Source organism: Aerococcus viridans (assembly GCF_002083135.2).
GTDB lineage: Bacteria > Bacillota > Bacilli > Lactobacillales > Aerococcaceae > Aerococcus > Aerococcus viridans_C.
In genome coordinates this window covers 1,730,140-1,787,810 of the sequence record NZ_NBTM02000001.1, presented here as the reverse complement: position 1 = coordinate 1,787,810, position 57,671 = coordinate 1,730,140, and the positions used below count along the sequence as shown (strand labels likewise).

The window sequence follows — 57,671 nt, the reverse complement described above, 5'->3', positions numbered from 1 at the left end:
ACTGGTGCCTTAATTGCATCATGAGCTTTATAACCTTTAACTTTAATATCATCTTTTTCTAGATCAAAGATGGATTTACCTTCGCCACCAATTTCTAAAGTTGGTAGGTCAAGTGGTTGACGACTTAATTGTTCATATACTTGGTCAAAATGGTTGTTGTAAATATGCGCATCGCCAAAGGTATGAACATAGTCACCAACCTCTAATCCTGCCTCACGTGCCAATAAATGTGTTAATAAAGCATAAGAGGCGATATTGAATGGTACACCTAGGAAGGCATCGCCAGAACGTTGGTAGAGTTGGCAAGATAACTTACCATCTTGAACGTAGAATTGACTCATTGTATGACAAGGTGGTAAAGCCATATCAGGCACATCTTCTGGATTCCAGGCTGAAAGCATAATCCGACGTGAATCTGGGTTATGTTTCAATTGGTCGATAATATTAGCGATTTGGTCAATGGAATCACCCTCACGCGTTTCCCAATGACGCCATTGTTTACCGTAAACATTACCTAATTCACCAAATTCTTTAGCGAAATCATCATCTTCTAGGACGCGTTGGCAAAATTCTTGTTTCACTTCTTGGTAGACCTTTTTAAATTCTGGGTCAGCGTCAGCTCGTAAACCAAAGTCCGTCATATCTGGTCCTTGATAAGCATCTGATTCAACCCAGCGTTTAAAAGCCCATTCATCCCAGATGTGGTTGTTATTTTCTAGTAAATAGCGGATATTGGTATCCCCTTTTAGGAACCATAACAATTCACTCTTGATTAAACCAAAAGGTACTTTTTTAGTCGTTAATAAAGGAAATCCTTCCCTTAAATCAAAACGCATTTGGTAACCGAAAACTGATCTGGTACCTACCCCCGTACGGTCGCTCTTATCTTGCCCATTATCTAAAATGTGTTGTAGAAAATCTAAGTATTGCTTTGCCAAAATCATTGCCCCCTAATTTAATTTGCATCAACTTCGTGTTCTTTTATGTCATCATAAAATTTCTGATACTAATTTTCTAATGTAGACAGGTATTCCCAGTAAGTCATTTTTTCGAGCAAACTGTTTTCTTTGCTATCTTTCTCTAATTGCAATTCAGATAGTTTGCCGTAATCATTTCCATTTTCGTTCATTGCCTGGTCAATGGCTTCGATATCCATTTCCAATTGCTCAATTTCACTCTCAATAACGGCCCAATCCTTCTTTTCTTGCCAAGACATCCGCTTCGCTTTTGGCGCTTCTTCTGTCACTAGCTCAGTAGCTTGGTTGTTTTGTTTACTTTGACTGGCCACTTTTTGCGATTGACTGGATTGATTTTTTGCTTCTTTCATGGCGTCTCTATAGTCATGGTAGTTGCCGTAGAATAATTGTACTGTATTGTCCAAACTATCTACAATGATAAGTTTCTCAACCACCTTGTCTAGGAAATACCGATCATGGGAAACGGTAATCACAGTCCCCTGGAAGGTCTCTAGGTAGTCTTCTAATACCGATAAGGTATCAATATCTAAATCGTTTGTCGGCTCGTCTAAAAGTAAGACATTGGGTCTTGTCATCAATATCTTCAATAGGTACAGTCGTTTTCTTTCCCCACCTGATAGAGTGCCAATTAACATGCCATGGGATTCTCGGGGAAACAAGAATTGCTCTAGCATTTGTGCTGCAGATGCTTGGGTCCCATCATCATAAACGTACTCAGAAGCAATTTCTTGCACGTAGTTGATCACCCGTTTGTCTTCTGGTAGATCAGTAGGGATTTGTTGGAAGTAGGCGATGCGGACCGTTTCACCCGTTTTTACTTCACCTGAAAGTGGCGCTTGTATGCCAGCAATGGTATTTAGGAAGGTCGTTTTACCAGCCCCATTATCCCCGATTATCCCGATTCGCTCTTTATTCTGTAATAATAGATTGATATTGGTGATTAAGGGTTTATTTGGGTAACCTACCGTTAAGTTATCGAATTCAAGGACTTTATTACCCAATCGTTGTGTATCCAAGTCCACTGTTAATTCGCTATCATCTGTTGTTTGACTGACTTTCTCTTTCAAGTTTTCAAAACGGTGAATACGGGCTTGTTGTTTAGTGGTTCTAGCTTTTGCCCCTTTACGCATCCAAGCCAACTCACTCTTATACAGTTTCTTTTGTTTCGCCATAGTTGCTGCTTCAATTTCATGCTCAGACTGCAATTTTTCCAAATAAATTTGGTAATTACCCTCATATTGCTTCAAGTCGCCCCGGTCCAAGGCAAAGATATGTGTTGTAATTTGGTCTAAGAAGTACCGGTCATGGGTTACAACTAAGACTGATTTCTTGTAGTTAGCAATGTAATTTTCTAACCATTCCACCATTTCAAAATCCAAGTGGTTGGTAGGTTCGTCCATCAGTAACAAATCCGGTTCTTCAATCAAAACTTTAGCCAAACCGACACGTTTCCGCTGGCCCCCAGACAAGACTTTCACTTCTTGGGTTAGGTCATGAATACCTAATTTAGATAAAATCGTTTGGATTGTCGTATCCAAAGTCCAAGCGTTTTGCGCATTCATTTCTTGCTCAATCTGCTGAAATTTCTTTTGTAATCGGCTATTTTCTGGATCTAATTGCAAGTCTAAGGTAATTTCTTCATACCGACCAACTAATTGGACGATGGGACTTTCAGAGTGATACACGGCCTCAAAAATCGTTTGGCTTTCATCTAGCTCTGGGTCTTGAGTGACAATACCCACTGTAAAATCTTTTGGATGTTCGATCTGCCCTTGATCTAGGCTAGATTTCCCCGCAATAATATTTAATAAGGTGGTCTTACCTGAACCATTGGCCCCGACCAAACCAACGTGTTGCCCTTCTCTAATTAAAAAGGAAACATCATTCAATAGTTGTTTCATGCCATATGTTTTCGACCAATTTAACGCTTTATAATCTTTCATATATAACCTAGTCCTCTCCGTTCATTCTGTTTTATTTTACCATAGAACAAGGTCTATTCAGAACGCTTTAGCAATTCTTATCTTTAAGGCTGACAAATAATGACTATCATTTTCTAAACTTCCAATAATTCGGTATAATAAATCAACAAGTTCCCATTGGAGGTGACCACTTATGAATAACAAACGTCGTGTCTATGTATACAACGGGTCCTCAGGTTTAGGCTGTCTCGGTCTGATTCTGGTCTTAGCCCTACTCATTTTCCTATTCATATTCTTCACGAAATTATTTATCCAACTCTTCCCGACATTATTATTGATTCTGTCAATCATCTTACTAGTCAGCAGTATCTATAACTTATGGCAATGGCGGAAAAAGGACAAGCATGCACAAGCTGGCGGCTTTATCGAAGTTGATGGCGTCATCGAACCCATCGAAGCGCCAGACAATCATGCAAAAGACTACCATACACAAAGAATTTTCACATCAATTGCTGGTATCATTCTAGCCCTATTACTGATGAAATACCTATAGTATGGGGGTCTTAGAATGCAAAATAAAGATATACCCACTGATACTGAAAAAAACCAGTCCCTAATACAAGCGGACAAATTTAAAGAAACCATCCAAAAGACTACTTATGTGGTCATTGCCTTGCTAGCCCTTGTTTTATTCGCTAGCTACCGGCTAGACTGGTTTCATTCTGCCGAACCACTTAAAAACCTCGCCCTCAATATGGGCTGGGCCGGCTTCCTTTTATTGTCTATCCTAGTCATCCTAAATAACATTATCTTGTTATTCCGGGTAACTTACCCTGTTTAGCCATGTTTCTAGCCTACGGACCAGTTGTTGGCTTTGTCGCATCCGTGACCTTTATTTTCATCGGGTCCTTCCTCTGCTTTTTGATTTCTAGGCATCACGGCAACCTATTCGTCCAAGCTTTTATTCCTGGGCGAGTTTACCAAAAATCTGTTCTGTCCTTCTCTAAACCACTGCCTACATTCATCTATTTTGCAGGTGCTACAGGTTTGGGAAATGTCTTGATTAATTGGCTACCTACTATAATGTAGTTGAAATCTTTCAAAATAAACCTTAAAAAACGTTCGTGAAAATCTCACGAACGTTTTTTTATATTACTTGTTATTTATTTAAAATTTGCATGAATTGTTGACCGGTAATGGTTTCTTCCTGAATTAAGTATTCAGACAGCTCATCCAATTTTTCGCGGTTATTCATCAAGATTTCGCCGGCTTCTTGATGGGCACGTTTAATCAATTCAATAACTTCTTGATCTGCTTTTTCAGCGGTACCACCGGATACCTGACTCTGTGTATTGTCAGACAAGTATCGATTAGTACGACTTTCCAATTGCATCATGCCGAAAGTATCCGACATCCCGTATTGAGTGACCATAGAACGGGCAATTTTCGTCATTTTTTCAATATCATTTGAAGCCCCGGTAGTGATTTCACCAAAGACCACTTCTTCAGCAGCACGTCCACCTGCAAGGGTCATCAATTGATTGTACAACTCTTGTTTGGTGTAAAGTGATTTCTCACCAGTTTCAACCTGCATGGTATACCCAAGGGCACCTGACGTACGCGGTATAATTGTAATCTTCTCAACTGGCGCTGAACCAGATTGTCGGGCCGCAACAAGGGCGTGACCAATTTCGTGGTAAGAAACGACGCGACGTTCTTCTGGCGATAAGATATCGTTCTTCTTGATTTGACCAGCTAAGACAACATCTACCGATTCATCCAAGTCTATTTGACTAATTTCCTTGTGCTTGTTACGAACGGCACGCAGCCCCGCTTCGTTAATGATATTGGCAAGGTCTGCTCCGGATGCCCCAGCAGTCGCACGGGCAATGTAACGGTAATCGATATTTTGACCCATCTTATATTCTTTAGCGTGGACACGAAGAATTTCTTCACGGCCTTTTAAGTCAGGCAATTCCATAGACACTTGACGGTCAAAACGGCCAGGACGTAACAAGGCTTTATCTAATGATTCAGGGCGGTTAGTTGCAGCTAGGATGATAACACCCTTGTCGCCTTCGAACCCATCCATTTCAGTAAGCAACTGGTTTAAAGTCTGCTCACGTTCGTCATTGGTTGAATAAGAATTGTCACGAGATTTACCAATAGTATCAATCTCATCAATGAATACGATACATGGCGCTTTATCGTTGGCTTGTTTAAAGAGGTCACGCACTTTAGCTGCCCCTCGTCCAACAAACATCTCAACAAATTCAGAACCTGCGATAGAGAAGAATGGGACACCAGCTTCACCAGCAACGGCTTTGGCCATCAAAGTTTTACCTGTCCCAGGAGGACCTACTAGTAAGACACCACGCGGTGCTTGGGCACCAATTTCTTGGTATTTCTTCGGTTCCTTCAAGTAATCTACCACTTCAACCAAAGACTCTTTGGCTTCATCTTGGCCAGCCACATCTTTAAAGTTTCGTGAATTATCTGATTTCACATAAATTTTGGCATCTGATTTGCCAAAGTTCATGCCACCAAAGCCACCACCTGAAAGGTCAATCTTAGAATCAGAACTACCTGTCATCTTCTGCATTAGTTTACGCATTAACCAATAAATCACAGCAAACGGTAAAATAAAGGTCAGTAAGAATGAGATAAATGGTGACGTTGGTTGATAGATTTCCGTTTGGTAAGTCACATTGTTCGATTCCAAACGGTTAACTAAATCAGGATCATCCACCTTACCAGTGGTATATACTTGCGTTTCGCCGTCCGTTTCAGCGGTCCAAGTTAAATCATATTGATTAATTTCAACACTTTCTACCTGGCCAGCATCTACTTGGCTCACAAATGAAGAATAAGGAACTTCTTCTACCTGCATCCCAGTAATGGCTGGGAATAATAAATTCAAACCAAGGATTACCAATATTATCCACCAAAAGGCATTCATAAAGTTGAAATAACCACCACCATTAGGTGAGTTTCCAAAATTAAACCCTTTCTTCCGATTTTTATTCTGTTTTCTATTTTTGCTCATATATTCACTCCTACTCATTTTGTCAAAAATATATAAGTTATTTAGACCTGACATCCTTGTCAGATTCTACACTCCTTAACTACAAATATATTATAACGCATACAAAGTCAGGTTTGGTCAAAGTATACTTGCTTTCACAAAAAAAGCCATATTCATGGCTTTTCTTCACAAAATATTCATAATTGGACTGGCGCTTTATTTGATAAAATCTTGGTATAAACGGGATTCTTGAATCCCTTCGTTGTTAGCATATTTTCCAGAAGAGTATAAATCATATTCACCGTTAATTGTATGATAGTAGATCTGACAAATTTCAACATTTGGATAAATGCGGATTGGCTGTAAACAATGCATTTCTAAGGTCCAGTAACCGGAGAAACCAACATCCCCGAAACCAGCCGTTACATGGATATATAAACCTAATCGACCGATTGAAGAACGGCCTTCAAGCATGGGTACATATTTATCCGTTTCAGTATATTCTACTGTCCGGCCTAAATACAATTTGCCTGGTTCTAATAAATAACCCTCTTCAGGAATTTGAATCGATTTCAAGGTTGGTTTTTTCTTCATATCCAACACATCATCTTCGTAATAAGCCAATTCATTTGAGAGTCTCAAGTTATAAGAATTGGGATTAACCTGACTTTCATTAAATGGCGTTATTTTAATGCCAGTCCCTTGCTCCTCAGCAATTTTCTTCCCTGATAAAATCATACACTCACCCTTTGTTCACTATTTTATTTCATTATACCCTTAATTTGGCAAAAAGAAAGACGGTTTCGATCCGTTGATTTCTAAGAAGATGAGCCGTGCATGTAAAAACCGGAAGCTATTCACTTCCGGCTAACAACATTTATTATTTTAAATAGGCTTTGATAGCATCTTTGAATAAAACGATTTTTCCTAAATAGTCTTCAACACATACATATTCGTTTAATTGATGGGGTAATTTTTCTTCACCAACTGTACCAAGGACTCGGATGCTACCATTTGTTGGGTTTCAATATCATATCTTGCAAGAGTTAAATACGTTGTTCTTTTTCCAAAATAAAACTCCTAAGTTTTTATCACATATATCATATAAATCTAATCCTTGTCAAAGACTATTCAGACCGTATACAGGTGAATCATTTAGGGGGAAATGGTAATTTAGTTAGTCAGAAATAACGAGTAAAGATTTAATGGCACGGCGTTCGTCCATTGCTGCATAAGCTTCTTGCACGTCATCTAAATCAAAGGACATGTTGAATACCTTACCTGGATTGATGCGCCCATCAAGAACTGCATCTAATAAGACTGCACGGTCATGGGTTGTCACAGCTGCACGGCCTCCACGAAGGCCGATGTTTTTCCAGAATAATTTATTGGTATCTAATTCATCGATATGTGGCACACCAACCCGGCCAACGACGGCACCTGGACGCGCCAATTGGACGGCAGTTTCAACGGCTAATTGTGAACCGACACACTCTAAAACAGCGTCAGCACCTTCGCCAGTCAATTCCATGATTCGGTTGATCCCTTCGTCTCCACGCTCAGAAACAATGTCAGTTGCCCCAAATTCAAGGGCTAAATCTTGGCGATCTTTGTGACGACTCATGATAATAATGCGTTCAGCGCCTAATAATTTGGCCCCGATAACACCACACAAACCAACTGCCCCGTCACCCACAACGACTACTGTATCGCCAGCTTTCACTTCAGCAGTGACAGCGGCATGATAACCGGTAGCCATAACGTCTGCCAAGGTGGTAAATGACTTCAACATATCTGCAGAATAGTCACTAGGTTGGCCAGGAATTTTCACAAGCCCCCAGTCTCCTGATACATAACGTAGGTATTCAGCTTGAAAACCTAAGGCGCCGCCTGTGAAAGTCGTGCAATCGCCATCAAGACCTGCCTTACATGCAGCGCAGTGTCCACAGCCATTTGTAAATGGTACGATAACAAAGTCACCTACTTGGACATTTTTAACTGCTGTCCCAACTTCTTCGACAATTCCAATCGCTTCGTGGCCTGTTTGCGAGCCTGAAGCCATATCATTAATACCGCGGAACCACCATAAGTCAGACCCACAAACACATGCACGAACAACGCGGATAATGGCATCGTGTGGTGCTTGAATTTGCGGTCGGTCCATGATAGTGACGGTCATATTTCCTGGTTCATTAAAAATTGCTGCTTTCATATTTATACGTCCTTTCTGTTTTGAAAAGTTCTTTATCAAAATATTTCCTTAGATAATTCATTAGTTTATTCACCATAATAAAAAGTTGCTGTTGCCTCGCCGTCAATCAAGAAATCTGATCCGGTAATAAAGGCGCCATCACTGCTCATTAAGATTGATGCTAGGTTAGCCACTTCATCCGCCGTTCCTGGACGCCCCATTGGACTTTTCGCGAACATATCTTTATAGAAATCGCCGCGTGGGTCATTAAATTAGTCAAGTGCCAAGGGTGTGACAATAATACCAGGTGAAATCGCATTGATTCGCGCACCCTTTTTGCCCCATTTAACGGCTTCAGCCATGACCCGTTTCATTTCCTCGTTTAGCCAATTGGTAGGCGTGGAGCGAGTCTTTTAAATTGTCAGTTTGTAGCAAGTCTAAAGCCAACAACTGGTCTACAGGTGCTGTCGCCAGTAACCGGTCCTCTTCGGGGGTTAAGGCTGGCATCCGGCAGCTTGACTGACTAGAAATAGTGACACCACCACCAGATTTGATGACTTTGCCCACTTCTTCTAGCAAAACAGCCGTCCAATACAAATCTACCTTGAGGATGGATTCATGGATTCAATGGATGCTTGACTTGGGGACCCCCCACTGCATTAATCAGCAGGTCAATTTCACCGTAGGATTGTCCTTTTTCAATAAAAAGTGGCTATAGAATCCTTATCAGCAATATCAATTTATGTGGCTACAATATCAAATCTAGCCCCCTCCAAAGTATCCGCAATTGCGATGGCATTGTCAAAGTTTTTGTCACCAATTAGAATCTTATGGTTAAAGCCGACACGACGGGCAATGGTCATCCCTAACTGACCAGCACCTACTAACAATAGTACATCTTTCATTTAAAACCTCCTAGGAAAACCGTGGTCATTGCGTCACAAGATGAGGAACTTTGATGCTTTCATCATGTCTAGGACAACTATACACCTTAGAGTGCACTCTAAGGCAAGGCCTAGCTAGAGGTTGTTAAAGTGATTTGAAAAATAAAAATCATGTTGAAGAATAGAAAAGCATGATGGTTAACCAACGCACTTTCAATAACTAGTTGTTTAAAAATAAAATGACGAATAAATAAAAGAACCGTATTAGCTATCCAGGACGCTTTCAATAAATGATAATAGAAAAATCAAAAAGGATAAAAAAGAGACTAATGATATTTGTAATCATTAGCCCCAAAGTAATTGGTATCATTAAATATACCTTTTTAAATTTTATTCTTCGCCCATATCTAAGATGGCTAAGAAGGCTTCTTGCGGTACTTCGACTGAACCGATGGCCTTCATACGTTTCTTACCTTCTTTTTGTTTCTTCAATAGTTTTTGACGACGGGTAACGTCACCACCGTACAACTTAGCCGTAACGTCTTTACGTAAGGCTTTAATATTTGTACGGGCAATAATTTTATGGCCAATCGCTGCTTGAATTGGTACCTCAAATTGTTGTCTTGGGATAACGTCTTTCAACTTGCTAACTAAAGTACGACCGCGGCTTTCAGCGAAGTCTCTATGTACAATAATTGACAAGGCATCGACAACTTCACCATTTAATAACACATCTAATTTCACTAAGTTAGATTTTTGGTAGCCGCCTAATTCATAATCTAAGGAAGCGTAACCTTTAGTGTTTGATTTCAATTGGTCAAAGAAGTCAAATACAATTTCAGATAATGGTAATTCGTATTTAACATCTACTCGAATATCATCCAAGTAGTCCATAGTGATAAAGTTTCCACGTTTACGTTGGGCTAATTCCATTACGGCACCAACATATTCTTGTGGAACCATGATATTTGCTTTTACAATAGGTTCTTCAATATATTCAACATAAGTCGGATCTGGCATTTCAGATGGGTTAGCCACCTCAACCATTGTGCCGTCTGTTTTATAAACATGGTAAATTACCGATGGTGTTGTCGCAATCAAGTCGATATTGAATTCACGTTCAATACGTTCTTGGATAACGTCCATATGTAACATACCTAAGAAACCACAACGGTAACCAAAACCTAAGGCTTGAGAAGATTCCGCTTCGAATTCTAGGGATGCATCATTTAATTGTAATTTTTCCAAGGCTTCACGCAAGTCAACATAGTCTGAAGAATCCACTGGATATAAACCACAGTAGACCATCGGGTTCATTTGTTTGTATTCAGCTAATGGTTCGGTTGCAGGATTGGTCGCTAAAGTGATCGTATCCCCAACCCGTGTATCTTGGATAGTCTTAATAGATGCTGTGATATAACCAACGTCCCCGGCCATCAAGTAGTCACGCGGAATTGGTTTTGGTGACATGATCCCAACTTCAGTTACATCAAATGTTTTCCCATTTGACATGATTTGAATTCGGTCACCATTACGGATAACACCATTTTCCACACGGACACTTAAAACAACCCCACGGTAAGCATCGTATACAGAGTCAAAAATCAAAGCTTGTACAGGTGCTTCAATTTCACCAGTTGGTGCAGGTACTTTCTCAACGATTTGTTCTAATAACTCATCGATACCGATGTTAGCTTTAGCTGAAGCTAATACAGCATCAGAAGCGTCTAAACCAATCACGTCTTCAATTTCTTGTTTCACTTTTTCTGGATCAGCTGCCGGTAAGTCAATCTTATTGATGACTGGTACAATTTCTAAGTCATTTTCAACAGCTAGGTATACGTTAGCAAGTGTTTGGGCTTCAATCCCTTGTGCTGCATCCACAACTAATACGGCCCCTTCACAGGCTGCCAAAGAACGTGAAACTTCGTATGAAAAGTCTACGTGTCCTGGTGTATCAATTAAATGAAAAATATAAGTTTCCCCATCGTTCGCTTTATATTCTAACTCGATGGCATTCAACTTAATCGTGATACCACGTTCTTGTTCAAGATCCATAGAATCTAACATTTGGTCATGCATCTCGCGATCAGAAACCGTCCCTGTATTTTGTAGGATGCGGTCCGCTAAAGTAGATTTACCATGATCAATGTGCGCGATGATGGAAAAATTTCTGATTTTTTCTTGTCTGTCTTTCATTTCTTGGATATTCATTTTCCATCCCCCTTTTATGTTCAGCAATTATCATTATAGCAAAATTACCCCACTACCACAACATTTTGCCCGCTTTAAGATCAACAAGTCCATCTGTAGTAATAGGCAAATGCTAGATTGAATGTGTCACCTATTTTTCAAATTAAAAACAGTTCAAAAGTATGGCACCCTAGCCTCAATAAAGATTCCGTATCAATTAATATAGTGACTGAATTCAAATCCATGGAATTGGAAGTCACTAATGCAATGGTTCTTGATGCCTTTAGCGAATTTCTAGAAAAAGTCAAGGGATTGGAGCCAAAAAGTGTCCGCAAACACCAAGATAGAGTAAATACTTTCATATAGACATATTTGCGATAGTATGTCTTAACCACACCCGTTGATGCGACAGATGATTTTGATATTCTTTCGAGGACAGTTGAGTAATTTCATTGTTACAAAACATATCGCAAGTTCTAAGGCAGCTTTCTATTTTTATATGAAACAGCCCTGAAACATTTCTATACTTTCTTAAATTATGTTGATGAAATTTCCGACGTTCAATTGAAAGTAGTCAAGAAAACAATCACGATTAGCGGCGACATCTGCTATGAACTAGGCAATGTAGGGATCTTATTCTGGTTCTAAGCCCCAAAATAAAGCACTGTTAGCCGAATAACACAAAAATAGTAGCACCAGTCAGATCGACTAGTGCTACTATTTTTCATTTATTAAGAAAATGCGTCTTTCAATTTATCGAGGAACCCTCTATCTTCTTCACTCACTTCGTCATTTGAAGCTTTAGCGAAGGCCCTCAATGAAGCTTTTTGTTCTTCATTCAGGTTCTTAGGCGTAACCACCTTAACAGTTACTGTTTGGTCACCGTTTGAATTACCATTTAATTTAGGTGCACCCTTACCGCGTAGACGGAATTTCGTACCTGTTTGCGTACCAGCTGGCACTTTCATCGATACTTTACCGTGAACAGTTGGTACCTCAATATCATCACCTAAAGCCGCTTGGGCGAAATTAATTGGTAAGACATAGCGGATTTCTGCCCCTTCACGCTCGAAGATTTCAGAAGGTTTTACACGGAAAACGACATATAAGCTTCCTGCTGGTCCATTATTTTTACCTGCATTTCCTTGCCCGCTTAGACGCATGCTTTGACCATCTTCAACACCGGCTGGTACGTTTACTTTCACTTTATGTGTTTCAGTTTCACGTCCAGCACCGTGGCAGTGGTGGCAAGCTTGGTCGAATACTTTCCCTTTACCTGAACATTCATGACATACAGATTGAGAAACAACACGACCTAATGGTGTTTGTTGGTAAACTTTTTCAACACCAGATCCAGAACATGTTGGACAGGTATGGACTGCTGTACCTGGTTCAGCACCAGATCCTTCACATACTGTACAGTCTACTTCACGACGGTAAGAAATAGTTTCTTCAGTTCCGAAAATAGCTTCTTCAAATTCTAGGTCCATATTGTATTGTAAGTCATCACCTTGTTGCGGTGCGTTAGGGTTAGCCGTACGGCCGCCGCCACCAAAGCCACCACCGAAACCGCTGAAGCCGCCGCCTCCGCCACCAAAGAATTGCTCAAAGATGTCTTCAAAGCCAGAGCCACCGTATGATTGGTAACTACCGCCACCAAATCCGCCGCCTCCACCGAAGCCACCGTCAGTAGCTGCGTGACCGTATTGGTCATAGGCTGCACGTTTTTGCTCATCACTTAAGACTTCGTATGCGTCAGAAATTTCTTTAAATTTGTCTTCCGCATCCGCTTCTTTGTTGATATCTGGATGATATTTTTTTGATAATTTTCGATAGGCTTTCTTTATTTCATCCTTACTTGCGGTCTTTGACACGCCAAGGACTTCATAGTAGTCTCTTTTTTCAGCCACACTGTACTCCCCCTTGAATCATGCGTTATGCAGTCCATCATAACATAAGAAACCCCGCCCTCATAGAAGACAGGGTTTGAAACTTATGGATTATTTATCGTCGTTAACTTCCTCGAAGTCAGCGTCTACATCGCCATCATTGTCTGAAGAGTCGTCTGCGCCTTCTTGACCTTCAGCTTCTTGCGCTGCTTGTTCGTACAATTTAACAGTTAAAGCTTGAATTTTTTCATTTAATTCATCTTTTTTAGCTGTCATTGCTTCAACATCGTCAGCTTCTTGTGCTGCTTTCAATTCATCTTTAAGCGCGTTAGCTTCGTCAAGTTCAGCTTGATCAACTTTACCTTCTAACTCACCAGTTGTTTTTTCAACTTGGAAGATTAATTGGTCAACTTCGTTTTTAAGATCTGCTGCTTCTTTACGTTTTTTATCTTCTTCAGCATTCGCTTCAGCATCTTTCATCATACGGTCAATTTCTTCGTCTGATAAGCCTGAGTTTGATTGGATGGTAATTTGTTGTTCTTTACCAGTACCTTTATCAGTCGCTTTAACATTTACGATACCGTTTTTGTCGATATCAAATGTTACTTCGATTTGAGGTACACCACGTGGTGCTGCAGGAATATCTGTTAATTGGAAACGACCTAATGTCTTGTTATCTGCAGCCATTGGACGTTCACCTTGTAATACATGTACATCTACAGCAGGTTGGTTATCAGCAGCTGTTGAGAATACTTGTGATTTAGATGTTGGGATTGTTGTGTTACGGTCGATTAATTTAGTGAACACGCCACCCATTGTTTCGATACCTAATGATAATGGTGTTACATCAAGTAATACGACATCTGTAACGTCACCTGAGATAACCCCACCTTGGATTGCAGCACCCATAGCTACTACTTCGTCAGGGTTAACTGAACGGTTAGGTTCTTTACCAGTTTCAGCTTTAACCATGTCGATAACAGCTGGGATACGAGTAGAACCACCAACTAAGATAACTTGGTCAATGTCTGATTTAGATAAACCAGCATCAGATAAGGCGTTTTTAACTGGTTGTTTTGTACGTTGTACTAAGTCGTAAGTTAATTCGTCAAATTTCGCACGAGATAAAGTAACTTCCAAGTGAAGTGGACCTTCAGCGCCAGCCGTAATGAATGGTAATGAAATTTGTGTTGACGTTACACCAGATAAGTCTTTTTTCGCTTTTTCAGCAGCATCTTTTAGACGTTGCATAGCCATTTTGTCAGAAGAAAGGTCAATACCGTTTTCTGATTTAAATTCAGCGATTAAGTGGTTTACGATGGCGTTATCAAAGTCGTCTCCACCTAAGTTGTTGTCACCTGAAGTAGATAATACTTCAAATACACCGTCACCTAATTCAAGGATAGAAACGTCGAAAGTACCACCACCAAGGTCAAATACTAAGACTTTTTCGTCTGCATCAACTTTGTCTAAACCGTAAGCTAAAGCTGCTGCTGTTGGTTCGTTAACGATACGGTCAACTTCTAAACCAGCGATTTTACCGGCATCTTTAGTTGCTTGACGTTGTGCATCGTTGAAGTAAGCAGGAACAGTAATAACTGCGTTTGTTACTTTTTCTCCTAAGTAGTCTTCAGCGTAACCTTTTAAGTATTGTAAGATCATTGCTGAAACTTCTTGTGGCGTATATTTTTTATCTTCAATTTCTACAGTATAGTTGTCTTCACCAATGTGACGTTTGATTGAAGCAATCGCGTTAGGATTTGTTACCATTGAACGTTTTGCTACTTCACCAACTTGGCGTTCGCCATTTTTGAATGAAACAACTGAAGGTGTTGTACGGTTACCTTCAGGGTTAGCGATAATTTTAGGTTCGCCACCTTCTAATACAGAAACTGCAGAGTTAGTAGTACCTAAGTCAATTCCGATAATTTTTGCCATAATAAAACACGTCTCCTTTGTTAATTAATCTATCAATTTAAATGAATTTATCTGTGGTTAAAATCTATGTTAAATGAATTATTGTGCAATAGAAACCATCGCAGGTCTTAGTACACGATCTTTTAATACATACCCTTTTTGGAAAACTTCCACCACTTCTTCAGCTTGCTGGCCATCTTCAGCCGGTACTGCACTTACAGATTGGTGGAAGTTTGGATCGAAGAGTTCACCTTTAGGGTCAATCACTTCAACGCCTTCCTCTGCTAGAGCTTGTAATAGGCTTGCGTGTACCATTTCGATACCCTTCACTAATTGCTGAGATGACTCATCATCTTTAGCTAATTCTAAAGCACGTTCCAAGTTATCAATAGCTGGTAAAATACCCTTAGCTAAATTCTGTGACCGATACTTTGAAGCTGACTCACGTTCAGTTTGGTTACGACGGTGCATGTTTTGAATTTCAGCAGATAGACGCATAATTTGGTCATCTTTAGCCGCTAATTCAGCTTGAAGAGAGGCTAATTCGCTATCTTCTTCAGTTACTGTTTCAACTTGCTCGTCTTGAACCTCGGTTTCATTGATTTCTTCATCAACATTTAAATCTTGTTGATTGTCGTCCATTTTTGTCAATTGATAGACCTCCTAAGATTTATAATAATTGTCCAGGTATCTAGCCATTTCTTTTGAGATACTTTGGAAAAGCTGCGCCATACGAATGTAAGACATACTTTCCGGACCAAGCACCGCAAGAGTAAATAACTTACCCGATTGTACAGTACCCATGCTGGTAGACATTAAACTCATATTTTCCAATGTTGGATCTTTAAGTTCTTTACCCACTCTCACTTGGATACCCTGGTCTGTGGTATTAATCAGTGAAGTAATCACTGATTGGTCTTCTAGTAATCGACTTAATTGTGCAATGCTAGTCCCATTAGCTGAATCAGCTAATGAAGAAAACAAATAATTTTGACCATTTACCCTCATGCCATCACTATTGAATTGATTCATAAACCGGTGAATCAAATGATTACTATCTTCATAAGACCGGTTCATTCTCTCAATATCTTTTAAATAGTGTGTTTGCAGCCTTTCAATCACCGTTGCAAGCTCAAGGCCCACAAGTTCTTGATTCATAATCACTGCAATACCCTCAATCAATTCCGGTGTAACCACCTCGTTGAATGTCACAATTTGATTGCGAATGACACCTTTATCAGTCACCAATATGACCATTGCTTGGTCATCGGTTAAAGACAATACTTGAAAATTGGCCAATCGTTGCCTTGCAATATCTGGCCCCATCGAAATAACGACGCTTTCTGAAAGCGAGGCTAAAGTCGCAGCCGTTTTTCGAATCACTTGACTCAAATCGTTATAAGGATCGTGGAATATCTCTCTAAGTAAAGCATCTTCCTCTTCCTCAAGCTCTAAATCAATCAATCCACCATAATATGGCATGATGTGATTAATATAGTAACGATAACCCGCCTCAGCTGGCACTCGTCCAGATGATGAATGGGTTTTGGAAATCAATGATAAATCTTCAAGTCTGGCTAATTCATTACGTATTGTAGCTGAACTTGCGTTTATTTCTTGATGTTGAGATAAAGTTTTCGAACCGACTGGTAATTGGTATTTTGAATAATGGTCAATTACCGCCTGTAAAATTAAACTTTGTCGTTTTGTTAACATCTTATCACCTCATTAGCACTTAACAACTCTGACTGCTAACATGTTTATAATATAGCACTTATCATTTCTTTTGTCAATAATAGTCAAACTTTTTTTTGACTTTTTTTGACATTTAAACCGTCCTTTAGAAATTCAAGCTTTTGATGCTAGTAAGATTGGCTAATTTACACATTATTTTATAGAAAAAGGACACCAAACCATTTGTAATAGTCCGTTGCCCTTTCGACTTGTATATTTTATCGATTTGCTTATTTGTTGTCACGTAACCAATTAGTTGCTGATGTTGCTAAGGTAGCAGATCCAACAATTAATGCTTCTTCGTTGAATTGTACTAATGGGTGGTGAACAGGGTATACTTCACCATTGTCATCTGGTAATGGACAACCAATGAAGAAGTATGTTGATTCTGGCAATTTGCTAGCAATGTGTGCATAGTCTTCTGAAGCTAAGTATGGTGGAACGGTCATCACGTCATATTTATCACCTAAAGCTTCTTTAGCAGAGGCCATCACTTGTTCAGACATTTCTTTAGAGTTGGTTAATGACGGACAGTCAGCCATTACTTCATATTCAGTTTCAGCACGGAATGCTTTACCAATATGTTCAACAATTTCTGGTAAACGTTTTGAAACGTGTTCTGCTGATTCTGGGAATAATGAACGAGATGTCCCTTCTAAGACTACTGTATCTGGGATCACGTTGATGGCACCGCCTGGCGCATTGATGTAACCCATAGATAAAGAAGCACCTTTGTTAGACGGTAATTCACGAGCTAAGATGCCGTTTGCACCATTAATGATTTGGCTAGCCACAAAGACTGGGTCGATACCGTTGTTTGGCATTGCACCATGAGCACCTACACCTTTAATAGTGATACGGAAGTTTAAAGCAGATGCTAAAGCTTCTTTTTGGTGGATTTCAACGTCCACTTTGTCACCGTTTGGCCACATATGTAAAGCCATACCAGCGTCTGGTGTTGGGTTTTCTAAAATACCTTCTTCAACCATTACACGTCCACCATTTAAAGTTTCTTCTGCTGGTTGGAATAAGAACTTGATTTGACCTTCTAATTGGTCTTCGTTTTCTTTCAACATTTTTAGGACCATTAGTAAAATAGTGGTGTGCATGTCATGACCACATAAGTGTCCATTTTCATTTTTAGATGTACATGATGATTGAGATTTTTCAGTAATCGCTAATGCATCCATGTCTGCACGTAACAATAAAGTTTTACCCTTAGCAGAATCACCCAATGTACCTGTAATACCGTATGTATCACCTACGTTTTCGTATGCAATTCCAAACTCATCAAGTTTTGATTTAACAAGTTTTGTCGTTTCTGGTAATTCAAAACCAACTTCAGGGTTTTTGTGTAATTGGCGACGAACCTTTACTGCCTCATCAAAAATTTCTTTAGCAATATCTAAATATGCCATTTTGCTATTCCTCCAATATCTTTTATTTTCCTATTCCATTCTAGAATTTGTCTAATCAAATCTATAAAAAAGATCAACTAAAAGCCTCTTATATCAACGTTTCCCTTTTCATTGATTATATTTGCATACTTTTTGTCAAAAAAACGCCGAAGATCTTTCCTCAACGTTCATTTCAAAGCGTATATTTCGCATTTTTTACAATAACCTTATTTTTGCAAACTATCTAAATAACTTTCAGCATCAACCGCATCTTGGTCCATTTGTTTAATCAACCCTTCAATGCCATCGAATTTAAGTTCAGGTCTCAAGTATTTATGCCAATAAACCGTTACGTATTCACCGTAGATTTCCCCTTTAAAATCTAAAAGATGGATTTCTACGGTTCGCTTGCGGTTTTCCCCGAAGGTAATATTAGTCCCAATTGAAGCAACACCAGGGTAGACTTGCCCATTCAACAACATTTCAACCACGTAGACCCCCTCAACTGGGATTAATGATTCTGCTGGCACCATTAAATTAGCCGTTGGATACCCTAATTCACGTCCGCGTTTCTCTCCGTGAACAACGATGCCATCGATTGAGTAAATATAACCCAATTGTTTGTTAGCTTTGTCAATTTGACCGGTATTCAAATCATGGCGAATTTCAGTTGACCCCACCTTGCTGGTATCTTCAGATAACTTATTGACTTCAATAATGTTAAAACGACCAGCCGCATGGGTCGCTAAGGTCTGCATGTTGGCAATATCCTTCTTCCCGTAGGTATAATCAAAGCCAGCAACAACAGTTTTCGCATGCAAACCTACCATATATTGATCGACAAACTCTTGCGGTTTCAAGGCTGAGAATGATGACGTTAATTGCGCGACATAAAGGTAATCTACCCCAAGTTGTGTCATTAATCGTTCTTTCTCGGCTAAAGTAGTTAAATAAGTCACCCCTTCAGGACGGATTTGTTGGTACATGATCCTTGGTGCCATATTGAAAGTCATTACAGCCAGTGGCAATTGTAGACGGTCAGCCTCATCACGGGCTGCTTGAATAACCGCCTGGTGACCTCTGTGGACCCCATCAAAAAAGCCTAAGGCTAGGACAACATCGCCCGCATAGATCGTTGATTGTTCAAAGGGATGGTGTAAATTTATCGTTTTCATTCAGTATCGTCCAATCTTTAAAACATTTTACTTGGTTTTATTTTACCATCTTTACTTGGATGGACATCATAAAGCGCCTTTAACTTGTCGTCGATATAAGCCGTCACCGGTAATTGGTCTCTTAAATCAGCAGGTAACGTCGCTAATTCCAGGACTGACCCATTTTCCACCAATTTCACTAAGTGGCTGTCCTCAGCCGGAACCTGCCAAACTGGATAGGCTGTTAAGGCCGATTCAACTGGCACCAACCAAGTATAATCCTCAGCTTCAACTGCCTCTGCTAATTGTGATAGTGTCAGACAATCTTCCCTTGAAAAAGGGGTTGATCCGTCCCGAGTTAGGCTAGTCATCGTCGCTGGTACCCCTAGTTTTCGCCCTAAGTCGCTAGCTAAAGTGCGGACATAGGTCCCTTTGCCACAAACCACCTCAAAAGCAAAAACTTGCTTGCCGTCCTCAAAACGAGATGGACCCACTAACTTGAAGTCGTGGACAAATACCGGGTGTTCAGGTCGCTCAACCTCAAGGCCTTCACGGGCATACTCATACAGGCGTTTCCCTTTGACTTTAATCGCCGAATACATGGGCGGTATTTGGATGATATGACCTGTTAATTCATGCATCAATGCTTGAATCTGGTCATCTTTAAAAGGATTGGCTAAGGATTTCTCAGCAATCACTTCACCGTCTAAATCTTCAGTTGTCGTTGCAAATCCTAGTGTAATTTCGCCAGTATAAACTTTGGTTTTGTCCATCAACAATTCAACCAATTTGGTCCCCTTACCTAAACAAATCGGTAAAACCCCATCTACATTAGGGTCTAAAGTCCCTGTATGGCCAACTTTCTTCATTTTTAAAATCTTTCTTACTTTAAATACACAGTCGTGACTCGTCATGCCACGTTCTTTCCATAAAGGCAAAATGCCATCCATAAACTCACCTCATATCTAGCATATTGTAACATATGAGTCACTAAAAAACTGATTCGAATTGTGGTTAATCATTATTTGAACCTGAAAAATCCTAGTCCAAAAATAATAAATCTTGAAAACCGATCTCGACAATCATCATTTGGCGACTAAACTTATGGAATTTTGTTGGTCGCTTGACCATCCACTTGTCATTTTTAAATCATAAAAAAGCCAAGAACTAAAATGGTCTAGTCCTTGGCCATAATTGGTCATATTGAATTTAACGAATAAATGAGAGGACATGGTTCCAGCTAGCTGGGTTTAAGAAATTGAAGGCTGATTGGTCAGACGATATGCTGTATCCAATCAAACCACCGATAATGAATAGTAGGAAGCCCACAATCACTAACAGTAATCCCCAAAATAAAATCTTCTTCCATGGGTGGTTGATATATTGATGATAATATTTCATAAAGTCACGACCATTCTAATCTAGTAAACTAGCAAGTTCTGCGTCTGATTTCCCGTCCACATCCACACGAAGTACATTTGCACCTAGGGCTTGTAATTTCTTGTCGAATGAATGGTAACCACGGTCTAAATATATCAATTCAGATACTTTGGTCATCCCTTCAGCCTTCAAACCAGCTAAAATTAAGGCTGCTGCTGAACGTAAATCTGAAGCGGCTACTGCTGCCCCTTGTAGTTTAGCAGGACCATTCATAACGGCTGTATTGCCGTTAATATTAAAGTTAGCGTTCATTCTACGCAATTCTTCTAAGTGCATAAAGCGGTTTTCAAAAACAGTTTCTTCCATTTCTGAAGTACCTTCTGCTAAAACTTGGGCAACTGTAAATGGTGATTGAATATCAGTCGGAAAACCAGGATATGGTAAGGTTCTGGCTTTTGTTTGATGCAAAACGGTAGAACCTTGCACACGGACACCAGACACATCTTCAGTAATTGTCGCCCCTAATTCTCTTAATTTAGAAATTAGCGGTTGGTTGTGTTCTGAAATCGCGTCTTCAATGTAAACGTCACCTTCAGTAATGGCTGCAGCTACCATAAATGTCCCTGCTTCAATACGGTCAGGGATGACAGAATGTTCAGTTCCTTCAAGGCTTTCAACCCCGCGGATTTTAATGGTATCTGTACCGGCACCTTGAACGCGACCACCCATTTTATTGATAAAGTTGGCTAAGTCGACAATTTCAGGTTCGCGGGCAACGTTCTCAATGATTGTTGTCCCTTCAGCTAATGCAGCAGCCATCATAATATTTTGTGTTGCCCCAACACTTGGGAAGTCTAAATAAATGTTGGCGCCCACTAATTTATCAGCGCTTGCTTCAACATAACCTGCTGTAGTCGTTACTTTGGCACCTAAAGCTTCAAATCCTTTGACATGTAAGTCGATTGGACGCGAACCAATAGCGCAACCACCTGGCATAGCAAATTTAGCATGACCATAACGAGACAATAACGGCCCCATTACAACGATTGAAGCACGCATTTTGCTAACAAGTTCAAATGGCGCTTCAGTTGTTAGATCACTAGAAGCGTCCACGATAATTTCATTGTTTTCTTCATCGAAATCAACTTGCGCATTCAAGTTACGCAATACATCGTTCATTACATATACATCTGATAGTAATGATGCATTGGTAATGCGACTTTTCCCTTGGTCTGCTAATAAAGTGGCTGCTAATAAAGGTAAAACAGCATTTTTTGCACCATCAACCCTTACATGCCCATTTAACTTACGGCCACCCTTAACAATCATGTTTTCCGTCATTTTTATTATCACCTATCTAATATTAATTTATTTGTTTCAAATGTCTATGCTTCGTTTTGTATATCAAGAGTAGCATATACATGTAATTGATGACAATTATAAGGTACCAAATAGACGGTCACCAGCGTCACCAAGACCTGGTAAGATGTAGCCATCTTCGTTTAACTTCTCATCTAATGCAGCCGAAAAAATATCAACTTCTGGGTAAGCATCTTGTAAAGCTTTAACACCTTCTGGCGCTGCAACTAAACATACAAATTTAATGCTTTCTGCTTTAAAATTGCGTTTCACTAGAGAATCAATGGCCATGATGGCAGATCCACCAGTCGCTAACATTGGGTCTACTACGATTACTTCACGCTCTTCAATGTCTTGAGGCATTTTGAAGAAGTATTCTTGTGGTTGTAAAGTTTCTTCGTCACGGAACATACCAATGTGACCTACTTTTGCTGCAGGCATCAATAATAGCATGCCATCAACCATTCCTAAACCAGCACGTAAAATTGGGGCAATAGCTAATTTTTTACCAGCAATAACTTTTTGGGTTGTTTTAACTAAAGGTGTTTCAATTTCAATTTCTTCCATTGATAAATCACGCGTTACCTCGTAACCAAGAAACATTGTAATTTCATTTACCAATTCACGGAAACCTTTAGTCCCTAAATCTTTATCACGTAACATAGCCATCTTGTGTTGTACTAAAGGGTGATCAATTACAACTAATTTACTCATGAATATTTACCTCACTTTTAAATTTTATGCAGCCAATTAATTTTGCTCAAACTCTAGATATTATATAGGACTTGAAAGTCTAGCGCAAGTAAGCTAGGCCTTCAAGTCCTATAAATGAGATTATTTTAATGGAATTGCTTCAGTTAAGGCTTTAACAGATGCACGAACATCAGCACGAACAGCCTCATCTTGAGGGTTTTTAATGATTTTAGCAATCAATCGAGCCACTTGTTCAGACTCCGCTTCTTTAAAGCCACGAGTGGTGATGGCTGGCGTACCAATACGGATACCACTTGTCTTAAACGGGCTTAAAGTTTCGTTTGGAATAGTATTTTTATTTACAGTAATCCCAACTTCATCTAAGGCAGTTTCAATTTCAGCACCTGTCACGTCAAAACCGATGACTTTTAGTAATAACAAGTGGTTATCTGTTCCACCAGATACCATTGGAATGCCTTCTTCATTGAAGACTTTTTCAAAGGCTTTGGCATTTTTGATGATTTGTGCTTGGTAGTCTTTAAAGTCGTCTTGTAAGGCTTCGCCGAAGGCAACAGCTTTGGCAGCAATCACGTGCTCTAAAGGTCCACCTTGAATGCCAGGGAAAATAGCAGAGTTTAATTTCTTACCGTAATCTGCGTTAGCAGTTAGGATTAAACCACCGCGAGGGCCACGTAAAGTTTTATGCGTTGTAGAAGTAACAACGTCTGCATAAGGGATTGGATTTGGATGTAGACCCGCTGCAACTAAACCAGCAATGTGAGCCATATCAACCATAAAGTATGCACCAACTGCTTTAGCAGTTTCAGCAATTTTTTCAAAATCAATCGTGCGCGCATAAGCTGAAGCACCGGCAACGATTAATTTAGGTTGGTGTTCTTTGGCTAAACGGTCGATTTCAGCATAATCAATATATTCTTCATCGTTTGTGACATTGTAAGCAATAAAGTTATATTTCTTACCAGAGAAATTTACTTTTGACCCATGAGTCAAATGCCCACCATCAGTTAAGTTCATCCCTAAAACCAAATCACCTGGCTCTAAGAAAGCATCATATACGGCCATGTTGGCTTGTGAGCCTGAATGTGGTTGTACATTTGCGTATGCTGCACCAAATAATTCCTTAGCGCGGTCGATCGCCAATGTTTCAATCTTATCCACGACTTCACAGCCTCCGTAGTAACGTTTACCCGGATACCCTTCAGCGTATTTATTGGTTGCAATTGATCCTTGCGCACGGCGTACATCCTCCGATACCCAGTTCTCGCTTGCGATCAACTCAATTCCGTGTTGTTGGCGGTCCATTTCCTCATCTAATAAATCAAAAATAATGTCGTTACTCATGCATCTGCCTCCAGCTTTATTTTTTGATAATATTCCTTGGGGTCTACCTTATCCAATTTATTTATCTAGGTCTATTCTACCACGGTTGAACTCGCTTTGATCAAACGATTGCGATATGCCCCATTTTTTTCTGTATCAGGATACAATTCTACGACAATTTGTTGAATATTTTCTTGGTCATCAAACGTTCTTAAAGCTGCGAAAAGTTGTTGTGTAGCAGTTTCTATTGTCGGTCCCAGAGATAAAATCGAGGCAACTGACGTTTTGTACTTTTCAAAATTATTTTCACTAGTTGCTAGTGCCACTTTGATCGATTGACTAGATAAATCAGCTAGCACATTCGCCATTTTGTCAGACGAAACGGCCATCACAGGTTGGTTAGGACTATAGTGAATATATTTCATACCTGGTGCTTTCGGCGCTTCTTCCGCGTTATTAGCAATTGTTCCGCCCATATATATTGGCATGTCTGTCACCACTTCAGCTAGCATGGATTTGGTGATGTATCCAGGTCGCAAAATGATTAAGCCTCTTGAATCTGTCAGATCTAAGACAGTAGATTCAACCCCAATACGAGTTGGTTCAGCATTCACAACGCCACCAATGACCCCATCAAAGTCATGCATCACATGAGCAACTTGGGTTGGACTCGGTTTACCCGAAATGTTAGCTGATGGGCCAACGATTGGAAAGCCAGTTGCGCGAATTAAAGCACGCGTCGTTCCATGGTCCGGTAAGCGAATCCCTACTGTATCCATGCCACCAGTTACGACACCTGGGAAGGTATCTGGTTTAACAGGTACTACCAGGGTCAAAGGACCTGGCCAAAATTGTGCTGTTAATTTTTCAATTAAGTCATGTCTATCCGGGTCATCGTCAATCATATAGTCAAAAATATCTTCTGGATCAGCGATATGAACAATCAAAGGATTATCGCTTGGACGGCCTTTTACTGCATAGACTGATTTAACAGCATCCGCATTGTTGGCGATAGCCCCTAGACCAAAGACTGTTTCAGTTGGAAAAGCCACTAATTGGCCATCCTGCAGTAAGGCTGCGCCTTCTTCAATTTCACTTGCTTGAATGATTTTTGTCATTATTGGTTGAACTCCTTTCTTATTTCTATGGATTTGTTAGATTGTTGTATTATATGGATTTTGGATGACTAGAATTCGGTCATTGCCCGCATAATCTTGGATAATGTTTACCTCGGCGTCCGTCATTCGCAGGCGGTCTTTAGCGCCAGTAAGCAAGGATTGCCCTTGTTGGTAACCAAATTCCCCAATAAAGTAACCCGGCTTAGCCAAATAATCATGGATTTGGTCGAATAAGCGCCAATAAATTTGATAGCCATTTTCCTCTGCAAAAAGGGCTAAATCTGGTTCATATAAGACCGTTGATTTGGACATCACATCCGTTTCATCTGAACTGATATAAGGTGGGTTTGAAATGATTAAATCAAATTCTTGGCCAAGAACTGGTTCAAATAAATCACCAAGTTGAAAATCAATAACGGCTTCTTTATCCGCGGCATTTTCACGGGCAATATCTAAAGCATCTGGTGAAATATCTGTCGCTGTGACTTGTAGATTAGGAAACCGCTGTTTCAAAGTAATAGCAATAATTCCCGTACCGGTACCAATATCAAGAACCCGTGCATCTTGCGCGATATGTTCTTTTTTGATTAAATCGGCCACATAAGACACCAAATCTTCTGTTTCTTGTCTAGGAATTAAGGTAGCTGGTGAAACCTTGAAAGTTTCACCGTAAAACCAAGCTTTCCCGACAATATACTGCCAAGGATAGTTTTCTTTAGCCACCTTCTCAATAGCCGCTTGATAGGCTTCTTTCAGGTTAAGAGGCATGATGTCCTTACGTTTAAGGGCCCAATCTGACACTGAAAAATCGGCTAGATCAAGCAAGAGATGATAAGCAATTTCAGCCTCTTGGTTATTTTCTTCTAAAAAAGAAGAGGCCCAAACCTGGACCTCTAAATACGTTTGATTAATCATTTAACTCCTCTAACTTATTGGCTTGATCAGCTAATAATAAAGCGTCAACGATTTCATCCAATTCGCCTGTCATGATACGGTCTAATTTTTGAATAGTTAAACCAATTCGGTGATCAGTCACACGATTTTGAGGATAGTTGTATGTACGGATACGTTCTGAACGGTCCCCGGTACCTACTAAGTTCTTACGTTGTGAGTCATATTCATTCTGTTGCTCTGAAGCAATTTTTTCGTATACGCGCGAACGTAAGATCATCATTGCTTTATCTTTATTTTGTTGTTGTGAACGTTGGTCTTGCATAGCCACTTGAATACCTGTTGGTTCGTGGGTTAAACGAACGGCAGAAGAGGTCTTGTTAACGTGCTGACCACCGGCCCCAGAGGCACGGTAAATATCAATACGGATATCACCATCATCTAAATCGAAGTCGATATCTTCAAGTTCAGGCATGACACCCACTGTAGCAGTAGAAGTATGAACACGACCTTGAGACTCTGTATCTGGTACACGTTGGACACGGTGAGCGCCAGATTCAAATTTCAATTTAGAATATACATTGTCCCCTTGAATTTGTAGAGTGATTTCTTTGAAACCACCGATATCATTACTAGATGATTCAACAACTTCAACGCGCCAACCTTGGCTAGTTGCATAACGGCTGTACATTTCATACAAGTCACCAGCGAACAATTGGGCTTCATCCCCACCCGCTGCACCACGGATTTCCATGATGATGTTTTTATCATCGTTTGGATCTGAAGGAATCATTAAACGTTTAATCTCTTCTTCAAGATTGTCACGTTCTGCTTTTAATTCTTTCAATTCTTCTTTTGCTAATTCAGTCATTTCATCGTCTGATGACTCTGCTAATAATTCCTCAGTATCTTCAATAGCTTGAATCACATCTTTATAGTGACTAAATGTTTCTACTTTCGGTCTTAAATCGGCTTCTTCTTTAGAGATAGCACGGAACCGTTGATTGTCATTAATCACGTCCGGGTCACTCATTAACTCAGTTACTTCCGCATAGCGGGCAATAAATGAATCTAATTGGTCTGTAAACATGCTTTCAACTCTTTTCTATTTCTTTATGTAAAACTTACAGTTTATTTCGATATTAAACTAGGTGTGACAAATGTTAATTGACTTACACCTACCTACTTGTTATTCACCAGCGTTGCGCTCAATATAGATTTTACCATCTTTCAACGGTGGATGGTGATAATGTTTACGGCAAACTGGGTAATAGGCTTCATTTCCGCCAATTTGCACTTGCTCACCCTCGTATACAGGTTTGCCGTCAGCAACACGCATATTCATAATGGCTTTCTTGGCACAGAACCAACAGATGGTTTTCACTTCTTCAATCTTGTCAGCTAAAAGCAATAGGTATTTAGAGCCTTCAAATAAGTTATTTAAGAAGTCATTTTTCAAGCCAAAAGCCATAACTGGGATATCTAATTCGTCAACAATACGTGCCAATTGGTAGATATGGTCTTTTGATAAAAACTGGGCTTCATCAATCAGAACACAATAGATTTTTTGGTCGTTCTCACGCATATAAGTGGTTAAATCCTCATACACATCTGTTTCCGTCGCAATCGCGCGCGCTAATCTTTCTTCACCCACACGACTAGACACATTCCCGACACCTGCACGGTTATCAACAGCGCTGGTATAAACCAAGACATGTTTGTTTTGTTCTTCATAGTTATGTGCTACCTTAATGATTTCAAAAGACTTACCACTATTCATCGCACCGTAACGGAAAAATAACTGAGCCATCTAAACACTCCCATACTTTTTAATATCGATTTACTCAGCTATTCATTTTACTTTTATTCCCGTCACTAGTCAATTTTATTTCCTGCTTGCAAGTCAAATTCCCAGTAAAAGTTTAAAGAAATTTTAAATGACAGGAATTTTTTTAGAATCTTGCCCACCTATGGTAAAATTAGCTTATTAAGAGTTCGCCAAAGTGGCGGATAGCAAATGATTAGAGGAGTGCCAAAAATGAAATTTAAGAGTCAACTAGCAACAGTAGCTGGCCGTACGAGCCAACAGTTATTAAAGAGATTTACAAGCGGTGGTACTTCTCTACCCGGTAAAATTGCACAGAAAATTGATCCTGAGATCCTAAAAGCCTTAGGTGAGAATTACCGTGTAGTCATTATTACAGGTACCAACGGTAAAACAGTGACCACTGCCCTAACTGTCAATATTTTGAAACAAAAATTTGACCATGTCATGACTAACAATTCAGGGTCAAACATGCTGCAAGGTATTACCTCATCCTTCATTGAAGACTCTGGTACAAAGTCCAAGGATAAAGTCGCTGTTCTTGAAGTGGACGAAGCTTCTTTACGTCATATCACTGAACACATTAAACCAGAAGTGATTTTAACCACCAATATCTTCCGTGACCAAATGGACCGCTATGGTGAAATCTACACCACTTATGACTTTATCCTACAAGGTGCAGCAAAAGCGAAAGACGCTATTCTAATGCAAAACGGGGATGCCCCAATTTTCTCATCACGTAAAGTAGACAACAAGCAAGTTTTCTTTGGTTTCAACACTGAAGACCAATCAAAAGACTTCCTAGCTGACAACAATACGGATGGCGTTATTTGCCCAAACTGTGAACACGTTTTACACTACCATAGCATTACTTACAGCAACTTAGGTGACTACTTCTGTCCAAACTGTGGCGTTAGTCGTCCAACATTGACTTACCAAGTAGAAGAAATCAATGAATTAACACCGGAATCAGCTAGCTTTACAATTGATGGCTACCAATACAGTATTCCAGTTGCTGGTTTATATAATGTCTACAACGCCTTATCAGCTTACTCACTAGGACGTTATTTTGGTGTCAGCCAAGCAGATATCGCTGAAGGATTGCAAGGAGCTAAACGTATTTTCGGGCGTCAAGAAGCCATTAACGTGGAAGAGCACGACTTACGGATTAACCTTATCAAAAACCCTGTAGGTCTAAACCAAATCATCGAATTATGTCTTTTAGAAAAAGCACCATATACCCTGATTTCAGTTTTAAATGACCGTCCAGCTGACGGCCAAGATGTATCCTGGATTTGGGATGGAAACTTTGAAAAATTAGCCGAAATGGACAATGTTGTAGCTTCTTATGTGGCAGGTATTCGTGTGGCTGACTTATCTAAACGTATGGCAGTCGCTGGCTTTAAAGAAGACCAATTAATCCAGTTAGAAGATCCTAAAGCCATCATTGAAACAGTGAAAAATGCACCGACTGAAAAAGTCTATATCCTAGCGACTTATACAGCAATGCTTGCGATTAGAAAAGAACTAGCTGAATTAGGTTACGTGAAGGAGCGCATGAGTTAATGGAACAAACTTTAAAAATTGCCCATTTATATGGGAACCTAATGAATACATATGGTGATAACGGTAACTTGTTGATGTTACAACATGCAGCGAAAGCACAAAACGTCAATGTCGAAACCCAATTAGTTTCTATCGGTGATGAATTTGACCCTAGCCAATTTGACCTTGTCTTCTTCGGTGGTGGCCAGGACTATGAACAAAAAATTGTAGCCCGTGACATCCAGTCAAAAAAAGAAGCTTTAACCCAGTTTATTGAAAACGACGGTGTAACAATTGGTATCTGCGGTGGATTTCAATTACTTGGAAAGTACTACATCAATGCGGCTGGCGATCGGTTAGAAGGTATTGGTGCCTTAGACCACTACACATTAAATCAAGACAATAACCGCTTTATTGGTGACATCGTCATTGAAAATGACCGTTTTGGCCAGACTTACTACGGCTATGAAAACCATAACGGCCGGACCTTTTTAGGGGAAAATACTCAACCCTTAGGTAAAGTGGTTACTGGTTTTGGTAACAACGGTGAAGACCAAACTGAAGGTGTTATGTATAAAAATACTTTTGGCTCTTACTTCCACGGTCCTTTATTAGTACGTAACGAACAATTAACCAATGAAATCATTGGATTAGCCATTAAAAATATGAAAGCCAGATTAGCAAGAGAAAACCAGTCAGCTTAATTTTGAAGTCCCTTTTGCTTAAAAGTAAAGGAGCTATGCTATGTGTGGTCGCTATTTATATGATAAAAATGAGCAAATTCTCTTCGATTATTACGAAGAAATTGCCAGTCACGGTGTTGATGTGACTGACTTAAGGGATGGGACGGTCTACCCTTCAAATCAAGTGGTGACACTTGGCGCTAATCCAGATGGTGAAATCGTCCCTGGTATTACGCGTTGGGGCTTTACAGGTTTCAAACCCAGTCAATTGATGATTAACGCCCGGGTTGAAACAGTCCGCAACAAGAAGACCTTTAAAGGACCATTTGAAGGTCAACGGATTGTCTTCCCTATGTCAGCCTTCTTTGAATTTACTGATAATAAGGAAGCTTACACTTTTTCCGATCCTGGTCAGGTCATTTACGTCGGTGGCTTTTACCGGATTTATCCTGACAAAAAGACCGGGCAAAAACAAGCTGAATCGATTATCATCACTACGGAACCTGATGAAGTTGTCAGTCTCATCCACGACCGGATGCCTCTTTTGATTCCACAAGGAGATATTGCCAAGTGGATTTTAGATGATGACTTTGCCTATCATTATCAAAAGCCTACACACCAACAATTAGTACCAGTAAAAGTATCATGACATTTGAATGAGATGCACTCAAAAAGCGAGCCGTTTAGATTAAAACGACTCGCTTTTTTTGCTGCATATATGTGCTTATTCAAATTCACCTTTCACAAATTGTGAATTATAAAGATTGTAATAGAAGCCTTCTTGAGCTAATAATTCTTCATGGTTACCTGTTTCGATTACGTCACCATGGTTCAATACAATAATGTTATCTGCATCTTGAATGGTTGATAGACGATGGGCAACAACAAATGAAGTCCGTCCTTCAAGCAATTGATTCATGGCTTTTTGAATGAGTTTTTCTGTACGGGTATCAATGGATGATGTCGCTTCATCTAAGATTAAAATCTCTGGATCAGACATAAAGGCCCGAGCAATCGTCACTAATTGACGTTGACCTTGGGAAATATTAGATCCATCTTGATTGATAATGGTGTCATATCCATCTGGCAAGGTCCGTACAAAGTCGTCTACATGGGCAGCTTTTGCGGCACGAACCACATCTTCACGCGTCACATTTGGATTGTTTGACCCATAAGCGATGTTGTCTGCAATAGATCCATTAAATAGCCAAGTATCTTGTAATACCATACCCATTCGTGACCGTAACTCTTCTTGGTCAATATCTCTAGTGTCTACACCTTCGTATTTGATCGACCCACCAGAAATATTATAGAACCGTTCGATTAAGTTGATAATGGTTGATTTACCGGCCCCTGTAGGTCCTACAATCGCCACCATTTGACCTGGTTCAACGGTTAGGTTGAAGTCAGTCATTAATAGGTTCTCTTCGCCAGGTTCATAACCAAATTGCACGTGGTCGAAAAGCATCTTATGATCCGTTTCAATGGCTGGCTGACCGGAAGTCACTTCTTCCATTTCTTCAACGTCAAGGAATTCAAAAATACGTTCGATAGACGCGACCATACGTTGTAGTTGGTTAATCATGTTGGCGGTTTGTTTTAGAGGCTCTGATAGGATCCCCGCGTATTGTAGCATGGCTTGGACGTCACCAATTACCATAGTACCGTTAGCCACTGAGAAACCACCGACGATAGCTACTGCTACGTAACCAAGGTTCTTCGCCAAGTTCATTAACGGCATCAAGATACCAGAAATGAACTGCGCCTTCCAAGAAACCGCATAGTATGCTGCGGATTTCTCTTCAAACTGAGCAATTTTACCTTCATTTTGGTTGAAGGCATTATTTTCAATCTGACCAGAATAGTTTTCTTCGATATAGGCATTCATATTCCCTTGCACCCTTTGTTGGGTGGCGAATAGTCTTTGCGATACCGGTGTAATAGATAGCATAACAATTGTAGATAGCAGAATAGTTCCTGCTGCAATTAAAGTCATTTTTGGACTAATTAAGGTCATCATCACGATAGTTAGGACAAATTGCGTACTAGACATCAAGACCTGTTGCAAGGTTTGTTGTAGTGACATAGCAATCGCTTCAACATCATTAATGGCACGTGACATGATTTCACCATTTGGCGTTGAATCTAAGAATGAGATCGGCAGACGGTTTAATTTCGCGCGCATGTCGTTTCTTAAGTCTTCAATTACACGTTGGGCAGTACGACTTAGTAAAGCCCCTTGTAAGAAGTTAAATAAGGCACTAATTAAATAAAATGTAACTACTTTGGTTAAGATTTTTACTAACCTAGCATAATCAATGACGTACATTTGCTGTCCATCCACGTTTTGCAAGCCATTACTTACCCCATCGGTAATCAGAGTAGTTGCTTGACCTAAAATACGTGGTGAAACAATTTGGAATGTGGTTGCTAGGATAATCAGGACAATAATCAATAAGAATGTCCATTTCCGACTAGCCATATATTTGATGAAGCGACCTAGGGTTGACCAAAAGTTTTTTGGTTTATGACGACGGCCTTCTAGTTTTTTTCTTTTATTCGCCATTAGTTCGCCCCCTTAATTTGTGATTCGACAATTTCTCGGTAGATGTCATTTGCCATCAATTCATCATGGCTACCAATACCTGATATTTCACCCTTATCAAGGACCACAATCGTATCTGCATCACGAATAGTTGAAACGCGTTGCGCAATAATAATTGTTGCCGCATTTTCAGTCACTTCTTTTAAAGCGCCTCGTAAATTACGGTCTGTCGTGTAATCTAAGGCTGAGAATGAGTCATCGAAAAGATAAATGTTTGCTTGTTTAACGATGGCACGGGCAATACAAAGTCTTTGCTTTTGTCCACCCGAGAAGTTATTCCCACCTTGAGCCACGTGGGCATCTAAACCATCCGGCAATTCGCGAACGAACGATTCAGATTGGGCAATGCGTAAGGCATACCAAAGTTCTTCATCGCTAGCGTCACCGTTACCATACTTCAAGTTTTCACGGATAGTACCTGAGAATAAGTTAGCTTTTTGCGGTACATAGCCAACCAAATCACGCAAATTATTCAATGACAGGTCGCGCACATCTGTATCGTTGACTTTAACAGCACCCTTGGTTACGTCTGAAAAACGTAAGAGCAAGTTGGCGATCGTCGTTTTTCCAGAACCAGTACCCCCAATAATGGCTAGGGTTTGTCCTGGTTTCACTTGGAAGTTGATACCATCCACTACATTATGCTCTGCATTACCAAATCTAAAGGCAACATTTTCGAATGTCACTTCACCTGGTGCTTGACGATCAATAGATACTGGGTTTTCAGGTGAATGGATAGCGATTTCAGTATCCAAAATTTCGTTGATCCGTTGAGCGGACACTTGGGCACGCGGTAAGATCACGAAAATCATCCCTAACATCATGAATGAGAACATGATAATGAATGAATAGTTCACGAATGAAAGGATGATCCCAACACTTAGATTTTGAGCGGCCACTAAATGGGCACCGCGCCATGATAAAGTGATGTTTGTTAGTGATAAAATTGTTGTCATGATAGGCATTAAAAAAGACATCCGGAACATCGCTTTAATCGCTGTATCCGCATAATCTTTATTGGCTTCAGCAAATCTTGCTACTTCAAAATCTGATTTGTTAAAGGCTCTTACAACACGTACACCTGTCAATCCTTCTCGGAAAATAAGGTTCAAATCATCAACCTTATTTTGCATGGATTTAAAATATGGTGACACAATGCGTAAAATAATAAAAATTAACAAGGCTAATACTGGACCTGAGACTGCATAAACTAAACTCAATTCTGGACTAGCTAATACGGCCATCACGACAGCTGCTAGTAGCATGGCTGGCGAAAGCAAGACCATACGCATAATCATCATAACAGTAACTTCAACCTGTTGAATATCGTTTGAAGAACGCGTAATCAATGAGGCCTCACCATAGGTCCCCATATTTTCTTTTGAAAACTGCAAAACTTTTGTATAAATTTCATTACGCAATTTTCTACCCAAGTTTTGGCTGGTACGAGCAGAAATATATACTGAAATCCCTGCAGAAATGATGACTAAGATGGTAATCAAGATCATCTGGCCACCAATCCTATAGATAGCCTGCATGTCTCCTGCCGCAACACCCTCGTCGATAATGCGAGCGGTCTGCGTTGGCAATAATAATTCCCCAATGGCCTGTGTTAAGGCAAAGACAATTGCCCCGAACATAGCCCAAAAGGGAATTCGTTTAATTAAACGCCACATCTAATTCCTCCTTTTATGTTTTATAATGCAAACAATGCGAATATTGCTTCAAAAGGGCATTATACGCCCTTTTATCTCAGTACACAAATAAAAATTACTTGCCGGGTGTATCCTCTGAAATGGTGTCTTCTAAGATGCCTTCTTCTTCTAAATATAAGCCGGAAACCCTTTTATACCAAGAAAAGAAGTGGCTAAACATGACTTTGATGACAGCGTAAATTGGAATGACGAATACAACCCCCGCAACCCCGAAAATTGATCCTGCTGAGATCAATAAAAGCATGATGGTGACCGGGTGAATAGCCATATTAGACCCCAAAACTTGTGGTGAAATCACACGACTTTCAATCGTCTGCTCAATAGCGAATACGATTAAGACCTTTACAATCATCATTGGCCCCATTACAATCGCGACAATAATGGCTGGCACCATGGCTATGAATGACCCTATATAAGGGATGATATTTAGGAAACCTGCAGCAACCCCAATAATTACCCCATATGGTAGTCCAACAATTGAGTAACCAACTACAAACATAATGGCCACCCCAATCGCGACAATAATTTGCCCACGGATATATTGGCTAATTTGTAAGTTCATATCGCTTAATAGGTGTAAAGTCGACTTTCGAATTTTAATAGGCAGAAATTGTGCGAAATATGTCGGCAATTTGTGGCCGTCGCGTAACATGTAGAATAAGATAATCGGCGCGGTAAAAATAGCTACTGTTACCCTAGTCACTGTCCCTACGATAGACGAGACACTTGTGATTGCTGAATTGGCAATACTCTCCCAATTAAATGATGACAGGTCTAATACATTATTCATGGATGATTGAACCACCATGTTCACTTGGTCGTACCAATCACCACGAATCAAGGTTTGTAAGCGACTTTGATAGTCTGTCCAAATAGTATCCCAGTTATTGATCAAATTACGCCCCTCATCCACTACTGTTGGGATCAAGGCGACAAGGCCTGTAACGACCACCGCAATCAGTAGTAAAACGATTGCTGACCCCCAAGTTCGGTTGAGTCCCCCTTTTTCGATTTGATTCACTAAAGGCACTGTCAAATAGTAGAAAATGGCTGCTACAACAATAGGTAGTGAAACATATTGGATAAAGGACACGGCGGGGTCTAAAAGGTATGATACTCGGGTAAATAAGCTCACAAAAATGACAATTAAAATACCGATTATCAAGGCGCCAGTATATCGATTATTTAAAATGTATTTGAAAAACCAGGATTTTGAAAAAGCTGTATGGTCTTTCGATGACGATGGATTTTTCGTTGTTGGTGTTTCTTCTGGATTGATTTTATCGTTCATGACGTCCCCTCCTATAATGCATAAGTCTATTATAGCAAATATTTCTTCCTATATATATGTGCCTAAACAATCAAAGTATATCCATTTTTGATGTTAATAAGAGCGTTTTCTTGTATAATGAGATTATCTTAAGAAAGAAGGGATTTTTATTATGGAAACGATTTATGTATCTGGTTATACACGTGAAGACAATAAGGGTATTCATACCTTAAAGCTAAATGCTGATAAGAAAGCTTTTGAAGCAAGTGAATTGATTATTGAAGAAAACAACCCTACTTACATTACTTTATCTAAAGACGGCAAACACCTATTTACTTTAAGTGACGGTGATGAGCCTGGTGTTGCCCACTACGAAAATAATGATGGTCAATTTGCCTTTAAAGACCGTGTGAAAGTATTTAACGAAAATGGTTGTTACTTAACATATGATGAAAAAGCAAATGTTCTTTATAACGCTAACTACAAAAAAGGTGAATTAGCAGTGATTAAAGTCAACGAAGATGGTACGTTAACTGTAACGGATGTCATCCAACATACTTCACCAGTTGGCCCGCATGAAAATCAAGACTTTGCCCATGCCCACTTTATCCATCCAACAAATGACCACAAATACATTCTTTCTTGTGATTTAGGAACTGATGAAGTTCACACTTATACACTTACTGATGATAACAAATTAGCTGAAGTGAGTGTATACAAAGCAGCTCCAGGTACTGGACCACGTCACCTTGCCTTCCACCATTCAGAACCAATCGTTTACCTTTTAGGGGAATTGGACTACACAGTTGAAGTATTAAACATTCAAGAAGATGGTTCCTTAGTTGCTGGTAACCGTTATGACACGATTCCAAGCGATTGGACTGAATTCAACTCATCAGCAGCGATTCGTTTATCAAGTGACAACAAGTTCTTATACGTTTCAAACCGTGGTCACAACTCAATTACTGTTTTTGAAGTTTCAGCAGATGGTCAAAGTTTAACTGAAATTCAAAACATTTCAACTGAAGGTAATTTTCCGCGTGACTTCAACTTCAATGCAGATGAATCATTTGTCATTGTTGGTCACCAATTCCAACCACAAATTTCATTATTTACACGTGACCAAGAAAGTGGTTTATTAACCTACGTTGATAATACAAGCATTAACGAAATCGTTTGTGTCACACCAGTTTAAAGGAGTTTAACCATTCATGTATCATTTAGCAGCCAGCCACATGGACGAAAAGCTACAATATAAATTGCTATCTGGTGCCATTGTACCCCGACCAATTGGTTGGATTACTAGTGAAAACACGGAAAAGGGTGTCATCAATTTGGCACCCTTTTCTTTTACTAGTGGTGCCGGGCAAAAGTTGCCCTTGATTTCAATGGCTATTCTTCGAAAAGAAGATTTTTCAATTAAAGATACCGCCCGCAATTTATTAGACCATCCTGAAGGTGTAGTGAATATTGTCAGCAAGTCGTTCATTGATAAAATGAACGCTACCGCTGCCAAAGTTTCAGCAGACGTCAGTGAATTGACCCTAGCAGACATTCAAACGGTTAATTCTAAGACTGTGAGCCCACCAGGTGTGGCCGATGCTTTAATTCGTCTTGAAGTAAAAGTATACCAGTATATCCCAATCCGTGACCGCGAGGACCGTATCATCACTGATATGTTCATCCTTGAAATTACCGACTATCATTTAGATGAATCGGTATATGACGAGGAAAAAGGCTACGTATTATACGAAGCCTTAGACCCTGTTGCCAGATTAGCCGGCAACTTGTATACAGATATCACAAAACCTTATGTATTAGAACGACCGGAATAAAGTGGTGTGACAAAAGTCGTTAAGACTCGACGTGCTGGGCCAAAATAAGCCAATTACTGCCCAGTAATTAACGTATTTTGGGAAGTGTCAGAAGAGAGTCGATATAACGGCTACTGTTAGACAGCAATTAGGGGCGTGACAATTATGTCACAGCCCCTTCTTTGTTTATTCTGAAATTTGAATGGATGCTTGATAATTTTTACTATTTCGATTGAACAAAGGTTCTCCCTAAGGATTTTGGCGCTTGGGCTTTACCAATGAATACAACTAATACGATGATCGTCAAAATGTAAGGCGCAATATCTAAGTAAACTGATGGTACATCTTGAATAATCGGGATATAGTTTGCTGTTACCGATAAGCTTTGCGCGAATCCAAAGAATATTGCAGCAAGTAGTGCACCGACTGGATGCCATTTACCAAAAACCATTGCCGCCATGGCCATGAATCCTTGGCCTGCCACGGTAATTACAGAAAATTCATTCTGTACGGCCTGTGCTTGAACTGCCCCACCGATACCGCCAAGGAGTCCAGAAATCAAAACGCCAGCGTATTTCATTGCGTTTACGTTAATACCAAGTGTTTCAGCTGCTTCTGGGTGCTCGCCGACTGAACGTAGGCGTAAACCAAAACGGGTTTTGAATAAGACAAACCAAGCGATTACAGCGAATAGGATTCCTAGATAAGCTGGACCGGAAGTATTTTGGAAGAAAATTGGTCCAATAACTGGGATGTTATTCAAACCTAAAATATTATAGGTCACAAAAGGTTTCGCTAATGGACCTGTTTGCGCTGCTCCATAAATTGCTCTCACTAAGAAAACAGATAATCCAGGAGCCGCTAAGTTCAATACTGTACCGGAAATGGTTTGATTGGCGCGGAAGTTTATAGATGAGACGGCATGGATTCCTGAATAGATCAAGCCGACTAGTCCACCCACTAAAAGACCAACCCAAGGTGTCATGGCCCCGAAAGTGTCTGACATGGCGATATTGAAAACGGCTGAAGCAAAGGCGCCCATTACCATAATCCCTTCCAAACCAATGTTCACCACACCTGACCGTTCGGAGAAGGCACCACCGATTGCGGTAAACATAAGGGGTGCTGCGTACATTAATGTTGAAGACACAATTAATTGTAAAATAGTAGAAAAGTTCATTATTGGTCCCCCTTAACTGTCGATTTTTTACCCTTACCGAATTTATCTATTGCATATGAAATGATGTAAGATGAACCGATAAAGAAGATGATAGCAGCTGTAATAACACTCGCCAATTCATCCGGTACACCGGCACGGTTTGGCATAAATGAAGCCCCAATATTCAAGATGCCGAATAAGATAGAAGCTAGTAAAGTCCCGACCGGGGTCCCCATTCCAAGCAAGCCAACGGCAATGCCGTTAAAACCTTCAGATGGTAGAGATGTTAGTGTATACAAGTTACCAAAAGTCCCGATACCATGGATGACGCCCGCTAAACCAGCCAAACCACCAGACAAGAAGATGGCTAACACGATATTTTTCTCCACGTGAATACCTGCATATGCCGCTGCATCTTTATTTAGCCCAACAGCCTTTAATTCAAAGCCCATAGTTGTATGTTTCATCACAAATCCGTATAGAATAACCATGATGATAGCAATGAAAATACCCATATTTAAACGAGAACCACCTGTTAATGTTGAAATAAAACCTAAAGCTAAGGAAGCATTCTCGCCTACTTTATCAGTCATATTCCCTGACCCTAGCACCTCACGAATAAGGTAATTGGTCGTATACAAGATGATATAGTTCAACATAATCGTCACAACAACTTCATTTGTCCCTAAGTAGGCACGCAAAACACCAGCAATTGAGGCGTATAAGGCACCAGATAAGGTCCCAATAACTAGGATTGCAGGTACCATAATCATTTGTGGTAAATCTGGAAAGGCCAAGGCGAAAGCTACTGATGATAACCAGCCGGCTAATAATTGACCTGATAAACCAATATTAAAGAAGCCTGATTGGTAAGCCACATTAAAAGCTAAACCAGTTAACGTTAACACTGTTGCTTGTCTTAAAACTTCACCAATGAAGTATGGACTAGATAGAACAGTCATGATCATCGCATCGTATGCAGCAATTGGATTGTAGCCGAAGAATAACATGATTAAGGCGCCTAGAATAAAGCCGCTTAAAATAGAAATCACTGGAATAGCCAATTTTTCAAAAAGCGTATTTGTCTTAAATGCTTTCAACTGGTTCAACCCCTTCCGCTATTGTATCTTGACCGACTGGATGTAGGGCGCTTTGAACGCGTGCTTCTTCTAAGCTTACACCCGCCATCAATAGACCCAATTCCGTTTCATTCGTATCGCCAGCATCAACGATGGCATTTATTTTTCCGTCATGCATCACTGCAATCCGGTCAGCAACACCCATAATTTCGTCTAGTTCAAAACTCATTAACAATACACTCTTCCCTGCGTCTCTATGTTGTACTAACCGGTCGTGCACAAACTCAATCGCCCCTACGTCCAAACCACGAGTCGGTTGAGCTGCGATTAATAAGTCTGGATTTCGGTGTATTTCACGCGCGATAATTACCTTCTGTTGATTACCACCTGATAAGGCACCTGCTAGCGTTGCTTCACTTTCAGTTCTCACGTCAAATTCATCGATTAAAATTTTGGCATGGTCATTGATGAAATTGTGGTTTAAGAGCCCATTTTTTGAGAAAGGTTTTTGGTAATAAGACTGCATGGTCATATTCTCTGCAATCGATAATTCAAGGAATAAACCATGTTTTTGCCGGTCTTCCGGAATATGTCCTAATCCAGCTTCCGTAATCTTACGCGGACGCTTGTTGGTCACATCTTTACCAGCTAAAGTCACTTTTCCTGAAACCACTTTTCTTAAACCTGAAATCGCTTGGATTAATTCAGTTTGTCCGTTACCATCGATTCCAGCAATGCCTAAAACTTCACCTGCTCGCACCTCAAAATCTACAGATTTCACTGCCTGTAAGCCCCTAGATTCATTGACCACTAAATCATTGACCTGCAAAATAACTTCGCCTGTCTCAGCTGGCTTTTTCTCAACTTTAAAATTCACATGACGTCCAACCATCATGTCCGCCAACTCTTGCTTGTTGGTGTTTGCGACATCAACCGTATCAATACTTTGACCGCGACGAATTACTGTACAACGATCAGCAACTGAGGTGATTTCATCCAATTTATGGGTAATCAAAATAATGGATTTGCCTTCAAGCGTCATAGCTTTCATAATGTGCATCAATTCTTCAATTTCTTGAGGGGTCAATACAGCAGTCGGTTCATCAAAAATTAAAATATCAGCCCCACGGTACAGCGCCTTAATGATTTCAACTCTTTGTTGTTGACCAACAGAAATATCCTGTACGTAAGCATCTGGATCTACGGCCAAATGGTATTGGCTAGATAACTCTTTGATTTTTGTATAAGCTGCCTTCTCGTCAAGGTATCCAAATTTTGTAGACTCTTTACCAAGCACGATATTTTCGGCTACTGTAAATTTATCAATCAACATAAAATGTTGGTGAACCATACCTATACCTAATTTATTGGCATGGTCAGGTGAACTGATGACTGCCGCTTGACCGTTCACCAAAATCTCACCAGATGTTGGTGCTAGTAAACCGGACAAAATATTCATCAAGGTCGATTTTCCGGCCCCGTTTTCCCCTAGTAAGGCATGAACTTCACCTTTTTTTAAATTGAAATTGATATTATCGTTGGCTTTGTATGTACCAAATATTTTTGTAATATCACGCATTTCAATGACATTTTCATTTTGCATGTCTATCTTCCTCTTTTCTAACTTAGACGCCTATCCAAATTAAAAACGTCAGCCAATTTGACTGACGCAATTTACTTTTCTATACTCACTTACTCTGCTGAATAAGAGAATTCTGGAACGTCAATTTCACCATCAATGATTGCTTGTTTCGCTTCTTCAATTGTTGCCCAAGTTTCATCATCAAGGTTACCTCTTGTGATATCAACCGTTTGATCTGCTAAACCGTATTCTACCATCTCGCCACCTGGGAATTCAGTATCCATTGTTTGCTCAGTAATGGCAACGATAGCAGAACCAGTGTCTTTGATTGTAGAAGTTAAGGTAAAGTTACCACCTGACCATTCACCTTCTTCAGTTTGGTCACGGTCAACACCAATTACCCAGATGTTTGCTTCGCTATCAGCTTCTAAACGGTTACGTGCTTCAGTGAAAACACCATTACCTGAACCGCCAGCAGCAGTATAGATAACATCTGCGCCACTTGTATACATTGCATTGGCAATTTGTTGACCTGTAGCCGCATCACCGAATGATTCAACATATTGTGCATCCACTTCAATTGATTCGTCTACATGAGCTACCCCAGCTCTAAAACCAGTTTCAAAACGGTCAATACCCGGTGTTTTCATTCCACCTACAAAGCCGACTTTTCCAGTTTCAGACGTCGTTGCTGCTGCGATACCTGCTAGGAAGGCAGATTCTTGGTCTTTAAAAGTCATTGATACAACGTTTGGTTGGTCTACTTGTCCATCAATAAAGGCAAATTGTTGGTCTGGATTAGCAGGTGCTACTTCATTAAAAGTATCTTCTAACATGAAGCCCATACCGAAGATAATGTCATAACCATCTGCAATCGCAGTATTGAAGTTTGGTACGAAATCAGATGAATCTGTTGATTCGTAATATTGTACTTTATTGCCAGTTTCTTCTGACCAAGCTTGCATACCTTCCCAAGCAGATTGGTTAAATGAACGGTCATCAACCCCACCTTCATCAGTTATCATACCGATAGCGTAATCACCAGTAGCTTCAGATGTTGCTTGAGAATCTGATTCACTTGATGTATCAGTTCCAGCATTTTGACCTTGACATGCTGCTAAAGCAAAAACAGAACCAGCTAATAAAACGATATTTTTGAATTTTGTAGACATGTTTCTCCTCCAATAAACGAATGTTATATTTTTGAAAGTTTTTAATGTTCGTTTCTTACAAGAATTATATTACGTTATAAATCAGAAAAAGTAAAGTCATTTTATAAAAATAGTTCGTATTTTTGTTTATCTCTCTCACTTTGTAATTTTATCATATCGTTGTAATCGTTTGAAAAACGAACATTATACTTTGATAACCAGGTAGACACTTGTGAAAACATTACTATTACAATACTTACGCCATTTTTTAGACAACAAAAAAGCCGAGACATATATGCCCCGACCATGATTTGAATATATATTCGTATTTAAATTAGCTGTTTGCTGTTACTGTACCTACTTCTACACTATGTGTAACTTGACCGGATGCAGTTAATTGTAAACTAGAAAAGTCTTCTAAATTCGTGAATACGACAACAATTGATTTTCCTTTACCTGCAGATGCTAATTGGTCTAAATCTACTGAGGCGATTTGCGTACCAGCACTAACTTGGTCTCCCTCAGCTACCGTGACATTAAATGGTGCACCATCTAATTCAACAGTATCAATACCCATATGAACTAAAACTTCTACATCATCATCTGTTTTGATATAGATAGCATGTTTAGTTGGAAAAATACTCATTACAGTACCTACAACTGGTGCATAAACGTCACCTGTTTCAGGTTCTACAGCATAACCGTCACCCATCATTTTTTGTGAAAATACAGGATCATCTACTTGATCGATAGATTTAAATTTGCCCGTTGCAGGAGCAAATAAAGTTTCCGCTACTTTAGAACTACTCGGTTGCTTTGAAGTTTCCTTCTTCTTATTTTTTTTTAAAAAATCAAACATATCACTCGCTCCTTAAATATTCATTTTATTGATTGCTTTAATCATATCATATTCGTAAAAATAATGACAACCTATGCCTGAAGCGATTTCACAGATTTCAAATATAAAGACTTTTTAAAGTTATGATGATTTTTTGTTTTCTTTAATGTTTTCATTTATACTGAAATGAGAAATTATTTTATTTTGAATGAAGGGAAATTGATAAATGTTAGATACATTAAAGGTCATTTTATTTGGTATCGTTGAAGGGATTACCGAATGGTTACCAATCTCATCAACTGGACACATGATTCTTCTTGAAGAATTCATCACATTAAATGTACGTCGAGAATTTTGGGATATCTTCTTGGTTGTTATCCAGCTAGGCGCAATTTTAGCCGTTGTATGGATTAACTTCAACCAATTAAATCCATTCGCACCAAGCAAATCCAAAACAGAAAAAGAGGAAACTTGGATGACTTGGTTTAAAGTAGCCGTTGGATGTCTTCCAGCTGCTATTGCCGGCCTACTATTAGACTCATGGATGGAAGCAAACTTAATGAATTGGTTTGTTGTTGCAGTTATGTTAATTGTCTACGGTATTTGGTTCATCTGGATTGAAAACCGCAACAAAAACAGACAAGCAAAAATTAACTCTATGGCAGAAATGACATATATGGACGCCTTCAAAATTGGTTTGTTCCAAGTATTGTCACTAGTTCCTGGTACATCTCGTTCAGGTTCAACCATCTTGGGAGCAACAATCGTTGGGACGTCTAGACCATTAGCAGCCAACTTCTCATTCTTTATGAGTATTCCAATTATGTTCGGTGCTTCAGCACTAAAATTAGTTAAAGCTTTATTAAACGGTTTCGTATTCACAGGTACAGAAATCTGGCTGTTACTAGTTGGTATGGTTGTAGCATTTGTCATTTCAATCTTAACTATTAAACTATTCTTGAAATACATTAAAACTAACGACTTCAAGGTATTCGGTTGGTACCGTATTTTCCTTGGTATCGTGGTTATCTTGTACTTCTTACTATTTAATTCATAATATTCGGATTTTTATCTAAATGAAAAGGAGTGGCCTGGCCACTCCTTTTTCATACATATTGAATTTAGTTGAAAAATTCATTGTAGATGGCGCGAACAGCGTCATCTTCTCTTTCTTCAATAATCCCAAACATAATAGAAATCTCAGATGAACCTTGGTTGATCATCTCCAAGTTGATCCCAGCTTCTGACAAGGCCTTGGTTGCACGGGCAGTATTCCCGATATTTTCAATCATACCTTCCCCTACTAGCATTACTAAGCTTAGGTTGTCGCGTTTTTCAATAGAATCTGCTGCTGTTTCAGCTTTGATTTCAGCAACCATTTCTTCGAATTCTTTTTTCGATAAGGCATCTTCTTTAAAAATAACATCGATATCATCGATACCAGATACGATATGTTCGAATGAAACGTCATATTTTTCAAGGACAGATAATACGCGACGAACGAAGCCAACCTCTCTATTCATCATATATTTTTTAATGTAAACAGAGGCAAATCCGCTTGTTGATGCAATCCCTGAAATTGCGAGGTTATTTTTTGGACGTGTTCTGGTAATCAAAGTACCCGGTGCTTGTGGTTCGTTAGTGTTTTTAACTGCTACTGGAATATCAGCGATGAATGCTGGTTGCAAAGCTTCATCATGGAATACGGAGAATCCAGCATAAGATAATTCACGCATTTCTGAATATGTCAGCTGCCCAATCGCGACAGGCTTATGGACTACTCCAGGATTTGCGGCATAAATAGAGGAAACATCGGTAAAGTTTTCATACATTGAAGCTTTGACACCGTTTGCGACAATCGCACCAGTAATATCAGAACCCCCGCGAGAAAATGTCACTAATTTTCCATCTTTCGTGTAACCAAAGAAACCAGGGATGACGATTATACCAGCACGTTCACGTAATTTGTATAAATTTTGGTATGACTCTGGTAAAACCCGCGCTTGACCAGGGTTATCTGATAAGAACAAGCCTGCATCTTGAGGATTTAAGTAAGAGGCCTCATAACCTAATCCAGAGAAATAAGCGGCAATTAATTGCGCGTTCGCATCTTCACCAAAGGCTTTAATCGCATCCACAAAATAAGCTGGCTGGTCTGTGATATCCGAACTAATTAATTCATTTAATTGGTTGGAAATGTCATCAATAATGGCTAGATCCATTTTTAACCCTTCAGCTGTATCTCTAAAGCGGTCTACGATTTTATTGAATGTTGCTGATGCATTTTCACTATCGTGTAAAACTTCAGCAGCCAAGTCGATTAACAAATCGGTCACCTTGATATCATTCTTATCCCGTTTACCAGGTGCAGAAACAATCACCACTTTACGGTCAGCGTCACCAATTACAATATCTTTCACTTTCACTAGTTGCTCAGCTGATGCAACTGATGAACCTCCAAATTTTACTACTTTCATCTTTTCATTTCATTCCAATCCAATTTTAATGTATTATGAGCTATCTTATCATAAAAATGAGGCCCTATACAATAGGAAAAGAGGTTGAAACCTATGTGTCTCAACCTCAGTAATCGTCTTATGTAAAGAAGATATTCAATTTACCAAAATAATTGGCTAGCAAGCTTAAATCATTTTCCAAAATTATAACAAGTCTTCATATAAACGGATATACTCCTTAGCCGGTTCAGTCCAGCTAAAGTTTGTCGCCATGGCTTGGTGAATCAATTGTAACCATACATCCGGTTGGTTTTCGTAAATATCCAAGGCATATTGGATAATATGAGCGAAAACATCCCCACTAAAGATGTTAAATGAGAAGCCGTTACCTTCACCAGTATATTGATTGTATGGTTGAACGGTATCTGATAAGCCACCAGTTTCGTGGACAATTGGTAAAGTACCGTAACGCATGGCAATCATTTGAGATAAACCACACGGTTCAAATGCACTAGGCATCAAGAACATATCAGAACCTGCATAAATTTGTTGAGCTAATTCGACATCAAAATCTATATATGCGCAGAATTCCCCGGGATACTTCCATTCAAAATAACGGAATGAGTTTTCAAACGCCTCATCACCGGTACCCAACACAACAATTTGAATATTGAAATTTGTGAGTAGATACTCAGCTTTTTCTTGTAACAACTGCATACCCTTTTGATCAGTTAACCTCGTAACTACACCAAGTAAAGCAACATCCGGGTCTACACTTAGGCCAACTCGTTCCTGTAAGGCCTGTTTATTGGCTACTTTACCCGTTTGAACTGTTGATGCATCATAATTTTCAACTAAATAAGGATCCGTTTCTGGATTGTTTTGTTCATAATCTATCCCATTAATAATGCCTGATAACTTCCAAGCGTTATAACGTAATTCACCATCTAGTTTTTCACCAAATTCAGGTGTCTGAATTTCGCGGGCGTAATTCGGACTAACTGTTGTTACCTTGTCAGAGAAATTAATACCGCCCTTAAGATAGTTCACTTGACCTTCCTTTTTAACCCCGTTTTCATGGTATAAGGCATAGGTGGTGTTAAAAATCTCTTTTAAGACAGATTCATTTTGCCAACCTTGGAAACGAATGTTATGGATAGTTAATACTTTGCGGATATTTTGATAGCTATCTACCCAATGGTATCGATCCACTAATAAGGCAGGAATCATCGCTGTTTGCCAGTCATTTACATGAATGATATCTGGTATAAAATCCACTTTTTCCATCATTTCAATCACTGCGATATCAAAAAATCCAAACCGTTCACCGTCGTCATTTTGGCCGTACAATTGATCCCGGTCAAAATACGCTAAATTATCAATAAAGTAATACTGAACGCTATCAAGTGTTAGCGTCTTTACCCCAACATAGGCTGATTTATAACCTAATTCAACTCTAAAATGGGTAATTTCAATCAGTTGCTCCTTGAATCTTTCAGGCATTTGCGTGTAATACGGCAACACTACTCTGATGTCAACACCTTGTTTGCGCAATTCCTTTGGCAAGGCATAGGCAACATCACCAAGCCCACCCGTTTTGAAGAACGGCGCACCCTCAGCGGCAACAAATAAAACTTTCATATGGTCACCTTTCTCTCATCTCTTTATCTACCATTTAAAATCCTTTGACCTTTTTAAACTTATAGGCTTGATGTTGGAATGTTTCATCTGATGCAGCGACATAGGTCCCTTTTGGAATCACAACAGGTTCCTCCGGTGTTCCAGTGATTACTGCACCTGGCGCTACCTCAACTTTTTTGTCTAAAATTGCATATTTTACGCTTGCACCCTTACCAATCTTCGCACTTTGGAAAATGATAGAATCTTCTACCTTAGCATTTGGCGCCACTTCCACGTTACGGAAGATATGAGAATGTTCCACTTCACCATAAATTTGGCAACCTGTACCGATTTGTGCATTAATCACATCTGCATGGCTACCATAATAAGTTGGCGAACCATTATGTGCTTTTGTAATGATCGGTTGATCGCCTTGGAATAACTGGGTAAAGTATTCACCATTTAGCATTTGCATGCTTACATCATAGTAAGATTTTACAGAATCTACGTTACCAACGTATCCTTCATAAAGGTAACCAACTGTTTTATAGTCATCCATGTATTCAATGACAACGTCATCTAACTCTTTGTAGTAGTTATTTTCTTCAGCACGGTCAATCATTTCAAGCAACTTGTCTGTTCGAACCAGTGCCATGTTCATATCGTAATTAATAGTTGCTTGAGAAATTGGTGTAATCCCTTCTTTAGAGAGGCGCTCAACATTTTGGTCGTCATCTAAATGTATGATGTATTCATTTGGATGGTATTCAATCAGTTCGCGCGGAACTTCAGCGTAAACACGAATGATATCAGCATCACAACCATCAAATTTTTCAATGACTTCATCTAGATGGACATTAGCTACTATTTTGGCACCTGAAACAAATACATACTCTGCATTTGACCGTTCGATAAATAAGTGATGGTCATCATAGAATGGGCCTTTACGACTCGCTGCTTCATATAAAGCACGTTTATGGTTCATTTGTGAGAAGGTAAAAATCCCACCTGTGTAATTATCAAAGTTCCAGGCTTTACCTGAGCGGATATGGTCATATACAGAACGACCAGTTTCAGCCATAAATAAAGCGACAGAACGTACACCTGCGTGCGATAAACTTGATAAATAGAAATCTAAGATACGGTAACGACAAGTGAATGGTAGGTTGGCAATTGGTCTATTGTCTGTTAAAGGCATTAAATCAGTTATCGATTCATTCAAATTTAAGATAGCTGTAACTCTATTTTTAACCATATTAATTACCTCCAACTACTTCTTCATAACCAATGACAGTGATACTATCAGGGGTACCAATGATTTCTGACCCATCAGAAACAACGGCATCCTCACCTAAAATCGCATATTCAATTTTGACACTTTCACCAATACTTGATCCCTTCATAATGATTGAGTTGGCAATAGTCGAATCTTTCCCAACTAATACATTTGGAGAAAGGATTGAGTTTTTAATACTGCCACGGATAATACAACCATCACAAATCATGGCATTTTCAACTACAGATTCCGTCGATAAGAATTGTGGTGTGGTCACCGTATTTCTTGAGAAAATTGGCCAACCTTTGTCTCGGATTTGTAATGGATGTTCTTGATCAAGCACTTCCATATTTGCTTCCCATAATGAGTCGATTGTACCTACATCTTTCCAGTAACCATCGAATGAATAAGCAAACAATTTTTCATCATTGTTTAAATAAGCAGGAATAACATTTTGACCAAAGTCTTCCATGCCTTCTGGGTCTTGCGTTAGGTATTCACGTAATTTGTCCCATGTAAAAATGTAAATCCCCATTGAAGCTAAGTTACTCTTTGGATTTTCCGGTTTTTCTTCAAACTCAACGATTTTTCCTTCGTCATCTGTGTTCATGATACCAAAGCGAGACGCCTCATTCATAGGTACTGGTTTAACGGCAACAGTACAATCGGCGTCATTTGCCTTATGCGCTGCTAACATCGGTGCATAGTCCATTTTATAAATATGGTCTCCTGAAAGAATTAATACATATTCTGGATTTTTACTATCAATAAAAGACACATTTTGATAAATGGCATTCGCCGTACCATTAAACCATTTTTCTCCATCACTAGAAGAATAAGGTTGTAATACGAAGGCACCACCATCGCGTGTATCTAAGTCCCAAGAATCACCATTCCCAATGTGGTCATTCAAAATCATCGGCTCATATTGTGTCACGACACCCACAGTTGTAATCCCTGAATTCATACAGTTACTCAAGGTAAAATCAATAATTCGATATTTACCACCAAAAGGAACAGCTGGTTTAGCAATACTTTTTGTTAACTTTCCTAAGCGAGTACCTTTACCACCGGCAAGAATCATAGCGATCATTTCATTATTTAACATAGTAGCGGAGTTAAACTCCCTTCCCCCTTTTTACATAAGGCACCCACCTAAATATGATGGGATCATGACATTTCAACGAAAATGTAGTAACAGACCAACCCTTTAATGGTTTTTATTTCTTGTTGTTTCAGGCGTTAGTTTAATATTTACTGGTTCAAAGGCTATTGCTGCTAGAGATGGCAGATTGATTTCTAGTGAATATGGTTGGCCTTTATGTGGAACCGCCACTGTTTCAAAGTTTGTGGTTTGACTCACCCAATTACCACCAAATGTCTTCATCTCACTATTTAAGACCACTTGATAAGTACCTGCATACGGTACACCTATTCGGTAGTGACTACGTTCAGCAGGCGTGAAATTGAAGGCACATACTAACAAGGCATCCGCTGCTTTACCATGACGGATAAATGATAAGGTGGTTTCTTGATCATCATCAGCTTCAATAATTGTAATACCAGCTTTTTGGTTATCTTGCTCGTGAAGTGCAGGCGTCTCTTTATAAAGCTGGTTCAATTCAGCAACGTAAGATTGGAATTCAGTATTGTACTCTCGTTCTAGAGATGACCATTCCAACCCTTCATAGAAACGCCATTCTAAGAATTGCCCGATTTCATTACCCATGAAGGATAATTTTTTACCAGGATATAGTAGCCGGTAACCTTCAAGGACACGCAAGTTCGCAAACATCTCATAGCGGTTATGATTCGGCATCTTGCCTAGTAATGAACGCTTACCGTGTACAACTTCATCGTGTGAGAAAGGTAAAACAAAATTCTCATCATGCATGTACATGAAAGTGAAATTGATTAACTTGTAATTATAGCTTCTACTGAAGGCATCAATCCCGAAGAATTTCAAGGTGTCATTCATCCAACCCATATTCCATTTAAAATTAAATCCTAGACCACCTAGGCTAGTCGGTTTCGTTACTCCGCTCCAAGCGGTAGATTCTTCAGCAATCATTAAGTAAGATGGGTCTCTGAGAAGAATTTCTGTATTGAGTTTCCGTAAAAATTCAAGCCCTTCTAGATTAACGTTATGGCCGTATTTATTCGGCATCCAAGGTCCAATGTCATAATCCAAATACAACATATTTGAAACTGCATCAACCCGTATACCATCAAAATGGAAAGTTTCGAGCCAAAATACGGCACTGGAGATCAAGAATGACTGGACTTGCTTACGCCCTAAATCGAAGTTTTTAGTCCCCCATCTAACATTTTCAGCACGATTAGGATCTTGATATTCAAAAGTTGCTGTGCCATCATAATTGGCCAAAGCATCATCGTTCACCACAAAGTGACCTGGTACCCAGTCAACGATGACCCCGATACCTACCTGATGGCAGGCATCTACGAAGGACATTAATGGCCCAAAATCATGACCAAAACGACCGGCAATAGAGAAGTAACCCGAAATTTGATAACCCCAAGAGGCTTCTAATGGGTGTTCCATTAAAGGCATAAATTCAATATGGGTATAGCCCATTTTTTTAACGTAAGGAATCAATTCTGCTTCTAGGTCAGCAAAAGTATAGGCCGAACCATCTTCATGTCTATTCCAAGATGACATGTGCACTTCATAAATATTTATTGGGCTAGCAAACATATTTGATTGCTGTCTTTGTTTGATCCATTCTTGATCGTGCCACTCGTAAGTTGGAATATCTTGTATCACAGAGGCGTTCTTTGGTGGAACTTCACCAGCAAAGGCAAAGGGATCTTGCTTTTCTCGTTTAATGCCATCTTGATCTTCAATAACAAATTTATAAATGTCCCATTCTTTTGCATCTTGCATAAAAACAGTCCATGCACCAGTATCCGCAACCTTATCCATTTGCACTTCTGCCCAATCGGAAAAATCACCTTCCAAGTAAACACACTTGGCATTCGGTGCCCATACAGTAAACTGGTAGCCTTCTTGGTCATTAATAACTTGTTTCTTAGCTCCTAGGAATTTAAAAGCCTCATAATGATGGCCAATATTAAAGTAATACATTTCATCGAACAAGCTTCTACCTTGGATTGATGGGAATGCTTCTTTTTCTTTAGACAAAATGATTTCCTCCCTATTTATAGCAAATAATATTATTTGCTATTTAAAAATCTGACCTAACACTTTTCCTTCTACTGGCGTTTTAAATGCTAAATCTAACATTGCTAGCATTGTTGGGCCTTCATCTACCAAGCGCCCACTGGCTAAAGTTACACCAGCTTTAATCTTAGGTCCTTTTGCCATAAACATTGTCGTATAGTTTTCTTTTTTAGGACTATAGCCGTGACTCGCTTTTAATAGCTTGATGCCTGGAATATGTTTATTGGTATCTTCAATGATTGGTCGTTCAATGTCACTTTCAAAGTAATAATCTTCACTTGCTTCGATTAAGGCAAAACATTCAGGGTCTGCACCTAAAGCAGCCGCTTCCTCCCGATTATAAATGGTTTCGATGTAAGGTTTTAAAGGTGCCAGGAGTTCTTTAAGTTGTGCCATTGTGAGTGGATTATGATCTTTCACATAGATATAGCAAGAGCCGTCCGCCCCTTTTGCGTAGACTTTATAATCTTGGATTTTATTTTGTGCCTTCGTCTGAATTAACCCAGCTTCTATAAATAGATGATTCGGTCGAATAACGACTTGGGTATCAATTTGATAATGATCACCTAATAAGACAATATGGGCTTCTTTATAGGCTGGCGTTGTCTCAATCGCATGGAACAATTGACCTAAATGTGCGTCCATTCGCTCAATGGCCGCTTTAGATTCAGGTGATTTCACGCCAAAACCATGTCGAGTAGAATCAAGGTCAACAAGGTGGATTGCCATCACATCTGGTTGTTCATTCATAATAGTGTCTACTGCTACTGCCGTTACAAAGTCGTCTAATTCTGGTTGTTTGATCCCTGACCGTAAATAACCAAATTTATGATTCTTTTCAATGAGGTATTTAGGTGATGATGCCAATAGGGATACTGCAACTTGAGAGAGCCATTTTCGGTTTGCAAAAATTTCTGCAATATTATAATCTATTGATCTACTTTTACCGGTAACAGGCCAAAGGATTGTTGAGACACTCAAATCATTTTCACTCGCGATATCGAATAAGGTTGGTGTTTTAATATATTTAGTATACCAATGCCAATCAGGAGAAATTCGGTTGGGTTGTAAGAGTGTATTGTTTATAATGCCGTGATCTTTGGGGTATTGACCAGTCACAATTGAGGTATGACACATATAGGTTAGTGATGGGTAAACAGATTCAACTGCCTCTACTAAAGCTGCTTCTTGACGGAATTTCTTGAAGTTTGGCAGCGTTAAGGCATAAGCTAAATCCTCCGTTCCAAAAGCATCTAAACTTACTATGACTAACTTCTTACTTGGCATTAATCAAATCCCCCAGATATTATTGCTATATTCTCTATTATAACTTAAAATTTAATCTTAGTGGTATGAAAAAGCTTTCATTTTTAGATAAATAAAAAAGCGAGAACAAAAATGTCCTCGCTTTCCAAGACTAGGGTCTAAGCCGTTCACATCAGCTTTTGACCAAGTACCCACTTCCCGTGGTGATTTTCATCGTGTACTTTCTTTAACTACATGCACAGTCTTACAATATGCTGTGCGTGTCGCCTCATCGCATATTGAAATTATAACATGAAATCACTTAGAAAACAATCCTTTTTTGTCGGATAAAGCTTTAATCATTAAAGATCTTGCATTTTTTACTATAACCGAATCACTTCAATTTTGTAGCCATCTGGATCAGTCACAAAGAAGTATCTTGGTTCAGTATCCCCTGGTAATTGTTTAAGGTCAGTAATATCCAAACCTTTTTCGCTTTGCGATGCATGAAGCGCTTCTAAATCTTCTACAGCAATCGCAATATGACCATAGCCATTTCCTAAATCATAAGCCTCTGAACCGTAGTTATAAGTCAACTCTAACTCATAATCATCACCTGGTAATGATAAATAAGTCAATGTAAATTCGTGTTCTGGAAAATCTTTTTCTTCTGCAATTTCAAAACCAAATGCTTCTTTATAGAATGCTTTTGAAGCTTCTAAGTCTTTTACACGATAACAAGTATGTGCCATTTTCATTGATTCCATCTCCATTTCAACTTTTTTTTATTATATAGTTGTATTCTATCAAAGATAGTTTAAAAGGTTAAACGAAATATCCTATTTAAGATAAAAAAATGCAAATACTTTTATATTCTATCGATTGTCTTGAAGAGACTTTGCATATATTGAAATCCTTCGCGGATAAATTCTCTCAACACACCTTCATCAATATCAGCTAATTTATTGATATAAACACAAGAAACACCGGCCTTATACTTACCAATTCTATCTAAGAATTTTTGCGAGATTTCCTGGTCAAATTTTGGTATAGGGAAAATCGTGCTTTTTGGATCGAAAATCCAGTCATTGGCCAAACGCCTTCGACGCCAGAAGTAGTCGTATATTCATAAATACCATAGCCTATGATCGATGGCCCCGACATAATCGGTTCTGCCTCTGTTTTTTCGGTGAAAATCTTCAATAGCTTCAACCCATCTTCTGCTTTTGTTTTCGACACATCGAATGCTTCTATATGTTCTTTGGGATCAACTTTTGTTGGTAAAGTTTTTTGTTGATAGGTCATATTTTTACTCCTTAAAAAACATTAAAATTATTGGTAATTGTACTGTCCTCTATAAAACTATGCTATCATGGATTGAAGTAAATCACACTTTTAAACCCGTAAATGTTAGGGAAATTGTGATGAAAAGATGAGGAGCAACAATAACTATGATATGTCCAAACTGTCAGTCGACAATTCCAACAGATACAAAAATTTGTCCAAATTGTGACTATATTTTTACCCATCGTGACCCGGATGACGACTTTCATGATACGATTGATATTCCCGCAGCTTCATATGCGGATACAATATATGATAAAGACGACCAATTTGAGGCTTATAAAGAGCACCAAACCTCTACAATTCAAAACGCAGCTTATGCGGGTGACAATACCGACTCTTATGATAGCAAAGATGATAATAAAGACGAGAAGAAAGCTAAGAAGCCATTATTTTCTTTTGGCAAAAACAATAAAAAGACAAAAGCTACTGATAATGGTGGCCCTAGTCGCCGTCAAAACAAACAAGATGGCAACCGTCTCACTTCTTACATAGCTTATCTTTTGTCTTATATCAAAAAACCAATACAATCACCTACCACTAACGAATTAAATAAGAATCCAAACCACGGTATCACAAGCTTATTGCTACTTGCAATCTTAAATACTGTATCTATTACTTCCCTTGCAAATTACCTCGTTTCTCATTACGAATGGTTTGCTGATTTATCTGTCTTACCAAACTTGAATTTCGAATTTGTTGCTTGGCGCTTTGGTTTGAAAACATTCGTCTTTCTCATTATTAGCCTGTGGTTATTACCAGCAATGATTCACCTGTTCAATCGGAATAATGAATCCGAAAAAATGAGTAACAATGTATGGCTGACCCATTTCTTTGGTATGAATAGTATCTCAGTAATTGTCGCTATCGTTTGTTTCTTAAGCTCATTACTAGCGCCATTGATTTTTATGATTTTTGTGCTATTATTGACTTTAATGCAAATTGCTTTATTGATCATTACCATGACGATACATTTCTTGCAATCAGGTAATGTCAACAAATCAAAAGCCTTCTATAGTATTTTGGGTGTTTTACTACTATTCTTCTTAGCAGTCATTTTCTTAGTTGGTTTAATCTATTAATTTTCACTAGACTTCATTAGAAGTCTAGATTCGCGGCTATGGCGGAACGGCAGACGCGCTGCCTTGAGGGGGCAGTGAGAGTATTCTCGTGCAAGTTCAAATCTTGTTAGCCGCATATGTACTTTTTAATGAATAAAAAAAACAGTCAAAAACCCTAATTTAAAAGGATTTTGGCTGTTTTTTTGGTTGAAAAAACCTACTGAATAAGAGGAATATTGTCGAAAAAATGCCGACTTAAGTTATACAAAAAGCGGTCCAGATGTTATATCTGAACCACTTTTCTTCTATATAACATTATAGTGTGACAACTTCATAACCAGCAGTTTCAATAGCTGCTTTAGCATTGTCACCTTGACCAGTATGAACTTGAATTGTAATTTCAATACCATCTTCGTCATTCACAAAGATATGCGATACACTTACACTCGCGTCAGCAAGGACTTTAGTAATTTCTGAAAGGACCCCTACTCTATCTTCGACAACTTTTACGACGATACGGCTACCTTTATCACCTGGTGTATAACCAGATAAGTCAATTAAGGCTTTGAAGATATCTTTATAAGTTACGATCCCTTGAACTGTTTTATTTTCATCAACAATTGGTAAAACGCGTAGGTTATTCGCACGCATATATTCCGCTGCTTCTTCTACCATCCACTCAGTAGTGGCAGTTGCTACTTTCTTGTCCATGAATTTTTCAACATCAGCTTGAGAAAGAATGTAGTTTAATTCGTAAACACTTAGACTTGTCGCGTCTGAAGCAGATTTTGCATCAATAATGTCTTGTGTAATTAACCCAACAAATTGACCTTTCCTTGTAACTGGCAGATTATGAATCTGGTGACTTTCCATTTTAGCCACAGCTTCTGTTACAGAAGTCTCCGGTGAAACAGTGATCACATCTTTACTCATATATTGTTTGATTTTCATGAAGAACCCTCCCTATTTATCAATAGTTTTTAAGTGTTTACATGTATTTTATCATTTACTTGAGTAAAATACAGATTTTTCACCTTATTCTGGTTGAATTACTGTAACATTTTCGGTTGGTTCACCGTTAACTACTTCTTGAATATAAGCCGGTGCAGATACGTTATGCTCTTCATCGAAGGTAATATCATAAGCGATACCTTCAAATTCTTCCGTTGCGCCAATAGCGTCTTTGACGGCTGTTGGTTCTGTAGAATCGGCTGCATCAATCGCGTCCATTACCATATTTGCAGCGTCATATGCTACTGCAGAGAACATATCCGGTTCAGTACCGAATTTTTCAACATAGGCATTATAGAAGTCTTGGACATCTTTTTCAGCATCTTCTGCATATACGAAATGGGCTACGTAATAGACATTGCTCATATTTTCAGCACCTGCTAGTTCGACAATATTTTGGTTACCCAAACCATTAGGACCAACAATCGCAATATCGATACCCATTTCTCTGGCTTGTTTTATGATTGGACCAGCTTCTTGGTAGTAACCTGCAATAAAGATTACATCAGGATTTTGAGATTTAACATTTGTTAGGACTGAGCTGAAGTCTGTATCACCAGAAATATATGATTCATCAATAATCACGTCACCGTCAAAGTTTTCAACAAAGATATCTGTTAGGTTTTGACCATAATCAGTCGAGTTATCTTTCAATACAGCGGCAGTTTCGTAACCATTTTGGTTGGCAAACTTAGCGATAGCAGCACCTTGGAAAGAAATTTCAAAACTTGTCCGGTAGAAGTATTCCCAAACCTCACCCGTTTCTGAGTTAATGGTTGCATTATCTACTGTTGTCGTTGCGGATACAAATGGCACTTGCGCATTTTCAGCCACTGGTTGGGTAGCAAAAGTTAAGGCCGCTGTAGCCGGTCCAAGGACGACTGAATTGCCTTGCTCAATTAAATAAGTCATACCTGTAGCAGCTTCTTCTGGTGTACCTTGATTGTCGTATGATTGATAGCTCACTTCTTTTCCATCAATCCCGCCTTCTTCATTCCGTTGTTCAACGGCCAATTGGACAGCATTATCTTGGACCACACCATATGCCGCAGTAGCACCAGTTAGTTCCCAAAGTCCACCAATATTTACCGTATCGGAATCGCTAGTTGACACCTCTGAAGAGGA

The 57,671-nt window shown here is 39.3% G+C and carries 48 protein-coding genes, 1 tRNA gene and 1 pseudogene (2 of these 50 only partly in view); 10 read left to right on the top strand and 40 right to left on the bottom strand.

Annotation, left to right across the window (positions count from 1 at the left end; genetic code table 11):
* Together A6J77_RS08315 and A6J77_RS08310 are read right to left on the bottom strand one after the other, a co-directional pair.
* Positions 1-944, bottom strand: the 5' portion of a protein-coding gene (locus tag A6J77_RS08315; protein WP_083069857.1) for a thymidylate synthase. 10 nt of this gene lie to the left of the window's left edge; 944 of the gene's 954 nt are visible here — the first part of the coding sequence; the start codon lies at positions 942-944; the stop codon falls past the left edge of the window.
* A gap of 62 nt (positions 945-1,006) precedes the next feature.
* Positions 1,007-2,920 (bottom strand): ABC-F family ATP-binding cassette domain-containing protein, encoded by a 1,914-nt coding sequence (locus A6J77_RS08310; protein ID WP_083069853.1) that lies wholly within the window; start codon positions 2,918-2,920, stop codon positions 1,007-1,009.
* Positions 2,921-3,092: 172 nt separating this feature from the next.
* Between A6J77_RS08310 and A6J77_RS08305 the strand changes: the two genes are divergently transcribed.
* On the top strand, positions 3,093-3,452 hold the full coding sequence (locus A6J77_RS08305) for a hypothetical protein (protein WP_083069850.1): 360 nt from the start codon (positions 3,093-3,095) through the stop codon (positions 3,450-3,452).
* A gap of 15 nt (positions 3,453-3,467) precedes the next feature.
* Entirely contained in the window at positions 3,468-3,740 is a 273-nt protein-coding gene (locus A6J77_RS08300) for a hypothetical protein (RefSeq protein WP_083069848.1), read from the top strand.
* Between the two features lie 318 nt (positions 3,741-4,058).
* Here A6J77_RS08300 and ftsH read toward each other — a convergent pair whose 3' ends face one another.
* The 20 genes and pseudogenes from ftsH to A6J77_RS08195 form a co-directional block, all read right to left on the bottom strand.
* The gene (gene ftsH / locus A6J77_RS08295) at positions 4,059-5,945 is read right to left on the bottom strand and encodes an ATP-dependent zinc metalloprotease FtsH (protein WP_227645166.1); all 1,887 of its coding nucleotides are present in this window, start codon (positions 5,943-5,945) and stop codon (positions 4,059-4,061) included.
* Positions 5,946-6,140: 195 nt separating this feature from the next.
* Complete coding sequence (gene dcd / locus A6J77_RS08290) at positions 6,141-6,662, bottom strand: dCTP deaminase (protein ID WP_083069844.1); 522 nt, start codon at positions 6,660-6,662, stop codon at positions 6,141-6,143.
* Between the two features lie 439 nt (positions 6,663-7,101).
* Entirely contained in the window at positions 7,102-8,136 is a 1,035-nt protein-coding gene (locus A6J77_RS08285; protein ID WP_083069842.1) for a zinc-binding dehydrogenase, read from the bottom strand.
* A 65-nt stretch (positions 8,137-8,201) separates the two neighbouring features.
* A pseudogene (locus A6J77_RS09590) lies at positions 8,202-9,020 on the bottom strand (SDR family oxidoreductase).
* 369 nt (positions 9,021-9,389) lie between these two features.
* The gene (gene lepA, locus A6J77_RS08275) at positions 9,390-11,213 is read right to left on the bottom strand and encodes a translation elongation factor 4 (protein ID WP_083069839.1); all 1,824 of its coding nucleotides are present in this window, start codon (positions 11,211-11,213) and stop codon (positions 9,390-9,392) included.
* A gap of 710 nt (positions 11,214-11,923) precedes the next feature.
* Positions 11,924-13,102 (bottom strand): molecular chaperone DnaJ, encoded by a 1,179-nt coding sequence (gene dnaJ, locus A6J77_RS08265; protein WP_102950031.1) that lies wholly within the window; start codon positions 13,100-13,102, stop codon positions 11,924-11,926.
* A gap of 90 nt (positions 13,103-13,192) precedes the next feature.
* Positions 13,193-15,019 (bottom strand): molecular chaperone DnaK, encoded by a 1,827-nt coding sequence (gene dnaK / locus A6J77_RS08260; RefSeq protein WP_083069837.1) that lies wholly within the window; start codon positions 15,017-15,019, stop codon positions 13,193-13,195.
* A gap of 78 nt (positions 15,020-15,097) precedes the next feature.
* Positions 15,098-15,649, bottom strand: coding sequence for a nucleotide exchange factor GrpE (grpE, locus tag A6J77_RS08255; protein WP_193756657.1), 552 nt, complete (start codon positions 15,647-15,649; stop codon positions 15,098-15,100).
* Between the two features lie 12 nt (positions 15,650-15,661).
* On the bottom strand, positions 15,662-16,714 hold the full coding sequence (gene hrcA, locus A6J77_RS08250; protein ID WP_083069835.1) for a heat-inducible transcriptional repressor HrcA: 1,053 nt from the start codon (positions 16,712-16,714) through the stop codon (positions 15,662-15,664).
* A 248-nt stretch (positions 16,715-16,962) separates the two neighbouring features.
* The gene (locus A6J77_RS08245) at positions 16,963-18,150 is read right to left on the bottom strand and encodes a M20 metallopeptidase family protein (RefSeq protein WP_083069833.1); all 1,188 of its coding nucleotides are present in this window, start codon (positions 18,148-18,150) and stop codon (positions 16,963-16,965) included.
* Positions 18,151-18,356: 206 nt separating this feature from the next.
* A complete protein-coding gene (gene ribF, locus A6J77_RS08240; RefSeq protein WP_083069831.1) occupies positions 18,357-19,304 on the bottom strand; it encodes a riboflavin biosynthesis protein RibF in 948 nt (315 codons plus the stop codon).
* A gap of 17 nt (positions 19,305-19,321) precedes the next feature.
* Positions 19,322-20,233 (bottom strand): tRNA pseudouridine(55) synthase TruB, encoded by a 912-nt coding sequence (truB, locus tag A6J77_RS08235; RefSeq protein ID WP_083069829.1) that lies wholly within the window; start codon positions 20,231-20,233, stop codon positions 19,322-19,324.
* 259 nt (positions 20,234-20,492) lie between these two features.
* Positions 20,493-20,684 carry a DNA-directed RNA polymerase subunit beta gene (locus A6J77_RS08230; protein ID WP_083069828.1) on the bottom strand — a complete coding sequence of 64 codons (192 nt, stop codon included), beginning with the start codon at positions 20,682-20,684 and terminating at the stop codon, positions 20,493-20,495.
* 15 nt (positions 20,685-20,699) lie between these two features.
* On the bottom strand, positions 20,700-22,004 hold the full coding sequence (gene murA / locus A6J77_RS08225) for a UDP-N-acetylglucosamine 1-carboxyvinyltransferase (protein WP_083069827.1): 1,305 nt from the start codon (positions 22,002-22,004) through the stop codon (positions 20,700-20,702).
* A gap of 96 nt (positions 22,005-22,100) precedes the next feature.
* Positions 22,101-22,736: a uracil phosphoribosyltransferase gene (gene upp, locus A6J77_RS08220; protein WP_083069815.1), complete on the bottom strand. Its 636-nt coding sequence runs from the start codon at positions 22,734-22,736 to the stop codon at positions 22,101-22,103.
* A 120-nt stretch (positions 22,737-22,856) separates the two neighbouring features.
* Complete coding sequence (gene glyA, locus A6J77_RS08215) at positions 22,857-24,077, bottom strand: serine hydroxymethyltransferase (protein WP_083069813.1); 1,221 nt, start codon at positions 24,075-24,077, stop codon at positions 22,857-22,859.
* Positions 24,078-24,148: 71 nt separating this feature from the next.
* A complete protein-coding gene (locus A6J77_RS08210) occupies positions 24,149-25,174 on the bottom strand; it encodes an L-threonylcarbamoyladenylate synthase (protein ID WP_083069811.1) in 1,026 nt (341 codons plus the stop codon).
* A gap of 36 nt (positions 25,175-25,210) precedes the next feature.
* Complete coding sequence (gene prmC, locus A6J77_RS08205) at positions 25,211-26,089, bottom strand: peptide chain release factor N(5)-glutamine methyltransferase (protein WP_083069809.1); 879 nt, start codon at positions 26,087-26,089, stop codon at positions 25,211-25,213.
* Positions 26,082-27,155, bottom strand: coding sequence for a peptide chain release factor 1 (prfA, locus tag A6J77_RS08200; RefSeq protein ID WP_083069807.1), 1,074 nt, complete (start codon positions 27,153-27,155; stop codon positions 26,082-26,084). Before prfA ends, prmC begins: the two co-directional genes overlap by 8 nt.
* A 99-nt stretch (positions 27,156-27,254) precedes the next feature.
* Positions 27,255-27,875, bottom strand: coding sequence for a thymidine kinase (locus A6J77_RS08195; RefSeq protein ID WP_083069806.1), 621 nt, complete (start codon positions 27,873-27,875; stop codon positions 27,255-27,257).
* A gap of 228 nt (positions 27,876-28,103) precedes the next feature.
* On the opposite strand from A6J77_RS08195, the gene A6J77_RS08190 reads away from it, so the two are divergent.
* From A6J77_RS08190 to A6J77_RS08180, 3 genes are read left to right on the top strand one after another with little or no spacing between them, the layout of a single operon-like run.
* Positions 28,104-29,456: a Mur ligase family protein gene (locus tag A6J77_RS08190; protein ID WP_083069805.1), complete on the top strand. Its 1,353-nt coding sequence runs from the start codon at positions 28,104-28,106 to the stop codon at positions 29,454-29,456.
* A complete protein-coding gene (locus A6J77_RS08185; RefSeq protein WP_083069804.1) occupies positions 29,456-30,139 on the top strand; it encodes a type 1 glutamine amidotransferase in 684 nt (227 codons plus the stop codon). Before A6J77_RS08190 ends, A6J77_RS08185 begins: the two co-directional genes overlap by 1 nt.
* A 40-nt stretch (positions 30,140-30,179) precedes the next feature.
* Positions 30,180-30,767 (top strand): SOS response-associated peptidase family protein, encoded by a 588-nt coding sequence (locus tag A6J77_RS08180; RefSeq protein ID WP_083069803.1) that lies wholly within the window; start codon positions 30,180-30,182, stop codon positions 30,765-30,767.
* 75 nt (positions 30,768-30,842) lie between these two features.
* Here the strand turns inward: A6J77_RS08180 and A6J77_RS08175 are convergent, their stop codons facing one another.
* The 3 genes from A6J77_RS08175 to A6J77_RS08165 all read right to left on the bottom strand — a co-directional run bounded on the left by A6J77_RS08175 (position 30,843) and on the right by A6J77_RS08165 (position 35,729).
* A complete protein-coding gene (locus A6J77_RS08175) occupies positions 30,843-32,684 on the bottom strand; it encodes an ABC transporter ATP-binding protein (protein WP_083069802.1) in 1,842 nt (613 codons plus the stop codon).
* The gene (locus A6J77_RS08170) at positions 32,684-34,399 is read right to left on the bottom strand and encodes an ABC transporter ATP-binding protein (protein WP_083069801.1); all 1,716 of its coding nucleotides are present in this window, start codon (positions 34,397-34,399) and stop codon (positions 32,684-32,686) included. The genes A6J77_RS08175 and A6J77_RS08170 overlap by 1 nt, the downstream gene beginning before the upstream one ends.
* A 94-nt stretch (positions 34,400-34,493) precedes the next feature.
* A complete protein-coding gene (locus A6J77_RS08165) occupies positions 34,494-35,729 on the bottom strand; it encodes an AI-2E family transporter (RefSeq protein WP_083069800.1) in 1,236 nt (411 codons plus the stop codon).
* Positions 35,730-35,880: 151 nt separating this feature from the next.
* On the opposite strand from A6J77_RS08165, the gene A6J77_RS08160 reads away from it, so the two are divergent.
* Complete coding sequence (locus A6J77_RS08160) at positions 35,881-36,903, top strand: lactonase family protein (protein WP_083069798.1); 1,023 nt, start codon at positions 35,881-35,883, stop codon at positions 36,901-36,903.
* A 16-nt stretch (positions 36,904-36,919) separates the two neighbouring features.
* A complete protein-coding gene (locus tag A6J77_RS08155; RefSeq protein ID WP_083069796.1) occupies positions 36,920-37,543 on the top strand; it encodes a flavin reductase family protein in 624 nt (207 codons plus the stop codon).
* Positions 37,544-37,745: 202 nt separating this feature from the next.
* On the opposite strand, the gene A6J77_RS08150 is transcribed toward A6J77_RS08155, so the two are convergent.
* From A6J77_RS08150 to A6J77_RS08130, 5 genes are all read right to left on the bottom strand, one after another.
* Positions 37,746-38,702 (bottom strand): ABC transporter permease, encoded by a 957-nt coding sequence (locus A6J77_RS08150; protein WP_083069794.1) that lies wholly within the window; start codon positions 38,700-38,702, stop codon positions 37,746-37,748.
* A complete protein-coding gene (locus tag A6J77_RS08145; RefSeq protein WP_083069793.1) occupies positions 38,702-39,781 on the bottom strand; it encodes an ABC transporter permease in 1,080 nt (359 codons plus the stop codon). Before A6J77_RS08145 ends, A6J77_RS08150 begins: the two co-directional genes overlap by 1 nt.
* Complete coding sequence (locus tag A6J77_RS08140; protein ID WP_083069791.1) at positions 39,768-41,363, bottom strand: ABC transporter ATP-binding protein; 1,596 nt, start codon at positions 41,361-41,363, stop codon at positions 39,768-39,770. The genes A6J77_RS08145 and A6J77_RS08140 overlap by 14 nt, the downstream gene beginning before the upstream one ends.
* A gap of 89 nt (positions 41,364-41,452) precedes the next feature.
* Complete coding sequence (locus A6J77_RS08135) at positions 41,453-42,514, bottom strand: BMP family lipoprotein (protein WP_083069789.1); 1,062 nt, start codon at positions 42,512-42,514, stop codon at positions 41,453-41,455.
* Positions 42,515-42,827: 313 nt separating this feature from the next.
* Positions 42,828-43,352 carry a PTS glucose transporter subunit IIA gene (locus tag A6J77_RS08130; protein ID WP_083069787.1) on the bottom strand — a complete coding sequence of 175 codons (525 nt, stop codon included), beginning with the start codon at positions 43,350-43,352 and terminating at the stop codon, positions 42,828-42,830.
* A gap of 205 nt (positions 43,353-43,557) precedes the next feature.
* Here A6J77_RS08130 and A6J77_RS08125 point away from each other — a divergent pair, with 205 nt between their 5' ends.
* Positions 43,558-44,388, top strand: coding sequence for an undecaprenyl-diphosphate phosphatase (locus tag A6J77_RS08125; RefSeq protein ID WP_083069785.1), 831 nt, complete (start codon positions 43,558-43,560; stop codon positions 44,386-44,388).
* Positions 44,389-44,452: 64 nt separating this feature from the next.
* Here the strand turns inward: A6J77_RS08125 and A6J77_RS08120 are convergent, their stop codons facing one another.
* The 8 genes from A6J77_RS08120 to A6J77_RS08085 all read right to left on the bottom strand — a co-directional run bounded on the left by A6J77_RS08120 (position 44,453) and on the right by A6J77_RS08085 (position 54,435).
* Positions 44,453-45,808, bottom strand: coding sequence for an aspartate kinase (locus tag A6J77_RS08120; protein WP_083069783.1), 1,356 nt, complete (start codon positions 45,806-45,808; stop codon positions 44,453-44,455).
* 183 nt (positions 45,809-45,991) lie between these two features.
* The gene (gene glgA / locus A6J77_RS08115; RefSeq protein WP_083069781.1) at positions 45,992-47,428 is read right to left on the bottom strand and encodes a glycogen synthase GlgA; all 1,437 of its coding nucleotides are present in this window, start codon (positions 47,426-47,428) and stop codon (positions 45,992-45,994) included.
* A gap of 34 nt (positions 47,429-47,462) precedes the next feature.
* Positions 47,463-48,662, bottom strand: a complete 1,200-nt coding sequence (glgD, locus tag A6J77_RS08110; protein WP_083069779.1) for a glucose-1-phosphate adenylyltransferase subunit GlgD — start codon at positions 48,660-48,662, stop codon at positions 47,463-47,465.
* A gap of 1 nt (position 48,663) precedes the next feature.
* Positions 48,664-49,791 (bottom strand): glucose-1-phosphate adenylyltransferase, encoded by a 1,128-nt coding sequence (locus A6J77_RS08105; RefSeq protein WP_083069777.1) that lies wholly within the window; start codon positions 49,789-49,791, stop codon positions 48,664-48,666.
* Positions 49,792-49,893: 102 nt separating this feature from the next.
* Positions 49,894-51,789 (bottom strand): 1,4-alpha-glucan branching protein GlgB, encoded by a 1,896-nt coding sequence (gene glgB, locus A6J77_RS08100; RefSeq protein WP_227645199.1) that lies wholly within the window; start codon positions 51,787-51,789, stop codon positions 49,894-49,896.
* A 96-nt stretch (positions 51,790-51,885) separates the two neighbouring features.
* Positions 51,886-53,172 (bottom strand): alkaline phosphatase family protein, encoded by a 1,287-nt coding sequence (locus A6J77_RS08095; RefSeq protein WP_083069773.1) that lies wholly within the window; start codon positions 53,170-53,172, stop codon positions 51,886-51,888.
* Positions 53,173-53,513: 341 nt separating this feature from the next.
* The gene (locus tag A6J77_RS08090) at positions 53,514-53,888 is read right to left on the bottom strand and encodes a VOC family protein (protein ID WP_083069771.1); all 375 of its coding nucleotides are present in this window, start codon (positions 53,886-53,888) and stop codon (positions 53,514-53,516) included.
* A gap of 253 nt (positions 53,889-54,141) precedes the next feature.
* Positions 54,142-54,435 carry a hypothetical protein gene (locus A6J77_RS08085; RefSeq protein ID WP_227645162.1) on the bottom strand — a complete coding sequence of 98 codons (294 nt, stop codon included), beginning with the start codon at positions 54,433-54,435 and terminating at the stop codon, positions 54,142-54,144.
* 146 nt (positions 54,436-54,581) lie between these two features.
* On the opposite strand from A6J77_RS08085, the gene A6J77_RS08080 reads away from it, so the two are divergent.
* Both A6J77_RS08080 and A6J77_RS08075 read left to right on the top strand, forming a co-directional pair.
* Positions 54,582-55,556 carry a zinc ribbon domain-containing protein gene (locus A6J77_RS08080; RefSeq protein ID WP_083069769.1) on the top strand — a complete coding sequence of 325 codons (975 nt, stop codon included), beginning with the start codon at positions 54,582-54,584 and terminating at the stop codon, positions 55,554-55,556.
* Positions 55,557-55,588: 32 nt separating this feature from the next.
* Positions 55,589-55,671: transfer RNA gene (locus A6J77_RS08075), tRNA-Leu, on the top strand.
* 179 nt (positions 55,672-55,850) lie between these two features.
* Here the strand turns inward: A6J77_RS08075 and A6J77_RS08070 are convergent.
* On the bottom strand, positions 55,851-56,486 hold the full coding sequence (locus A6J77_RS08070; protein ID WP_083069767.1) for a CBS domain-containing protein: 636 nt from the start codon (positions 56,484-56,486) through the stop codon (positions 55,851-55,853).
* Between the two features lie 84 nt (positions 56,487-56,570).
* Positions 56,571-57,671, bottom strand: the 3' portion of a protein-coding gene (locus tag A6J77_RS08065; protein WP_083069765.1) for an ABC transporter substrate-binding protein. 111 nt of this gene lie beyond the right edge of the window; only the last 1,101 of its 1,212 coding nucleotides appear in the window; the start codon falls outside the window, past its right edge — the gene reads right to left on this strand; it ends in the stop codon at positions 56,571-56,573.

Excerpts from the sequence above, each read along its gene's own strand:
- A6J77_RS08245 (WP_083069833.1), bottom strand. The coding sequence starts at position 18,150 with ATGGCATATTTAGATATTGCTAAAGAAATTTTTGATGAGGCAGTAAAG.
- dnaK (WP_083069837.1), bottom strand. The coding sequence starts at position 15,019 with ATGGCAAAAATTATCGGAATTGACTTAGGTACTACTAACTCTGCAGTT.
- A6J77_RS08070 (WP_083069767.1), bottom strand. The coding sequence starts at position 56,486 with ATGAAAATCAAACAATATATGAGTAAAGATGTGATCACTGTTTCACCG.
- A6J77_RS08310 (WP_083069853.1), bottom strand. The coding sequence starts at position 2,920 with ATGAAAGATTATAAAGCGTTAAATTGGTCGAAAACATATGGCATGAAA.
- prmC (WP_083069809.1), bottom strand. The coding sequence starts at position 26,089 with ATGATTAATCAAACGTATTTAGAGGTCCAGGTTTGGGCCTCTTCTTTT.
- A6J77_RS08085 (WP_227645162.1), bottom strand. The coding sequence starts at position 54,435 with ATGACCTATCAACAAAAAACTTTACCAACAAAAGTTGATCCCAAAGAA.
- A6J77_RS08180 (WP_083069803.1), top strand. The coding sequence starts at position 30,180 with ATGTGTGGTCGCTATTTATATGATAAAAATGAGCAAATTCTCTTCGAT.
- A6J77_RS08195 (WP_083069806.1), bottom strand. The coding sequence starts at position 27,875 with ATGGCTCAGTTATTTTTCCGTTACGGTGCGATGAATAGTGGTAAGTCT.
- ribF (WP_083069831.1), bottom strand. The coding sequence starts at position 19,304 with ATGAAAACGATAAATTTACACCATCCCTTTGAACAATCAACGATCTAT.
- hrcA (WP_083069835.1), bottom strand. The coding sequence starts at position 16,714 with ATGTTAACAAAACGACAAAGTTTAATTTTACAGGCGGTAATTGACCAT.
- A6J77_RS08120 (WP_083069783.1), bottom strand. The coding sequence starts at position 45,808 with ATGAAAGTAGTAAAATTTGGAGGTTCATCAGTTGCATCAGCTGAGCAA.
- A6J77_RS08230 (WP_083069828.1), bottom strand. The coding sequence starts at position 20,684 with ATGAAATATTATCATCAATATATCAACCACCCATGGAAGAAGATTTTA.
- A6J77_RS08305 (WP_083069850.1), top strand. The coding sequence starts at position 3,093 with ATGAATAACAAACGTCGTGTCTATGTATACAACGGGTCCTCAGGTTTA.
- A6J77_RS08130 (WP_083069787.1), bottom strand. The coding sequence starts at position 43,352 with ATGTTTGATTTTTTAAAAAAAAATAAGAAGAAGGAAACTTCAAAGCAA.
- A6J77_RS08090 (WP_083069771.1), bottom strand. The coding sequence starts at position 53,888 with ATGAAAATGGCACATACTTGTTATCGTGTAAAAGACTTAGAAGCTTCA.
- truB (WP_083069829.1), bottom strand. The coding sequence starts at position 20,233 with ATGGATGGCATTTTGCCTTTATGGAAAGAACGTGGCATGACGAGTCAC.
- A6J77_RS08135 (WP_083069789.1), bottom strand. The coding sequence starts at position 42,514 with ATGTCTACAAAATTCAAAAATATCGTTTTATTAGCTGGTTCTGTTTTT.
- A6J77_RS08150 (WP_083069794.1), bottom strand. The coding sequence starts at position 38,702 with ATGAACTTTTCTACTATTTTACAATTAATTGTGTCTTCAACATTAATG.
- glgA (WP_083069781.1), bottom strand. The coding sequence starts at position 47,428 with ATGAAAGTTTTATTTGTTGCCGCTGAGGGTGCGCCGTTCTTCAAAACG.
- A6J77_RS08300 (WP_083069848.1), top strand. The coding sequence starts at position 3,468 with ATGCAAAATAAAGATATACCCACTGATACTGAAAAAAACCAGTCCCTA.
- A6J77_RS08190 (WP_083069805.1), top strand. The coding sequence starts at position 28,104 with ATGAAATTTAAGAGTCAACTAGCAACAGTAGCTGGCCGTACGAGCCAA.
- A6J77_RS08125 (WP_083069785.1), top strand. The coding sequence starts at position 43,558 with ATGTTAGATACATTAAAGGTCATTTTATTTGGTATCGTTGAAGGGATT.
- A6J77_RS08160 (WP_083069798.1), top strand. The coding sequence starts at position 35,881 with ATGGAAACGATTTATGTATCTGGTTATACACGTGAAGACAATAAGGGT.
- glyA (WP_083069813.1), bottom strand. The coding sequence starts at position 24,077 with ATGAGTAACGACATTATTTTTGATTTATTAGATGAGGAAATGGACCGC.
- glgD (WP_083069779.1), bottom strand. The coding sequence starts at position 48,662 with ATGGTTAAAAATAGAGTTACAGCTATCTTAAATTTGAATGAATCGATA.
- lepA (WP_083069839.1), bottom strand. The coding sequence starts at position 11,213 with ATGAATATCCAAGAAATGAAAGACAGACAAGAAAAAATCAGAAATTTT.
- A6J77_RS08165 (WP_083069800.1), bottom strand. The coding sequence starts at position 35,729 with ATGAACGATAAAATCAATCCAGAAGAAACACCAACAACGAAAAATCCA.
- prfA (WP_083069807.1), bottom strand. The coding sequence starts at position 27,155 with ATGTTTACAGACCAATTAGATTCATTTATTGCCCGCTATGCGGAAGTA.
- A6J77_RS08185 (WP_083069804.1), top strand. The coding sequence starts at position 29,456 with ATGGAACAAACTTTAAAAATTGCCCATTTATATGGGAACCTAATGAAT.
- A6J77_RS08170 (WP_083069801.1), bottom strand. The coding sequence starts at position 34,399 with ATGTGGCGTTTAATTAAACGAATTCCCTTTTGGGCTATGTTCGGGGCA.
- upp (WP_083069815.1), bottom strand. The coding sequence starts at position 22,736 with ATGAGTAAATTAGTTGTAATTGATCACCCTTTAGTACAACACAAGATG.
- A6J77_RS08080 (WP_083069769.1), top strand. The coding sequence starts at position 54,582 with ATGATATGTCCAAACTGTCAGTCGACAATTCCAACAGATACAAAAATT.
- A6J77_RS08210 (WP_083069811.1), bottom strand. The coding sequence starts at position 25,174 with ATGACAAAAATCATTCAAGCAAGTGAAATTGAAGAAGGCGCAGCCTTA.
- A6J77_RS08095 (WP_083069773.1), bottom strand. The coding sequence starts at position 53,172 with ATGCCAAGTAAGAAGTTAGTCATAGTAAGTTTAGATGCTTTTGGAACG.
- glgB (WP_227645199.1), bottom strand. The coding sequence starts at position 51,789 with ATGTATTACTTTAATATTGGCCATCATTATGAGGCTTTTAAATTCCTA.
- murA (WP_083069827.1), bottom strand. The coding sequence starts at position 22,004 with ATGACGGAAAACATGATTGTTAAGGGTGGCCGTAAGTTAAATGGGCAT.
- A6J77_RS08140 (WP_083069791.1), bottom strand. The coding sequence starts at position 41,363 with ATGCAAAATGAAAATGTCATTGAAATGCGTGATATTACAAAAATATTT.
- ftsH (WP_227645166.1), bottom strand. The coding sequence starts at position 5,945 with ATGAGCAAAAATAGAAAACAGAATAAAAATCGGAAGAAAGGGTTTAAT.
- dcd (WP_083069844.1), bottom strand. The coding sequence starts at position 6,662 with ATGATTTTATCAGGGAAGAAAATTGCTGAGGAGCAAGGGACTGGCATT.
- A6J77_RS08105 (WP_083069777.1), bottom strand. The coding sequence starts at position 49,791 with ATGTTAAATAATGAAATGATCGCTATGATTCTTGCCGGTGGTAAAGGT.
- A6J77_RS08175 (WP_083069802.1), bottom strand. The coding sequence starts at position 32,684 with ATGGCGAATAAAAGAAAAAAACTAGAAGGCCGTCGTCATAAACCAAAA.
- A6J77_RS08285 (WP_083069842.1), bottom strand. The coding sequence starts at position 8,136 with ATGAAAGCAGCAATTTTTAATGAACCAGGAAATATGACCGTCACTATC.
- A6J77_RS08155 (WP_083069796.1), top strand. The coding sequence starts at position 36,920 with ATGTATCATTTAGCAGCCAGCCACATGGACGAAAAGCTACAATATAAA.